51 protein-coding genes, 2 tRNA genes and 1 other annotated feature (1 of these 54 running past the window's edge) are annotated in these 57671 nt (G+C 41.1%); of the genes, 39 read left to right on the top strand and 14 right to left on the bottom strand.

The window, feature by feature from the left end; all coding sequences use genetic code 11:
- Positions 1–806: the 3' portion of a pyridoxal phosphate-dependent aminotransferase gene (locus JQM81_RS06075; protein WP_235232649.1), read on the top strand. 361 nt of this gene lie to the left of the window's left edge; the window shows 806 of its 1167 coding nt (coding positions 362–1167); its start codon lies off the left edge, out of view; the stop codon is at positions 804–806.
- Positions 807–896: 90 nt separating this feature from the next.
- Here JQM81_RS06075 and JQM81_RS06070 read toward each other — a convergent pair whose 3' ends face one another.
- Positions 897–2576 carry a carbon starvation protein A gene (locus JQM81_RS06070; RefSeq protein WP_235232648.1) on the bottom strand — a complete coding sequence of 560 codons (1680 nt, stop codon included), beginning with the start codon at positions 2574–2576 and terminating at the stop codon, positions 897–899.
- 637 nt (positions 2577–3213) lie between these two features.
- On the opposite strand from JQM81_RS06070, the gene JQM81_RS06065 reads away from it, so the two are divergent.
- The 6 genes from JQM81_RS06065 (at position 3214) to JQM81_RS06040 (ending at position 8713) form a co-directional block, all read left to right on the top strand.
- A complete protein-coding gene (locus tag JQM81_RS06065) occupies positions 3214–4065 on the top strand; it encodes a Cof-type HAD-IIB family hydrolase (RefSeq protein WP_235232647.1) in 852 nt (283 codons plus the stop codon).
- A 167-nt stretch (positions 4066–4232) separates the two neighbouring features.
- Positions 4233–4805 carry a 2-oxoacid:acceptor oxidoreductase family protein gene (locus JQM81_RS06060; protein WP_235232646.1) on the top strand — a complete coding sequence of 191 codons (573 nt, stop codon included), beginning with the start codon at positions 4233–4235 and terminating at the stop codon, positions 4803–4805.
- Positions 4805–5107 carry a 4Fe-4S binding protein gene (locus tag JQM81_RS06055; RefSeq protein WP_235232645.1) on the top strand — a complete coding sequence of 101 codons (303 nt, stop codon included), beginning with the start codon at positions 4805–4807 and terminating at the stop codon, positions 5105–5107. The genes JQM81_RS06060 and JQM81_RS06055 overlap by 1 nt, the downstream gene beginning before the upstream one ends.
- Before the next feature lies 1 nt (position 5108).
- Positions 5109–6290: a pyruvate ferredoxin oxidoreductase gene (porA, locus tag JQM81_RS06050; RefSeq protein ID WP_235232644.1), complete on the top strand. Its 1182-nt coding sequence runs from the start codon at positions 5109–5111 to the stop codon at positions 6288–6290.
- A gap of 12 nt (positions 6291–6302) precedes the next feature.
- Positions 6303–7235, top strand: coding sequence for a thiamine pyrophosphate-dependent enzyme (locus JQM81_RS06045; protein ID WP_235232643.1), 933 nt, complete (start codon positions 6303–6305; stop codon positions 7233–7235).
- 14 nt (positions 7236–7249) lie between these two features.
- Entirely contained in the window at positions 7250–8713 is a 1464-nt protein-coding gene (locus JQM81_RS06040) for a sodium-dependent transporter (RefSeq protein WP_235232642.1), read from the top strand.
- 57 nt (positions 8714–8770) lie between these two features.
- On the opposite strand, the gene JQM81_RS06035 is transcribed toward JQM81_RS06040, so the two are convergent.
- Positions 8771–9241, bottom strand: a complete 471-nt coding sequence (locus JQM81_RS06035; protein ID WP_235232641.1) for a hypothetical protein — start codon at positions 9239–9241, stop codon at positions 8771–8773.
- A 163-nt stretch (positions 9242–9404) separates the two neighbouring features.
- On the opposite strand from JQM81_RS06035, the gene JQM81_RS06030 reads away from it, so the two are divergent.
- Positions 9405–10085: a TIGR00266 family protein gene (locus tag JQM81_RS06030; RefSeq protein ID WP_235232640.1), complete on the top strand. Its 681-nt coding sequence runs from the start codon at positions 9405–9407 to the stop codon at positions 10083–10085.
- Positions 10086–10162: 77 nt separating this feature from the next.
- Here JQM81_RS06030 and JQM81_RS06025 read toward each other — a convergent pair whose 3' ends face one another.
- The 4 genes from JQM81_RS06025 to JQM81_RS06010 all read right to left on the bottom strand — a co-directional run bounded on the left by JQM81_RS06025 (position 10163) and on the right by JQM81_RS06010 (position 13761).
- Positions 10163–11233: a M24 family metallopeptidase gene (locus JQM81_RS06025; RefSeq protein WP_235232639.1), complete on the bottom strand. Its 1071-nt coding sequence runs from the start codon at positions 11231–11233 to the stop codon at positions 10163–10165.
- Positions 11234–11266: 33 nt separating this feature from the next.
- Complete coding sequence (locus JQM81_RS06020; RefSeq protein WP_235232638.1) at positions 11267–11905, bottom strand: hypothetical protein; 639 nt, start codon at positions 11903–11905, stop codon at positions 11267–11269.
- Entirely contained in the window at positions 11896–12633 is a 738-nt protein-coding gene (locus JQM81_RS06015) for an MFS transporter (RefSeq protein ID WP_235232637.1), read from the bottom strand. Before JQM81_RS06015 ends, JQM81_RS06020 begins: the two co-directional genes overlap by 10 nt.
- Before the next feature lie 252 nt (positions 12634–12885).
- Complete coding sequence (locus JQM81_RS06010; RefSeq protein WP_235232636.1) at positions 12886–13761, bottom strand: LysR family transcriptional regulator; 876 nt, start codon at positions 13759–13761, stop codon at positions 12886–12888.
- 258 nt (positions 13762–14019) lie between these two features.
- Between JQM81_RS06010 and ilvD the strand changes: the two genes are divergently transcribed.
- Positions 14020–15690, top strand: a complete 1671-nt coding sequence (gene ilvD, locus JQM81_RS06005; protein WP_235232635.1) for a dihydroxy-acid dehydratase — start codon at positions 14020–14022, stop codon at positions 15688–15690.
- Between the two features lie 23 nt (positions 15691–15713).
- Positions 15714–16700, top strand: a complete 987-nt coding sequence (locus JQM81_RS06000) for an ornithine cyclodeaminase family protein (RefSeq protein ID WP_235232634.1) — start codon at positions 15714–15716, stop codon at positions 16698–16700.
- Here the strand turns inward: JQM81_RS06000 and JQM81_RS05995 are convergent.
- Positions 16697–17581: an AraC family transcriptional regulator gene (locus tag JQM81_RS05995; RefSeq protein ID WP_235232633.1), complete on the bottom strand. Its 885-nt coding sequence runs from the start codon at positions 17579–17581 to the stop codon at positions 16697–16699. The two genes, JQM81_RS06000 and JQM81_RS05995, sit on opposite strands and share 4 nt — an antisense overlap.
- Before the next feature lie 135 nt (positions 17582–17716).
- Between JQM81_RS05995 and JQM81_RS05990 the strand changes: the two genes are divergently transcribed.
- Both JQM81_RS05990 and galT read left to right on the top strand, forming a co-directional pair.
- Complete coding sequence (locus JQM81_RS05990) at positions 17717–18883, top strand: galactokinase (RefSeq protein ID WP_235232632.1); 1167 nt, start codon at positions 17717–17719, stop codon at positions 18881–18883.
- Between the two features lie 16 nt (positions 18884–18899).
- Positions 18900–20390, top strand: coding sequence for a UDP-glucose--hexose-1-phosphate uridylyltransferase (galT, locus tag JQM81_RS05985; protein WP_235232631.1), 1491 nt, complete (start codon positions 18900–18902; stop codon positions 20388–20390).
- A gap of 86 nt (positions 20391–20476) precedes the next feature.
- Here the strand turns inward: galT and fucO are convergent, their stop codons facing one another.
- Positions 20477–21625: a lactaldehyde reductase gene (gene fucO / locus JQM81_RS05980; RefSeq protein WP_235232630.1), complete on the bottom strand. Its 1149-nt coding sequence runs from the start codon at positions 21623–21625 to the stop codon at positions 20477–20479.
- Positions 21626–21747: 122 nt separating this feature from the next.
- Positions 21748–22299 carry a TetR/AcrR family transcriptional regulator C-terminal domain-containing protein gene (locus tag JQM81_RS05975; RefSeq protein ID WP_235232629.1) on the bottom strand — a complete coding sequence of 184 codons (552 nt, stop codon included), beginning with the start codon at positions 22297–22299 and terminating at the stop codon, positions 21748–21750.
- A 185-nt stretch (positions 22300–22484) separates the two neighbouring features.
- Here JQM81_RS05975 and JQM81_RS05970 point away from each other — a divergent pair, with 185 nt between their 5' ends.
- The 4 genes from JQM81_RS05970 to JQM81_RS05955 are packed head-to-tail and all read left to right on the top strand — an operon-like array spanning position 22485 to position 26669.
- The gene (locus tag JQM81_RS05970) at positions 22485–23453 is read left to right on the top strand and encodes an ABC transporter ATP-binding protein (protein ID WP_235232628.1); all 969 of its coding nucleotides are present in this window, start codon (positions 22485–22487) and stop codon (positions 23451–23453) included.
- Entirely contained in the window at positions 23450–24316 is an 867-nt protein-coding gene (locus JQM81_RS05965) for an ABC transporter permease (RefSeq protein ID WP_235232627.1), read from the top strand. Before JQM81_RS05970 ends, JQM81_RS05965 begins: the two co-directional genes overlap by 4 nt.
- A 9-nt stretch (positions 24317–24325) precedes the next feature.
- Entirely contained in the window at positions 24326–25762 is a 1437-nt protein-coding gene (locus JQM81_RS05960; protein ID WP_235232626.1) for a GldG family protein, read from the top strand.
- Between the two features lie 37 nt (positions 25763–25799).
- Positions 25800–26669 (top strand): DUF4340 domain-containing protein, encoded by an 870-nt coding sequence (locus tag JQM81_RS05955; protein WP_235232625.1) that lies wholly within the window; start codon positions 25800–25802, stop codon positions 26667–26669.
- 17 nt (positions 26670–26686) lie between these two features.
- On the opposite strand, the gene JQM81_RS05950 is transcribed toward JQM81_RS05955, so the two are convergent.
- Positions 26687–27961, bottom strand: coding sequence for a chloride channel protein (locus tag JQM81_RS05950; protein WP_235232624.1), 1275 nt, complete (start codon positions 27959–27961; stop codon positions 26687–26689).
- A gap of 430 nt (positions 27962–28391) precedes the next feature.
- Between JQM81_RS05950 and aspS the strand changes: the two genes are divergently transcribed.
- From aspS to htpG, 9 genes are all read left to right on the top strand, one after another.
- Positions 28392–29726 (top strand): aspartate--tRNA(Asn) ligase, encoded by a 1335-nt coding sequence (gene aspS, locus JQM81_RS05945; RefSeq protein WP_235232623.1) that lies wholly within the window; start codon positions 28392–28394, stop codon positions 29724–29726.
- 53 nt (positions 29727–29779) lie between these two features.
- A complete protein-coding gene (locus tag JQM81_RS05940) occupies positions 29780–30775 on the top strand; it encodes a hypothetical protein (RefSeq protein WP_235232622.1) in 996 nt (331 codons plus the stop codon).
- An 11-nt stretch (positions 30776–30786) separates the two neighbouring features.
- Positions 30787–31080, top strand: a complete 294-nt coding sequence (gatC, locus tag JQM81_RS05935; RefSeq protein ID WP_235232621.1) for an Asp-tRNA(Asn)/Glu-tRNA(Gln) amidotransferase subunit GatC — start codon at positions 30787–30789, stop codon at positions 31078–31080.
- Between the two features lie 15 nt (positions 31081–31095).
- Positions 31096–32565, top strand: a complete 1470-nt coding sequence (gatA, locus tag JQM81_RS05930; RefSeq protein WP_235232620.1) for an Asp-tRNA(Asn)/Glu-tRNA(Gln) amidotransferase subunit GatA — start codon at positions 31096–31098, stop codon at positions 32563–32565.
- Between the two features lie 2 nt (positions 32566–32567).
- A complete protein-coding gene (gatB, locus tag JQM81_RS05925; RefSeq protein WP_235232619.1) occupies positions 32568–34001 on the top strand; it encodes an Asp-tRNA(Asn)/Glu-tRNA(Gln) amidotransferase subunit GatB in 1434 nt (477 codons plus the stop codon).
- A 120-nt stretch (positions 34002–34121) separates the two neighbouring features.
- Positions 34122–35534, top strand: a complete 1413-nt coding sequence (locus JQM81_RS05920) for an amidophosphoribosyltransferase (protein WP_235232618.1) — start codon at positions 34122–34124, stop codon at positions 35532–35534.
- 163 nt (positions 35535–35697) lie between these two features.
- Positions 35698–36402 (top strand): ABC transporter ATP-binding protein, encoded by a 705-nt coding sequence (locus JQM81_RS05915; protein ID WP_235232617.1) that lies wholly within the window; start codon positions 35698–35700, stop codon positions 36400–36402.
- A 25-nt stretch (positions 36403–36427) separates the two neighbouring features.
- Positions 36428–36559 (top strand): NAD(P)H-dependent oxidoreductase, encoded by a 132-nt coding sequence (locus tag JQM81_RS05910; protein ID WP_235232616.1) that lies wholly within the window; start codon positions 36428–36430, stop codon positions 36557–36559.
- A gap of 119 nt (positions 36560–36678) precedes the next feature.
- Complete coding sequence (htpG, locus tag JQM81_RS05905; RefSeq protein ID WP_235232615.1) at positions 36679–38742, top strand: molecular chaperone HtpG; 2064 nt, start codon at positions 36679–36681, stop codon at positions 38740–38742.
- Between the two features lie 75 nt (positions 38743–38817).
- Here the strand turns inward: htpG and JQM81_RS05900 are convergent, their stop codons facing one another.
- Entirely contained in the window at positions 38818–39285 is a 468-nt protein-coding gene (locus JQM81_RS05900; protein WP_235232614.1) for a DUF5721 family protein, read from the bottom strand.
- A gap of 110 nt (positions 39286–39395) precedes the next feature.
- Between JQM81_RS05900 and JQM81_RS05895 the strand changes: the two genes are divergently transcribed.
- From JQM81_RS05895 to JQM81_RS05850, 10 genes are read left to right on the top strand one after another with little or no spacing between them, the layout of a single operon-like run.
- On the top strand, positions 39396–40193 hold the full coding sequence (locus JQM81_RS05895; protein ID WP_235232613.1) for a GDSL-type esterase/lipase family protein: 798 nt from the start codon (positions 39396–39398) through the stop codon (positions 40191–40193).
- The gene (locus tag JQM81_RS05890) at positions 40193–40678 is read left to right on the top strand and encodes a DUF4358 domain-containing protein (RefSeq protein WP_235232612.1); all 486 of its coding nucleotides are present in this window, start codon (positions 40193–40195) and stop codon (positions 40676–40678) included. Before JQM81_RS05895 ends, JQM81_RS05890 begins: the two co-directional genes overlap by 1 nt.
- A 17-nt stretch (positions 40679–40695) precedes the next feature.
- Positions 40696–42102 (top strand): MBOAT family O-acyltransferase, encoded by a 1407-nt coding sequence (locus JQM81_RS05885; protein WP_235232611.1) that lies wholly within the window; start codon positions 40696–40698, stop codon positions 42100–42102.
- 8 nt (positions 42103–42110) lie between these two features.
- Positions 42111–43289 (top strand): DHHW family protein, encoded by a 1179-nt coding sequence (locus JQM81_RS05880; protein ID WP_235232610.1) that lies wholly within the window; start codon positions 42111–42113, stop codon positions 43287–43289.
- Positions 43273–44019 (top strand): pseudouridine synthase, encoded by a 747-nt coding sequence (locus JQM81_RS05875; RefSeq protein WP_235232609.1) that lies wholly within the window; start codon positions 43273–43275, stop codon positions 44017–44019. The genes JQM81_RS05880 and JQM81_RS05875 overlap by 17 nt, the downstream gene beginning before the upstream one ends.
- A complete protein-coding gene (gene ligA / locus JQM81_RS05870) occupies positions 43967–45940 on the top strand; it encodes an NAD-dependent DNA ligase LigA (protein WP_331473090.1) in 1974 nt (657 codons plus the stop codon). Before JQM81_RS05875 ends, ligA begins: the two co-directional genes overlap by 53 nt.
- 15 nt (positions 45941–45955) lie before the next feature.
- Positions 45956–47377, top strand: a complete 1422-nt coding sequence (gene clpX, locus JQM81_RS05865) for an ATP-dependent Clp protease ATP-binding subunit ClpX (RefSeq protein WP_235232608.1) — start codon at positions 45956–45958, stop codon at positions 47375–47377.
- Positions 47378–47425: 48 nt separating this feature from the next.
- Complete coding sequence (locus JQM81_RS05860) at positions 47426–49132, top strand: S8 family peptidase (RefSeq protein WP_235232607.1); 1707 nt, start codon at positions 47426–47428, stop codon at positions 49130–49132.
- A gap of 36 nt (positions 49133–49168) precedes the next feature.
- Entirely contained in the window at positions 49169–49459 is a 291-nt protein-coding gene (locus tag JQM81_RS05855) for a hypothetical protein (RefSeq protein ID WP_235232606.1), read from the top strand.
- Positions 49460–49918 (top strand): signal peptidase II, encoded by a 459-nt coding sequence (locus JQM81_RS05850; protein WP_235232605.1) that lies wholly within the window; start codon positions 49460–49462, stop codon positions 49916–49918. It abuts the gene before it with no gap.
- A 49-nt stretch (positions 49919–49967) separates the two neighbouring features.
- On the opposite strand, the gene JQM81_RS05845 is transcribed toward JQM81_RS05850, so the two are convergent.
- The 3 genes from JQM81_RS05845 to JQM81_RS05835 form a co-directional block, all read right to left on the bottom strand.
- Positions 49968–50900: a D-2-hydroxyacid dehydrogenase gene (locus JQM81_RS05845; protein WP_235232604.1), complete on the bottom strand. Its 933-nt coding sequence runs from the start codon at positions 50898–50900 to the stop codon at positions 49968–49970.
- A gap of 62 nt (positions 50901–50962) precedes the next feature.
- Positions 50963–51033 (bottom strand) — tRNA-Gly (locus tag JQM81_RS05840).
- A 15-nt stretch (positions 51034–51048) separates the two neighbouring features.
- A tRNA-Pro gene (locus tag JQM81_RS05835) sits at positions 51049–51123 on the bottom strand.
- A 266-nt stretch (positions 51124–51389) separates the two neighbouring features.
- Here JQM81_RS05835 and JQM81_RS05830 point away from each other — a divergent pair.
- From JQM81_RS05830 to JQM81_RS05815, 4 genes are all read left to right on the top strand, one after another.
- The gene (locus JQM81_RS05830) at positions 51390–52253 is read left to right on the top strand and encodes a C39 family peptidase (RefSeq protein WP_235232603.1); all 864 of its coding nucleotides are present in this window, start codon (positions 51390–51392) and stop codon (positions 52251–52253) included.
- Between the two features lie 122 nt (positions 52254–52375).
- Positions 52376–54955, top strand: a complete 2580-nt coding sequence (gene clpB, locus JQM81_RS05825; protein ID WP_235232602.1) for an ATP-dependent chaperone ClpB — start codon at positions 52376–52378, stop codon at positions 54953–54955.
- Positions 54956–54962: 7 nt separating this feature from the next.
- A complete protein-coding gene (locus tag JQM81_RS05820) occupies positions 54963–56189 on the top strand; it encodes a Y-family DNA polymerase (protein WP_235232601.1) in 1227 nt (408 codons plus the stop codon).
- 115 nt (positions 56190–56304) lie between these two features.
- A complete protein-coding gene (locus tag JQM81_RS05815; RefSeq protein WP_235232600.1) occupies positions 56305–57174 on the top strand; it encodes a YitT family protein in 870 nt (289 codons plus the stop codon).
- A gap of 54 nt (positions 57175–57228) precedes the next feature.
- Positions 57229–57478 (top strand) — a binding site (T-box leader).
- Positions 57479–57671: the final 193 nt, after the last annotated feature.

Below are 57671 nucleotides of genomic sequence, written 5' to 3'. Positions count from 1 at the left end.
ATGAAAATTATGGGGCGGATGCCCTCTTAAGCGGAGCGGAACCAATCTATGTGCCGCTTCATACGCCGGATTTTCACTTTGATGCAAATGAACTGGAGGAAGCGATAAGGCAAAAGGGTGTAAAGGCTCTGATCCTCTGTAATCCTTCAAATCCCTGCGGCAAAGTATTTACCAGAGAGGAATTGATGACGATTGCAGAACTCGCCGGACGTTATGATATTTATGTGATTACGGATGAGGTGTATGAGCACATTGTTTATGCGCCTTATGAGCATATATATCTGGCAGCACTTCCCGGTATGCGAAAGAGAACCATCATCTGCAGTTCTCTTTCTAAGACTTATTCCATTACCGGCTGGAGACTGGGATATGTCATTGCCGCACCGGAGATTATTGACCGGGTGAAGAAGGTGCATGATTTTCTGACGGTGGGAGCGGCGGCGCCTCTTATGGAAGCGGCTGTGACAGGCCTTCAGTTTGGAGATGAATACTATCAGAATTTGCAGAAACATTATACACACATGAAGCAGCTTTTTACCGGGGGGCTCAGAGATATCGGACTTACCTTTACGGAGCCTCAGGGAGCTTACTATGTGTTGGTGGATATCGGTGAATTTGGTTATGAGAGTGATCTTGAATTCTGTGAAAAATTGGCGGAAAAAGTCGGTGTGGGTGCGGTGCCCGGATCCAGCTTCTTTAGAGAAGATGTCAATCATCTGATCCGGTTTCATTTTGCAAAAAAGGATGATACATTGAATCAGGCACTGGATCGTCTGGAAGGAATATATAGAAAGATGAAAAGTTAAGATGAATATAAGAATATAAGAAACCGCATTCCATCATGAGAAGACATGAAGGAATGCGGTTTCTTGCAAACAATATATTATGATATGTTTTTAGTTTTCCTTTTCCATAAGTTTCTTAACACCCTGTATTGCTACAATGATGCCAAGTACCAAAAGCAATGCTGCAAATATCAGCTGCATTGTATTTCCAAGACTCAGCCCTGTTGTTACAAATGCCTTTGATAATTTTACGATTGTCATTCCCAATGCTGTGAATGTAACGGCCATCATGAATACCATAGGAACCCAAAGCATTACACCCTGTCTTTTTGTCTTTTTCAGGAATACTGCACAGGCAACCAGGGCCAGTACAGATAACAACTGGTTTGCAGAACCGAACAGAGGCCAGATTTCTGCGTAGCCGACTTTGGCCAGAAGGTATGCCAATACCAGTGTTAAAATGGTTGCAAAATACTTATTGGTTACAACTTTCAAAAATGGACTCATATTGTCATCATCAACATCTTCATCTAAAAAGAATTCCTGGAAGGACAGTCGTCCGACTCTGGCTACAGAGTCCAATGAAGTCAGTGCAAATGCAGATACCGCAAGAGTGATCAATGTATATACCAATGAATGCGGGAGACCAATGACTGACAGGAAATTGGCAATTGCACCAGCAAATATCTGAGGCTGTGTTGTCAGACCCTGGGATGCAGCTTCACCCTTTGCAAAAGAAGCAACTGCAATCAGTGCGATAACAGCAAGCATACTTTCCATCAGCATTGCACCGAAAGATACCGGCAACATATTCTTTTCATTTTTTATCTGTTTAGAAGCAGTACCGGAAGAAACCAGAGAATGGAATCCTGATACCGCACCACAGGCAATCGTAACAAACAAAATCGGGAACAGATACTGTCCATCCACATTGAATCCGGTAAATGCTTTCAGATTACAGGACGGATTGGATACAAATACTCCGATCACGGCTCCGGCAATCATAAAGATCAGCAGATAACTGTTCAGATAATCTCTTGGCTGTAGCAATGCCCACACCGGCGCTACACACGCAATTAAAACATAAGCAAATATAATCAGATGCCATACATCACGGCTTAGATAAACCGGGAACTGCAGTCCAAGTACTACTGCTGCGACAAGCATTACAATTGCAATTGCTGTATTCACCCATTTATTTAATTTTGCATATTTCAAAATCATGCCCAATACAACAGCCTCTAAAATAAACAGTACGGATGTTGTGGCAACGGCACCGTTCGCTGCTACTTTAGAAACAACTCCAGATTCATCCGCCACGAATCCGTTAAATGTACCGGCTACCACATCTGCAAATGCTGCAACAACCAAAATGCAGAACAGCCAAGTGAACAGCAGGAACAGTTTCTTACCAAGTTTGCCGATATATTCTTCAATAATATATCCAATTGTACGTCCTTTATTTTTTACAGAAGCATACATTGCTGCAAAATCCTGTACAGCTCCGAAAAATACACCACCAATCAATATCCAGAGCAATACCGGAAGCCATCCAAAGATAGCAGCCTGAATTGGTCCATTGATTGGGCCTGCACCTGCAATGGATGCAAATTGATGACCAAATACCACATTGGTATCTGCCGGTACATAATCCACACCGTCCTGAAGTTCATAAGCCGGTGTTTTTGCATTTGGGTCTATTCCCCATTTTTTCTGAAGATATCTCCCGTACAGGAGATATGCGCCTCCAAGTACTACAATGGCGATAACCATCATTAAGATTCCACTCATTACCTAATACCTCTTTTCTCCTTTGTCAGGCTCAGATTCTGTTATGAGTCTGTATCTTTATATGTATTTATAAAAAAACGCCCTTACAGTCCATGCTGGACTGCAAAGGCGGAATTTTCCGTGGTACCACTTTGCTTGCCGTAATCAATCAACGGCCACTCTTCCTGAATCTGTCATATGAAACAGTCTCTCCTGTAACGTAGAGAAAACGTCCTTACTTACTTGCATCTTTTAATATATCAACTTGATTGTTAATGCTTTTGGCAGGATGCTCCAGGGTGATGTCTCAGGAAGGCTTTCTGTCATCTCTCACCAGTTAACGACTCTCTGTGCTCCGGTATCTTCCTGTGATGTATCCCTTTCATCGCATTCTTTGGAACTTTTTTATGGTTCCTTCGCTTTTGATAAGCTATATTATAGCACCTTTTTTCATAAGTACAAGCTGTGAATTGTATATATTTGACATATTTTATGGTTGTTTTTTGGATACTTTTACCAAGAGAAAACAAAGAGGTTATCGACTTTGAAGTTCGCAAGTGTTTTGTATTTGGCAAAAACTCATATTTGATTTATAATAATGAATTATGTACGAAGTCTGGAATATGGTTAAAATGAGGGATTAATATCGGGAGGAAAGATGAAGACAGATTTTGGGAAGAAGAGGAAAGTTACATGTATAGCACTGGATCTGGATCAGACTACATTAAATCATCAGGGCAGATTGAGTGAAAGGAACCGGCAGGCAATCGAGTCTGCGATTCGAAAGGGGGTTCAGATTGTGATAGCAAGTGGACGGGCTGTATCTGCGCTTCCGGATGATATTTGTAATATCAATGAAATTCGATACGCAATTACTTCTAATGGGGCGGCGGTCTATGATCTACATACGAAGGAATGTCTGAAACAATATAAGATGACAGGGGATTCTATTGAAAAAATATTGCATTACACGAAAAATCTGGAAGTGGCTTATGAGACTTTTATTAATGGACAAGCATATGGACAAAAGGAATATGTAGAAGATCCTGTCCGCTTTGGGGCAAGTCCAATGGCAATTCCTTATATACAGAGTACCAGAAAGCCGGTGACAAATATTAGAGATTTTTTGCTGGATTACAAAGAGCAGATAGAAAGCATTGATGTGGTGGTAAAAGACGAAAACCTGAAAAAGAAGTTGTGGAAAGTATTTGAAGAAAATATTTCCGATATTTATGTCACATCTTCGGTACAGCAGTTGCTGGAAATTTCTTATCAGAAGTCAGGGAAGCATTCTGGGGCAGCATATATTCTGGAATATCTTGGACTGTCACGGGAGGGATTGGCAGCCTTTGGTGATGGAGATAATGATGCAGAGTTATTAAAATTCGCGGAGATAGGTATTGCTATGGAAAATGCATCTGATGCCTGCAAGGAAGCGGCAGATGCCGTGACATTATCCAATGATGCAGATGGTGTTGCCTATTGGATAGAGAAACTCCTAAGAGTGTAGATTTGGCAAATATAAGAACGTCGGATATAGTTTTGGTGGACAAAAGCGTTATCTTAAAGTAAAATAAAAGGAATATGATTAAAAAAACAGAGTATGCTCTATAATTGCCGGATGAATGATATCTCGATCAGCATACAATTTCAAAGAGAAAGGAAGATAGAAGGAAGATGAGTAACCATACAGAAATCAGATGGCATGGCCGCGGCGGTCAGGGTGCCAAAACTGCTGCTTTGCTTCTTGCAGATGTAGCATTCAAGACAGGAAAATATGTCCAGGGCTTTCCAGAGTACGGCCCGGAACGTATGGGAGCGCCAATTACGGCATACAATCGAATCAGTGACACACCGATTCGTGTACATTCTAATATTTATGACCCACAGTATGTAGTCGTTGTGGATGAATCCCTCCTGGAATCGGTAGATGTTACCAGCGGATTGAAGGAAGATGGAGCAATCCTGGTGAACACACACAGGGCAAAAGAAGAGATTATTCCGCATTTAAAAGGATATAAAGGAAAGGTATATACGATTGATGCTTATAAAGTATCCATGGCAACAATGGGAAAGTATTTCCCTAATACACCGCTTCTCGCAGCAATTGTGAAGGTTGCAGGTATCATGGATGAAGAGACATTTTTACGAGAGATGAAAGCGTCATTCTCACACAAATTTGCCAGCAAGCCGGAGGTCATTGACGGAAACATGGCTGCGCTTGAGATGGCACTGAAGGAGGTACAGTAATGGCAACAGATATCACAAAATTAGGAGTAAAGACCAAGTGGCAGGATCTGACAGAAGGTATGATCGTTGCCGGAGCAGGAACCTCCAAAGACTTTCACACTGGAGAATGGTCGACACATAAGCCGGAATTTATGGAAGAAAAATGTAAGCAGTGCTTGCTCTGCGTGCCGGTATGCCCGGACAGCTGTATTCCGGTAAAGGATATGAAAAGAGGCGCATTCGATTATGATCACTGTAAAGGATGCGGTATTTGTGTAAAAGCATGTCCATTTGGGGCAATTACGATGGAAGGGGTGAAGTAAGATGGCAAAGAGAGATCGTTTATCAGGAAATGAGGCAGTAGCAATTGCCTTAAGACAGATTAATCCGGATGTATTCCCGGCATTCCCAATTACACCATCTACAGAGATCCCACAGTATTTTGCTTCTTTTGTGGCAAATGGACAGGTAGATACAGAGTTTATTCCGGTAGAAAGTGAGCACAGTTCTATGAGTGCGGCAATCGGAGCTTCTGCAGCAGGTGCACGAAGCCTTACTGCAACTTCCTCCTGTGGCCTTGCTTATATGTGGGAGGAATTATACATAGCAGCATCGAACAGACTTCCGCTGGCACTGGCATTGGTGAACCGTGCGTTATCTGGTCCGATCAATATCAACTGTGACCATTCTGACAGTATGGGAGCAAGAGATGCAGGATGGATTCAGATCTATGCAGAGAACAATCAGGAAGCCTACGATAACATGGTACAGGCATACCGAATCTCAGAACATAAGGATGTAAGACTTCCGATCATGATCTGTCAGGATGGCTTTATCACCAGCCATGCAGTGGAGAATATTGAACTTCTGGAAGACGAAGAAGTCAAGAATTTTGTGGGAGAATACGAGCCGGAGAATTATCTCCTGAATCCAGAGTGCCCGATGGCAGTCGGCCCTTATTCTATCACCGATTATTATATGGAAGCAAAACGGAATCAGGCAGAAGGAATGAAGCATGTAAGCCAGGTAGTACTGGATGTGGCAAAGGAATTTGCAGAGCTTTCAGGAAGAGAGTACGGCCTGTTTGAAGAGTATTGCATGGAAGATGCAGAAAGAGCAGTCATTATAATCGGTTCCGCAGCAGGTACAACAAAGGATGCTATTGATAAACTGCGCGCACAGGGAGAAAAAGTCGGAATGATCAAGATCCGTCTGTTCCGCCCATTCCCGGCAGATGAGATTGCAGAAGCGTTAAAAGAGGTAAAGGCAGTTGCGATCATGGATCGTGCAGAGAGTTATACCAATCACGGCGGTCCATTGGGAGCAGATGTAATGGCAGCATTGTTCCGCGCAAGATCACAGGCTCTGGCGATCAATTATATCTATGGACTTGGTGGAAGAGACGTACGTGTAGAAGATATGGAAGCAGTCTATGAGACCCTGAAGCAGATCATTGCAGACGGTGATGCAGGCGAGACTTATCGTTATATGGGAATCAGAGAATAGGGGGCGAAGAAGATGAGTTATAATTTTAAAGAGACAATGAATAAACCGGAACGTCTGGCTCCGGGCCACAGAATGTGTGCCGGCTGTGGCGGAACGATTGCAGTAAGAAATGTACTTCGCGGCCTTCATGAAGGAGATAAGGCAGTCATTGGTAATGCAACGGGATGTCTGGAAGTATCTACTTTTACTTATCCATATACGGCCTGGGAAGACAGTTATATCCACAATGCATTTGAAAATGCAGGTGCGACCTTAAGTGGTGTAGAAGGTGCCTACAAGGCATTAAAGAGAAAAGGAAAATTAGACGAGACCTACAAATTCATCACATTCGGCGGTGACGGCGGTACTTATGATATTGGTCTTCAGTCCTTATCTGGTGCGATGGAGAGAAATCAGGACATGGTCTATGTGTGCTATGATAACGGCGCGTATATGAACACCGGTATTCAGCGTTCTTCTGCGACACCGATGTATGCCGATACTACCACAACTCCGGTTGGAAGTCAGAGTAACGGAAAACCGCAGAACAGAAAAGATTTGGCAGCAGTGATTGCAGCACACGATATTCCGTATGTTGCACAGACTACATTTGTACAGAATTTTAAAGACCTGCATATAAAATCTGAAAAGGCTATTTACACACCGGGTGCTGCTTTCCTTAATATTATGGCTCCGTGTCCTCGTGGATGGAGATATAACACACCAGATATTATGGAGATCTGCAAACTGGGTGTTGAGACATGTTATTGGCCGTTATTCGAAGTAGTGGAAGGAAAATGGATCTTGAATTATGAGCCGAAGAAAAAACTTCCAATTGAAGATTTTCTGAGACCACAGGGAAGATTCAAACATCTATTTAAAAAAGAAAATGAATATCTGATCGAAGCGTTCCAGAAAGAAGTTGACAGACGATGGGAAGAACTTCAGTTCAGATGTTCCAGATAAAGGAGAGTTAACAAGTGAAACGAGAAAAGTTTGGTTCCCGTCTGGGGTTCATACTTGTATCGGCAGGATGTGCCATTGGGATTGGTAATGTATGGAAGTTCCCTTATATGTGCGGGGAGTTTGGAGGAGCAGCATTTATCCTGATCTATCTGGTATTCCTTCTTATTCTTGGTATTCCTGTATTAGTATGCGAATTTGCAGTGGGACGAGGCAGCCGTCACAGCGTGGCAGCTGGTTTTGAAGCACTGGAGCCGGAAGGAACACGATGGCATGTAATGAAATGGATCGGTATTATCGGCAGTTATCTGTTGATGATGTTCTACACAACGGTCGGCGGCTGGATGATGTACTATTGTTATCGTAGTATCAAAGGTGAATTTTCCGGAGCTTCCTCAGAAGCAGTCACGGAAGGTTTTACAGACATGTTGGGCAATGTATCAATGATGACCTTTTGGACGATTCTTATCTGTATCATTGGTTTTGCGGTCTGTATTTTTGGAATTCAAAATGGTATAGAAAAAGTATCAAAGATCATGATGTCTTCACTCCTTCTGATCATGATCGTGTTGGCAGTACATTCTGTATTCCTGGAAGGTGCAGGAGAAGGAATCCGGTTTTATCTGGTTCCTGATTTTAAACAAATGCAGGAGATTGGGATCGGCAATGTGATTTTTGGAGCCATGAGTCAGGCGTTCTTTACTCTTTCTATTGGAATTGGTGCTATGCTGATCTTCGGGAGTTACATTGGAAAAGAAAGAAGCCTTACCGGAGAGGCAATCAGTATCACAGTATTAGACACCTTTGTTGCATTGATGGCTGGATTTATTATTATTCCATCCTGCTTTGCGTTTGGAATTGAACCGGGAGCAGGTCCCAGTCTAATATTCATTACCATTCCGAATATATTTGCTCAGATGCCCGGAGGACGGTTGTGGAGTGCATTATTCTTTTTGTTCCTGACATTTGCAGCATTTACAACAATCGTGGCAGTATTTGAGAATATTATATCTTTTGATATAGATTTGTTTGGATGGTCTCGCAGAAAAAGTGTATTGACAAGTGCTGTGCTAATTATTCTGCTGAGTATGCCATGTGTATTGGGATTCAATCTTCTGGCAGGATTCGAGCCATTAGGAGCAGGAACGAATATTATGGATCTGGAAGACTTTATCGTATCCAACAATCTTCTTCCGCTTGGAAGTCTGGGTTATGTATTGTTCTGTACAAGAAAGAATGGCTGGGGCTGGGATCATTTCCTGAAAGAAGTAAATACAGGAAAAGGAATCAAATTTCCGACCATGTTAAAAGGATATGTATCTTATGTACTTCCACTGATTATTATCGTGATTTATCTTAAGGGGTATTATGATAAGTTCGTCAGTCTTGGAAAGACTGCGTTGGCAGGATGGATGGCAGCAGCCATACTATTCCTTGGTTTTGTATTATTCTGTGCATTGACACACAAAAAAGAAAAATAAAAGAAGTTTGTGAGATGAACTGGTGTAATAACGAAAATCAAGCTGTTACACCAGTTTTTAATATGCGATTTGTTCTAATTTATCAACATGCTTTTCAAGATTAGAAATCCGAATCTCATGAAGAGGGATGGTATCGGCATCCAGTTTAATGGTCCGGACAAGAGATTCCAGATTATCCAGGCGGTTTTCAATGCGTGCAAAATGTTCATTCGCCTTTTCCTGTACAAGATCGACTTCTTCTAGAATCGAGTTCATAAGATAGCGATTGTTACTTTCGAACTTCTCATCTACAGCTGTACGATGTTCTTCAAGCTTGTAATCAATATAAGTCTGTTGTTCTTCAAGCTTATGGTCAATATAAACTTGCTGTTCTTCAAGCTTGTGGTCAATATAAGCCTGCTGTTTTGCAAATGACTGTTTTATCCAAGCATCCTGTTCAGCAAACCGCTGTTCAATCCTAGCATCCTGTTCGTTAAACCGTTGATCTAAAATCTCGGATATGGATTGTAATAATTCTTCGTTTGACATGTAATCATCTCCTTGTTTTGGGTATGTGTATAGATTATACCAGTAGAAATTTTAGTGCGCAATGATAAAATATATGAAAAAAATATTCTAAATTTTCTGTGAATTGACATGACCACTATAAGTAGTTATGATGGAATTAATGAAAAAATGGAGGTATGAAAGCATGAGATATCAAATACAAGGGGATACGCTTCCGGTTGTGATCTGCCAGCTTGAAGGTGGCGAAAGGATGATTACACAAGGTGGTGGTATGGCATGGATGTCACCGAATATGTTGATGGAAACGACGACAAATGGAGGATTAGGAAAAGCTTTTGGAAGAATGTTTTCAGGTGAGCATATTTTCCAGAATATTTATACTTCTCAGGGAGGAACTGGAATGATTGCATTTGCTTCCAGCTTTCCAGGATCGATCAAAGCATTTCAGATTGCTCCGGGACAAGAGATGATATTCCAGAAAAGTGCATTTCTTGCAAGTGAAGCAGGTGTAGAACTTTCTGTATTCTTTAATAAGAAATTTAGTTCTGGACTGTTCGGAGGAGAAGGATTTATCATGCAGAAAGTCAGTGGTCATGGAATTATGTTCGCTGAATTTGACGGACATGTGGTTGAATATGAGCTTCAGCCCGGGCAGCAGATCGTAGTAGATACAGGACATCTGGCTGCGATGACAGGCAGCTGTAGAATGGAGATTCAGAGTGTTCCGGGAGTGAAGAATATGTTGTTTGGCGGGGAAGGAATCTTTAATACTGTGATCAGCGGACCGGGCAGAGTATGGCTTCAGACCATGCCAATCAGCAATGTGGCCGGCGTATTAAGACCTTATCTTCCATCAGGTTCATAGGATAGATAGAGAAGAAAAAACCGCACTTGACTTTAGGGGAAGCCAAGTGCGGTTTAGAAAATGGAGAACAGTAAACTTTAGTCTAAAACCATAAGTTCTTTTGGAAAATGTGTCAATATTTCTATACCGGTTTCAGTGATAAGAACCGTATCTTCAATACGAACACCGCCCCATCCCGGGATATAGATTCCAGGTTCCATGGTAATTACACAACCAGGTTTCATGGTCTTCGTACCGTAATTTCCAAGGAAAGGTTCTTCGTGTAGATCAAGACCGACTCCATGGCCGATTCCTGCATAATAGTATTCTTCATATTTTGCAACTTTTTTTCGGATCTCTTCATCAGGTTTTGTTGCGTGAATGCCAGGCCCCATGAACTGAAGCCCTGTTGCCTGACCTTCTTTTACCAACTCATAGATCTCTTTTTGTTTTTCAGATGGAGTACCGACAATAAAGGTACGAGTGGTGTCGGAAATGTATCCATTGTACATTGCTCCATAATCAACAAGGACGAAATCACCGTTTTCAATTTTTTTATCACTTGGTTTTCCGTGCAGTAGAGAGGTTTTTGCACCAGAGATTAAGATTGTTTCAAATCCAATGTCATGTGCTCCATGCATTTTCATGTTAAATTCCAGACGCGCACACAATTCTCGTTCTGTTACCCCTGCTTTGATATATGGAACCAGTTCTTCTAAGGCTTTATCTGCAATTTCGCATGCAATACGTGTATTTGCAATTTCTTCTGATGATTTTGTATAACGCAATTCTTCGATAATATTTTGAGTCGGAATGAAATTAATTCCGTGAGAACTCAATCTTTTCTCAAGATCAGAGTATTTGTCATATGTAGTAAAACATTCTTCAAAACCGAGACGCTTAATGCCTGCTTTCACACAGATGTGCTCCAATGCTTTCGGAATGCTTCGGTCAAATAAATGCCAGTTCACAATTTCAAAATCCGGGCAAGATTTTTCAGCGAGTTCTGTGAAACGGCTGTCCGTAATCAGATATTTTCCTTGTGGACAAATGACAACATATGCCAGTTCATCCGGATATCCGGAAATATATTTCACGTTAGATTCTTTGGTAATATAGATGCCGTCAAGTCCTTGATTTTCTAAGATGTCTAATAATTGTTCTGCCATGATATTCGTTTGCAACCTCCCAATTCTTAAGCTTTAGTTTCCATCAGACATTTTTTCAAGTTTTTTGTTTAATGCGAGCAGTAAAAAGTCGATGATTAAAAGACATACAGGAATTACGATAAATACCTGTAACATTCCTAATTTTGAAATTACCAGTTCTACATAACCAGATAATTTATTTGCAACAAACATACTTGCAAACCATACGCCCATCAACAGAGAAGCATATTTTGCAGGTGCAAGTTTATTAACCATACCATATCCGACAGGTGCAAAACACATCTCACCAATACTCTGGAAGGTAATAAAAGCAAGAATGAAAAGAACGCTTGCTTTTGGTCCTTCACCTGGAACTGTACCGGTTTTCATTACAGCAACAATCATAAATGCAAATGCAATTGCCAGGAACAAGAATCCTAAGCTCATTTTCTGAGAGATGTTAAAATCTCCTTTTTTAGATTTTGATTTTTTCATCCAGATAGCTGCCATGATTGGTCCAAGAATTACACATAGAAGACCATTATAGGAATCGATCCATGCAGTTGGAATCTGGAAATTTCCGATTTTTAAATTAATAAATTCCTGCATATACAGAGCGATTGACATAGACGCCTGGTTATATGCAATCCAGAAAAAGATAGTGAAAAAGGCAAGAATCAGGATTACGCACATTCTGCGCTTTTCTGGCTGAGTAAGTGGGATAGAAGCAAGTTCTTTTTTCTCTTCGAGACTTTTTTGGCAGAATCAGCGTGATGAAGATCCTTCAGGACAAATTTTTGACCTATGGCAAAGAATAATGCACCAGCCCAGATTACAATAGCTGTGATTAAGAATACTGTGCGGTATCCATATTCCAGGATCTCGCCACCCTGTTTGGTCGCGAACCATTGATTGGCTACGAGTCCACAGAGGAATGGTCCAAATAACACACCGATATTTGTAAAGGTATAGGTCATTGAAAAAGCACCGTCTCTGCGAGGATCATTATTGCCATAGAGGCTTCCGACTAATGTCTGAGAAGTACTTTTGTACAGACCGCTGCCGATAACACAAAGCACGATTATAATCTGAATGGTCGACTTGCTGTGTGCGGTAAAGGCAAGAAAATATCCAGTTCCAGAAGTAAGCATTCCAAGAATTACACAAAGTTTAGGTCCTAAAAAGCGGTCGCTGATCCAGCCCCCGACTACTGGTGAAAGATAAGAAAATGCCATGAACGATGCCAGCAATGATGTTGCTTCCGCATTGCTTAAGCCAAGACCTCCGCGTGCGGTCTCTTCGGCCATGAATAAAAGTAAGACCAATTTCATTCCGTAATAGGAGAAGTTGGTGAATGTAAAAATTGATCCACAAAAATACACTGCTTTTGGCTGTTTATTTGTGGTGCTTGAGTTAGTCATAATGTTTTCCCTCCTAGGTCATAAATGCTCATGGCTCGTCAGCCTTTTTGAAGTCTAGACAATTAAAAAGTTATACTGTGGTTTAAACCTTAGTCTGCGAACTAAAAAGCAAGACAAGATGAAAATGTCAATAAACAAAAGAATAAAAGATGAAAATTGTTGAAAATGCACAAAAACTGAAGAATCTGAAGATGGTATTAAAAATACCGAGTCCTAAAGGACTCGGTAAAAATGTCAGTTGCTATGAAAAATCTATGAAAAAGACAGACAGTTCTTACTCCATTCTTCGACATAATCCAGGAATTTTATAGTTGCAAGAGTTGGAGGTGTCTTGGTATAAGCTACCCCAAGTGTACGGAAATAGTGCTCCGTAAATGAGCGGATGCAGACATCAAAAGGAGCATTGTATAAAAGCAGCTTTGGCAGAATTGTAATTCCAAATCCTTTTTCCACCATCTTGAGCGTTGCAAAATCTTCGTTTAAGCGATAACGGATTTTGGGAGTGATGTTATTCAGTTCAAAGATCTGCCCCGTCTCGTAATCAAGTCCGTCCGATGAAAGAACGAAATTTTCATGGTTGACGTCTGATAACGATACAGCAACTTTGTCTGCGAGGGGATGATCTTTTGGTGTCACCAGCATCAGTTCATCTTTTCCGATTGGGATGAATGGAAGGTCTGGAACAGAGTAGTGGGAGACAAAGATACAGTCAAGCTTGTTCTCCTGTATTTTTTCTTTTAAGGGATTGAAGCCATCCACAGTCAGTTCAAATCGGATATTAGGATATTTTTCAGAAAAAAGCTTTAAGATATCCGGGAGCCAGTGGTAAGAGACGCTTTGAATCGTACCGATACGGATGTATCCGCTGTCAAGGCTGGTAAGATTGGCAACAATCTGGGAGATGCGGTTTTCTTCTGCGCAGATGATTTTCAGAGATTCCAGGATTCCCTCGGTGTTTGGCATTAATTCCATGCCATGTTTGGAGCGCTTGAACAAAGGGAATCCCAGCTCTTTTTCATAGCCTTTGATTGCCTGGCTGATAGCAGATTGCGTGTAATTCAATTGGGCGGCTGTTTTTGAAATGCTGTGGGTTTCGCAGACATTTAAAATGATTTCGTACTTGTTCATGATGGATTCCTCGCTTGTGTATAATGAATGTGGGTTGCTCGATCTGTAATATTAAGAAAACTTACTATATATATAAGTAAAACTGATTTCTCGTTTATGTTATGACATATTTACGTATATATAAGAAAAACTGAAGGATGACTTTAGCAAAATGTTCTTTTCTGATATTTTCTGATGCTTTATTATATACATAACTGATAAAAATTTGTCAAGCTATATAGTAAAACAGGACAGGAAAATGAAAAGGAGGACATGCATATGGGTACTGAATTCTGGAATGGTGCGGAGGCTGCACACAGAAGAGTTATGATGAAAGCGGCCGGATATTCGGATAAGGATATTCGCAAAAAACCACATATTGGTGTGCCAAATTCTTTTATGGAAGGCTCACCTGGATCTGCACATCTTCGTCAGATCGCAGAAGCGGTAAAGCAGGGAATCTGGGCAGCAGGCGGAATCCCGGTTGAGTTCGGAATTCCGGCAACATGTGGAAATATTGCCAATGGAGCGGAAGAATTAAAGTATGAGCAGGTAGGACGAGATATTGTAGCAATGTCAGTTGAGTTTGTCACTCGTGTACATAATTTTGACGGACTTGCAATGATAGCGTCATGTGATAATATTATAGCAGGATGCTATATGGCAGCAATGCGGCTGGATATTCCATCTATGGTCGTGACAGGAGGTTCTATGCAGCCGGGCCAGTATTGCGGTAAGACAGTAGTGGAAGCGGATCTGGATGCAGCTCGTTTCTCCGGTTCTACGGAAGAAGAATTAATGGAGATGGAAGATAATGTGTGCCCGTCTTTTGGCGCATGTCCTTCCATGGGAACGGCAAATACGATGCAGATGTTAGGAGAAGTAATGAATCTGGTTCTTCCCGGAACATCTACGATTCCGGCATCTGATAACGCAAAGCTTAGAAAAGCCAGAGAGGCCGGAAAATATATTGTTGAGATGGCAAAAGGCGGAAGAAAACCATCTGATCTGATTACGAAAGAGACTCTTTTAAATGCGATTATGTTCGATATGGCGGTTGCCGGATCTACCAACGCGGTGCTTCATATTCTTTCCTATGCGTATGAACTGGGCATCAAACTTACGCTGGAAGATTTTGAAACATATGCAAAAGAGATTCCGTGTATCAATGCAGTTGTTCCAAGCGGTCCGTACACGGTAGTAGATTTCCATTATGCCGGTGGTGTCATGAATGTCATGAAGATGTTGGAGACTAAACTATATACGGATGTTCCAAGCATGTATGGAACTACATGGGCAGAGATGCTTACAAAAGTAACACCTCAGGAAAATAAAGTAATCCACTCATTAGAGCGCCCGCTGTTCAATGAACCTGGTCTTAAGATCTTAAGAGGAAATCTCTCTCCAAACGGTGCAATCATAAGACCGACAGCTGTATATGAAGAAGTGAAGTACATGAAGGGAAAAGCAAAAGTATTTGACGGTGACAGGGCTGCATTTGAAGCAATTCAGGCTGGTGAGATTGTTCCTGGAGATATCATCGTCATCCGATATGAAGGCTGCAAGGGTGCGCCTGGTATGAAGGAACTGATGCTTAGTATTGATGCATTGATCGGTCTGGGTCTTCATAAGAGTGTAGGGCTTATCTCAGATGCAAGATTTTCAGGATTTAACTTTGGAGCTATTATTGGACATGTGTCTCCAGAAGCATATGATGGAGGAAATATCGCTCTTGTAGAGAATGGGGATGAGATCGTCATTGATATTCCAAACGGAGAAGTATCTATGCTTGTATCAGATGAAGAGCTTGCAAGGAGAAGAGCAAACTGGGTATGTCCACCATTGAAGGAAGAAAAAGGATGTCTTAATATTTATGCAAAGATGTGCCGCCCGGCAGAGGAAGGCGGAGCAATGCAGCCATGGGATCTGGATGCAAAATTCCACAGATAAGAAAATAATTGGAGGAAAAAGATATGTTATTATTATCAAGAGAGGATATCAAGAAAGTATTTACGATTAAAGATGCGATTGAAGCTGATAAAAAGGCATTTCAGCTGGTAGTTGAAGGAAAATGTAATGCACCGCTTCGTACCAACATTCAGGCACCGAAATATGACGGATGTTTCTTATTTATGCCGGCATATGTAGAAGAGATGGATACAGCTTCATTGAAGATTATCAATATCTTTCCACATAATATTGACAACGGAATCCCGTCTTCTCCGGCGCAGGTGTTGTTGATTGATGGTAAGACCGGTGTTGTGACGGCAGTGTTAGATGGTACTTATGTTACACAGCTTCGTACCGGAGCAGCTTCCGGGGCAGCGTTTGATGTGCTGGCAAAGAAGGAGTGCAGAATCGGTGCACTGATCGGTACCGGGGGACAGGCAGCAACACAGCTGGAAGCAATGATCGCAGCCAGAAAATTAGAAGAAGTAAGAGTGTATGATCTGAATCTGGAACGTACACAGGCATTTGCAGCCCGTATGCAGGAAGAGCTGAAAGATTACGGAACAAAAATTGTTGCAGTAGAATCATCCGATGCAGCAATTGATGATGCAGATCTGCTGATCACAGTCACACCATCTTCAAAACCAGTATTTGATGGAACAAAGATTAAGAAAGGATGTACCATCAGCTGTGTAGGTGCATATCAGCATCATATGCAGGAGATGGATCCAGCGATTCTTCCTCGTGCTTCTAAGATATATTTTGATTCTGAAGATGCAGTTTTATCAGAATCCGGTGATATTCTGATTCCATTGGAAGAAGGAATCATTACCAAAGAAGACTTTACCGGTGACCTTGGAAATGTAATCAAAGGAGAACTGGTCGGACGTGAAAATGATGATGAAATCATTGTTTTTGAAACGGTTGGTGTTGCAACTCAGGATCTGGTAGCAGCAAAAGAAATCTATGAAAAAGCCCAGGCAGCAGGAGTAGGAACCAATTGGGGCTAATCAGATAGATTTTTGCGGTATTGACTGGGAGAGCATCCCATATATCTTTTAAATATTTGTCCATAGTAAGCCGGCGTGGAGAAACCAACCATGCCGGCTATCTTTGTGACACTTTCTCCTTCCTTTAATAAGGAAAGACTGTTTTGAATCCTCAAAAACAGAATATATTCGAAAATAGTCATTTTCATGTATCTTTTGAAGAAGCGACAACATTCACTTTTGCAGATATTGATATGGTCGGCTACATCATCCAGAGTAATATCCTGTGCATAATGTTCCTGGATGTATGTCAGGATATCTTTCAGACGCTGCAGATGCTTGGGTGTGTATTGTTCATCGGCAGGAAGAGATGCGTAGTGAAGATATAATTTCTGCCAGATGCCAGTTAAAATCAGATGTAGCTGAAGCTCATAATCAGAAGGAGGGAGCTGAGACAGTTGGTAGATTCTCTGTATCTGCCAAATGATATCCTGCTGCCAGTCAATTGTCATTCCCAGCTTTAAAGAATGCCAGGATTCATGAGAAGTGATATAATCAACGTACTTTGTCTGAAGCAGGCTGTTCTCATATCCATAGATAAATCTTGGATGAAATGTAATCGAGAGGTAATTGCAGTCTTGTCCGTCTATCATGTAGCCAGAGTGAAGTGAATTACTATTGCAGAATAAACCTTCTCCTTCAGAAAGGAGATACTTTTGATCGTTTACATAATATTCGATCTGGCCGGACATGATCCAGGTCAGTTCGATTTCGGGATGCCAGTGCCATAGAAAAGAACCCTGTTCGTATGACTGTATTTTTTCGAGACTTATATGAACAGGAAATTCATAATTTCCGTGCTGTTTGATTTCTTTTTGGTCCTTTTTGGTATGTATCTGCATAAATAGTCCCCATTTCCTCAATATCCTTATAATTCTTTCTAATATCTTTATTGTGTCAAATGTATAATCTCATTATAATCATAAATTAAGGAAGGTAATTATGCAAGCGTAATATAAGCAATGGAGGTTGTGAGGATGACGGAGAAGCTGATTCAGAGATTTAAAGAGTTGTATGGAAAGGAAGGAGAAGTGCGTGCATATTTTGCACCAGGACGCGTAAATCTGATCGGAGAACATACCGATTATAATGGCGGGCATGTATTCCCATGTGCACTGACCCTTGGAACTTATGGAATTGTAAGAGACAGAGAAGACAGAGTGTTACGGTTTTATTCTGCAAATTTTGAAAAACTTGGTGTGATTGAGACAAGTCTGGATGATTTGATCCCAGATAAGGCTGCTGGCTGGACCAATTATCCGAAGGGAGTTATGTGGGCCTTTGAAAAAAGAGGATATCAACTGACTCACGGAATGGACATTCTGATATATGGTAATATCCCGAATGGATCAGGGCTTTCTTCATCTGCATCACTGGAGGTACTTACCGGATTGATCTTAAAAGACACTTTTGGATTCGAACAGGTATCTATGATTGATGTGGCACTTATCGGCCAGGATTCTGAGAATAATTTTAATGGCTGTAACTGTGGAATCATGGATCAGTTTGCAAGTGCCATGGGCAAAAAAGATCATGCTATTTTCCTGGATACAAATACATTAAATTATGAGTATGCTCCGGTTGTTCTGGAAGATGCTAAGATAGTCATTACGAATAGTAAGGTAAAGCACAGTTTGGTGAATTCTGCATATAACGATCGAAGAAATGAATGTGAGACGGCATTAAAAGAACTTCAGTCTGTAGTTAATATTAAGACACTGGGAGACCTGACAGAGGAAGAATACGAAGCACATAAGGACGCAATTAAAGATCCGGTCAGACAGAAAAGAGCAAAGCATGCAGTCTATGAAAACCAGCGGACCATCCGTGCAGTAGAAGCCTTAAAGAACAACGATGTAGAACTTTTTGGAAAATTGATGAACGCTTCTCATAAATCCTTGAGATACGATTATGAAGTGTCATGCGGAGAAATTGATATTCTTGTGGATCTTGCGCAGGCGATGCCAGGGGTAATCGGCTCCAGAATTACAGGCGGCGGATTCGGCGGCTGTACAGTCAGCATTGTGAAAAATGATACTGTGGATGCTTTTATCCGTGAAATCGGCAAGACATACCAGGAAAAAGTAGGACATGAGGCAGAATTTTATGTGGTAGAGATTGGCGACGGAGCAAAGATTATATAAATATGGAGGAAGAAAGATGTTATCGGAAAATATCAAAAAACTGGTCGAATATGGAATACAGACAGGACTGACACCGGAAGCGGAACGCATCTATGCTACCAATCTTTTGCTGGATGTATTCCAGGAGGACAATTATGAAGATGTTGAGATTGGTGAAGGAGAGATTGAGCTGGAGCCTGTATTGAGAGATTTGTTGGATGAAGCCGTAGCGCGTGGCTTGATTGAAGACAGCATCGGATACAGGGATCTGTTTGATACAAAATTGATGAATTGCCTGATGCCAAGACCTGCACAGGTGCAGGATACATTTGCAAAGAAGTATGAAATCTCTCCAAAAGAAGCAACGGATTATTTTTATAAATTAAGTCAGGACAGTGATTATATCCGTCGCTATCGTGTGAAGAAAGATATGAAGTGGAAAGTAGATTCTCCATATGGGGAGATTGATATTACGATCAATCTGTCAAAACCGGAAAAAGATCCGAAAGCGATTGCGGCTGCAAAGAATGCAAAAGCAAGCAGTTATCCGAAGTGCCTGTTATGTATGGAAAATGAAGGATATGCTGGACGTCTGAATCACCCGGCCCGTGAGAACCACAGAATCATCCCGGTCACAGTCAGTGACAGCAAATGGGGATTCCAGTATTCTCCATATGTATATTATAATGAGCATTGCATTGTATTTAACGGACAGCATGTGCCGATGAAAATAGAACGTGCGACATTTGTGAAATTATTTGATTTCATCAAACAGTTTCCACATTATTTCCTCGGATCGAATGCAGATCTTCCAATCGTAGGCGGCTCAATTCTTAGCCATGACCATTTTCAGGGTGGAAATTATACCTTTGCCATGGCAAAAGCACCTATTGAGAAAATTGTAACTATTTCAGGATACGAGGATGTAGAGGCCGGTATCGTAAAATGGCCTTTGTCTGTTCTTCGAATCAGAAGCAAAGATGAAAAACGCCTGATTGAGCTGGCAGACCATGTACTGACAGTATGGAGAGGGTATACAGATGAATCGGCTTTCATCTATGCCAATACCGATGGAGAACCACACAATACCATCACACCGATCGCAAGAAAGGTCGGAAATGTCTATGAACTGGATCTGACTCTGAGAAACAACATTACAACCAAAGAACATCCCCTTGGAGTCTACCATCCACATGCACAATATCATAACATTAAAAAAGAAAATATCGGTTTGATCGAGGTTATGGGTCTTGCAGTATTGCCAGCCAGATTAAAAGAAGAATTGGAAATCTTAGCAGATTATCTTGTGAATAAAAAAGATATCAGAAGCAATGAAAAGATTGAAAAGCATGCCGAGTGGGCAGAACAATTCCTTCCAAAATACGATCATATTACAGAAGAAAATGTAATGGACATCCTGAAAAAAGAAGTGGGAATTACATTCACCCACGTACTCGAAGACGCAGGCGTATACAAATGCACACCAGAAGGAAGAGAGGCATTCCTGCGATTTGTTGCGGAATTGTAATGGTATTGGGGACGAAGAAAAGTGAGATAGTATCTCCTTCCTCGCCCCGTACCCATTCTACTTATTCAAACATCCCCATCAAAATCCTATAACAAAGACCGGAACAGGGCAGCGATATCTTCCACGGAAGTCTCTTTTGGATTACCTGGGCGGCAGGCATCTGCATATGCGGATGCCGCCAGGAATGGAATATCTTCTTCTTTTACAATGTCTTTTAGATCTTTTGGAATTCCGACGTCTTCGGCCAGTTTCTTAACTGCATCGACGGCAGCTTTTCTGTATTCTTCCTGAGACATATTTTCGACACCTTCAACACCCATAGCGATTGCGATATCTCTATATTTAGTTCCAGTTGCTTCTGCATTGTATTCCATAACGGTTGGAAGCAAAATTGCGTTTGCAATTCCATGTGGAGTATCATATTTTGCGCCAAGTGTATGAGCCATGGAATGAACAATTCCAAGACCTACGTTGGAGAAGCCCATACCGGCAACATACTGTCCCAGAGCCATATCAGCACGTCCTTCCGGAGTATTTGCAACAGCACCTCTCAAAGAGCGGGAGATGATTTCAATAGCCTTGATGTGGAACATATCGGATAATTCCCATGCGCCAGCAGTAATGTATCCTTCGATGGCGTGTGTCAGAGCATCCATACCAGTTGCAGCGGTCAGTCCTTTTGGCATACTAGACATCATATCTGGATCAATAATTGCAATTACAGGGATATCATGTGGGTCAACACACACGAATTTTCTGCTTTTTTCAACATCTGTAATAACATAGTTAATAGTGACTTCGGCAGCAGTTCCAGCTGTAGTAGGAACTGCAATAATTGGAATAGATTTATTGGGTGTATTAACGGCACCTTCCAGACTTCTCACATCTTCATGCTCTGGGTTCGCAATGATAATGCCGACTGCTTTTGCAGTATCCATGGAGGAACCACCGCCAATAGCGATAATATAATCTGCATTAGATTTTTTGAAAGCTTCCACACCTGTCTGAACATTTTCGATGGTTGGATTTGGTTTGATGTTGGAATAGAGTATATATTCGAGATCATTTTGATCTAATACATTCAGTACTTTTTGGGTAACACCAAATTTTACGAGATCAGGATCCGAACATACAAAAGCTTTTTGGAATCCTCTGGTTTTAGCTTCGGTTGCAATGTCATTGATTGCACCAGCTCCATGATAGGATGTTTCATTTAAAACAAACCTGTTTGACATAATGCATCTCTCCTTTATAATTGCTTTGTCATAATTATAACAATGTGCTGAAATCAAGAAAAGTTACAGAAAAAGCCACCTGTCACAAAAGTGACAAGTGGCTAAATGTGTAACGTATAGATTTAACAAATATCAGAAAATAATTCTTCCAAAGGTCTTGGAAGTGCGAGAATCAGTAGATTGGCAATCTCTTCTGGTTCCATATTCATGTTTTTTCGCACCCATTCGACCGTCATATCAATCGAACCACGACAATACATTTCTAAGAGAAAGACAATGTCACGATTGGGGGATTTTCCGGTTTTTTCTTTAATTATATTGGTATAAAATTCCAGAATACATTCATAGTCATATTGCATCAGTGAATTGTAGTCACGGGATTGAAAGGCGGAAATAAAGAAACGTTTTTCATTTTGAATAAACTGGAATTTCTTAATAAGCCCTTCTTTTAATGTGCAGCCGGAACCCATCTGACGAAAAGAACGATCGGCGAGCTGGCTAAAATGCCAGTTGACCAGATCATACTTGTCTTTAAAATTTCTATAAAAAGTTTGGCGTGTCATGCCACTGGTCTCGACAATCTCTTTTACAGTTATTTTGTCTAGTGGCTTTTTTCCCATTAGTTGTTTTAAAGAATCGATGAATCTATTTCGAGTTTTATCTAAGTTGTCCATTATGCATAATCTCCGATGTCAAAAATAATAAATCTAAAATCATTATAGGATTTTTGAAAAGGAAGTGCAATAAAAAGAGCATTATTTTGACGAAGGAATTCACAGAATAAACATAAAATCATCACATACTTTTCGAGGGATTCCCTTATATTGGTAGAAGATTTTGTTTGATAGGAGGAGAGACATTGATAGAAGTAAAGAATCTTACGAAGAGATATGGCAGGCATCTGGCAGTGGATCATCTGAATTTTACAGTGAAAAAAGGGCAGATCTATGGCTTTCTTGGACCAAATGGGGCTGGAAAATCAACTACAATGAATATTATGACAGGATATTTGGGGGCTACAGAAGGGCAGGTACTGATTAACGGGCATGATATTTTGAAAGAGCCTGAAGAGGCAAAAAGGTGTGTTGGCTATCTGCCAGAGATACCACCTCTGTATACAGAGATGACGGTAATGGAATATCTTCGATTTGCCGCAGAGTTGAAAAAGATACCGAAGAAAGAGAGAGAAGCACAGATCGGGGCAGTTATGAAACTTACGAAACTGCAGCCTGTGAAGGATCGTCTGATCAATAATCTATCCAAAGGATACAAGCAGAGAGTAGGGCTGGCACAGGCTATCTTAGGATTTCCAGAGATTATTATTCTGGATGAACCTACGGTAGGTCTGGATCCAAAGCAAATTATAGAGATTCGTGAACTGATTCGTAAACTCGCTAAGAATCATACGGTGATCTTAAGTTCGCATATTCTTGCTGAGGTAAGAGAAGTGTGTGATTATATTTTGATTATTGCAAATGGGCACCTTGTAGCGAGTGATACTCCTGAGAATCTGGAAAATTTGATGAGTGGGACGAATCATGTTGAGATAGAAGCAAAAGAGACGGAAGAAGCAGTAAAGAGAATTTTGAATAAGATACCGGAAATAAGAAAAGTAAAATATAAAAAGACGGATCATCAGACCTTGATTGCGGAGATTGAAGTAAAGGGGCAGATAGATATCAGGGAGAAGCTCTTTTTTGCATTTGCCGGAGAAAAATTACCGCTTTTAACATTAAAACTGAATAAATCTTCATTAGAAGAGATTTTCCTTGAACTGACACAAGAAGGAAACAGTAGTAAGTTTAAGAAAGGGGATAAGAGACAATGAGGGCAATCTATAGACGAGAACTGAAATCCTATTTTCATTCCATGATAGGTTATGTATTTATCGCATTTTTAGTGGCATTTACCGGAGTGTATTTTATGGCATATAACCTGAATTATGGATACCCGTATTTTTCATATGTATTGTCTGCAACTATATTTATCTATCTAATTGCAATTCCGATTCTTACCATGCGAAGCTTTGCTGAGGAACGTAAGAACAAAACGGATCAGATGCTATTGACTGCTCCGGTTAGTTTGTTTCAAGTTGTAATGGGAAAATATCTGGCTATGGTAACTATTCTGTCGATTCCATGCGCGATTTATCTGATTTTTCCGCTGATTATTAAGACACAAGGGACAGCGTATATTGTGATTGATTATCTTTCTGTCTTTTTACTGTTTTTATTGGGATGTGTATATATCGCTATCGGGATGTTTATTTCCTCGTTGACGGAGAGTGTTATCATAGCAGCGATTGGGACGTTTGGAGTATTGATGGTGTTGTACCTTTGGAGTGGAATCCTAGATTTCCTTCCGACCTCTGCGCTGGCAAATATGCTTGGAATCATTGTGATTTTATCCTGTGTGGTATTTGCTGTATGGCAGATGACGAAAAACTGGGTGATCAGTGTAGCGTTGGAACTGGCTGCAATGGTCGGATGTGTGATTACCTATATGATAAAGTCGACCCTGTTCGAGAGCCTGTTGTCTGAGATACTGGGAAAAGCAGATCTTACGAATGTATTTAATAGTGTGGCATCTAATCATCTTCTGGATGTAAGCGGAGTAATATTATATCTGACGCTCATTGCAGTATTCCTTTTCTTTACCATGCAGATGATACAGAAAAGACGTTGGAGTTAGGAGGAAATTATGCTGGAAAAAATAAAGAAGATTTTTAGAAGTGGGACTTCCAGGAATGGAAGTTACAGTGTTGGCATGATTGCACTGGTGATTGCGATTGCAGTTGTAATAAATCTAATAGCCGGACAGCTGCCAGAAAGTATTCGCAGTATTGATGTCAGCGACAATAAGATATATGAGATTTCAGATACAACAAAAGATTTGCTGAAAAAATTGGACCAGAAAATTTCCTTTCAGGTATTTGCAGAGAAAGATTCCACAGATGAACGTATAAAAACGTTTCTTAAGAAATATGCTGAATTATCTGACAATATTGAAGTGGAATGGATTGATCCGGTATTGCATCCTTCTGAACTTACAGAAAACAATGTGGATTCAGATACGATCTTGATTACCAGCGAAAAGACAGGGAAAAGTACTTCCGTTTCCTTTGGGGACATTTTAGTGTATGATGAGTATTCCTATTATATGACGGGCAGTGTTTCTGCGACTGAATTTGACGGAGAAGGACAGCTTACCAGTGCTGTCAATTATGTGACCAGTGATACGATAAAAAAAATATATTATACGACAGGACATGGAGAGAATACATTCTCTACATCAGTATCAGATCTGCTGGGAAAGAATAACATGGCAGAAGAAGAGTTGAATCTGATGATGCAAGGTGAGATACCAGAGGATTGTGATTTGTTGTTTCTATATGCTCCAATGAAAGATATCACAGAAGATGAAAAGACGTTGATTGAAAATTACATGTCAAAAGGTGGAGATGTGTTCCTAATGCTGGGAGAGACAGATGATGCGACTCCGAATCTTGATACACTTCTTGAAGAATATGGCATGGAGTGTGAGGATGGCTATATTGCTGATATGCAGAGATGTTATCAGGGAAATTATTACTATATTTTCCCTCAGATCAATGGATCAGAAGAAATGATGAAAGGAATGTCTTCTGGAATGGTACTTTTGGTAAATGCACATGGATTTCATGTGACAGATCCTGCAAGAGAGACAATCACTGTGACATCATTCATGACTACATCTTCTGAGGCTTATGCTGTCACCGAAGATGAAGAAAAGCAGGGAACATATACGTTGGGAGCTGTCGCTGTTGAAAGTGTCGGAGCAGAGGATGAAGAAGACAGTGAAGAGACGAACAAGGAAAAAGATATGGAGAGCCGTCTTACAGTAATCTCTGCTGACAGTATGATCGATGCTCAGATTACAGATAGCTTTTCGACATTGGAGAACCTAGATTTATTCATGAATGCATTGTCTGCTAATTTTGATGATGTGCAGAATGTGGCAATTGAGCCAAAGAGTCTGGAAGTAACTTATAATACCATGCAGCATGCCGGAATTATAAGCCTGCTTGTGATTTTTGGAATTTCACTCATTATATTGGTGTTTGGATTCGTGCGTTGGTGGAAGAGAAGAAAAGCATAGCATAGGAAAGGAAAGATTCATGAAGCAGAAAAAAAGTATGTTAATATTAGTAGGAATTCTTGTGGTTTTAGCAATCTTGTATATTGGTCTTCGCTTCTGGAATCAGAAGAATTCCAGGGAAGAGGAAGAAAAGATTGCTGTCACCGAGGAAGTGAAATTGTTGGGATTGTCTTATACAGATGGGACAGATACTATGGCCTTCAAAAAAGAAGATGGAATATGGTATTATGAAGCAGATCAAGAGATTCCGATGAATCAGACCACAGTAGAGGATATTGTATCGAAAGTGGAGAATCTGTCAGCCGTTCGAGAGTTAGACAACCCAGATGATCTTGCGGATTATGGATTGGAGGAGCCGGCATATACCATTCGTTATACCACAGAAGACGAAGAAGAAAGCATTCTGTACATTGGAAATACTACTGGTGAAAATTATTATGTGACTATTAATGATACAAAGAAAGTGTATACGATTACCAGTGATTTGGTAACCAGCCTTCAATTTGATCTGTCTGGACTCGTAGAGAACGATTCAGTTCCGTCTATTGGAAGCGGTAATCTGAAAAAAGTAGAAGTTACAGAAGATGGAATGACCGATACATATGAAGAAGAAGGAGAGTTAGGAGAGCTGGCAGGTGGATTCGGGACCTTGTCTCTGACAGAATGTGTAGATTACCACGTAACAGAAGAAAAGCTTCTACAATACGGTCTGGACGAAGAAAACAGGATTACGGCAGTTGCAACTTATCAGGACTCTTCAACAGAAAAAGAAGAAACATTTACTGTATATATTGGGAATGTAGAGGAATCTGGTACATATCGTTATATTATGGAAAAGGATTCCAAAATGGTATATCAGGTGAATAAAGATATTGTGAAAAATATGATTACAGTTGAAGAAAAGTAAAATGGGACGGGGATTTTTCAAAAACCCCCGTCCCCATATTGCTTGAAGATACTTTTTTGTGACGTGAAAATGGAATTATTAAAGTTAAAGATAAATGAAATAAAGCATACGACTGAGAAAAATGGAAGCATAGAATAGCCGAAGCTTTCTACGCCTACCAAAATTGCGGCTAACAATGTATTGGTTCCACTGCTGAAGACAGCAGCAAATCCCAGTGCAGCACCAAACATCGGATCTAATCCAAGCATTGGAGCAATCACATAACCGAGGCAGGAACCGATGGAAAAAAGTGGAGCAACCTCTCCGCCCATAAATCCAGAAGATAATGTCAGAATTGTGAGCAGCATCTTCAAAAGCCAGTCGTAAAAATATATGACATTTTCATCTCCACCAAAACAGAGAGCAGTTAGATTAGATCCTGTACCGCAATATCTTCCCTGATGAAGAAGTGCCATTAAGACGGCAAGAATAATGCCCATGATGATGGCTTTCTTCAATGGAGAAGAAAAAGCAAACATTAATTTCAATCGCATATAACGCAGAAGCAAGGCAAACAGAGATCCAACAGCACCAAAGATCAGTCCCATAAGGGCGATTTTTAGAAGTAAAACAATATCATAATTTGAAGGATGGATGTTCAATGTGTCTAAAATATTGATGTAGAATTTGCGAAGTCCCAATGCACGGGAAGTATAGGCAGCACTTAAAGAGGCAACCGTTGCCGGAATCAGTGCGTGATATTCCAGCTTTCCGGCGACGAGGACTTCCAATGCAAAAAAGATGGCGGCAAGTGGAGTGCAGAATAGTCCTGCAAATCCAGCAGCCATACCCGTGATCAGGAACATTTTCTGACTGTCCTTTATATTAGTTACTTTATCAATCAGGCGACCGACATTATTAGAGACAGCAGCTCCGATCTGTACCGCAACGCCTTCTCTTCCGGCACTTCCGCCGAACAGATGAGTTAACCAGGTGGCAATCATTGACAGTGGAACCATCCGTATCGGAAGACCTACTTTATGACCAAAACCGACTTCAAAGACCAGCTTCATTCCTTTGTTGGCATTTTTCCCAAAGCGCTTATAGATCAGACAGATAAAGGCCCCTGTGGCTGGCAGAAATGGAAGAAGATACCAGAAGTATCGTTCTCTGATGGCGGTACATTTAAAAAGAATGGTTCCAAAAGCAGCATCAATAATACCTACCAGAATTCCAATGACCAGACCGGCAACTGCAAGCAAAAAGGTGTCTTTATAATATTTTGAAATATGTTTTATTAATGTTTTTAACACGGTGATAACCCTCATTCCTTGATATTCTCTCTATTTCATTATATCTTTCAGTAAAAAATGTGCAAGTATGATTTTTTGCTTGCAATCAGAAAATACATGTGATAACATATATAACAAATTTTAATTTATTAAAGTAAAGCGTTGAAAGAGACTCTGTTCTTTGGAACTTGACAGGAATGAGGCGTCACCGACTGAGAGCGCCCCTTGAGGAATAAGAACGATAGGGAACACTCTGGAGCAGACTGGTTGAACTTAAGTAGGTCAGTACGTTGGCGCACGTTACGCGTAAGAGAGGAACCTGATACAGGTTCAATGCGGGTGGTACCGCGGATAGCGAAGATGATATCCGTCCCGGAATACGTATGTATTCCGGGACGTTTTTTTGATATTTATCGGCTGTTCGTCCCGGGAAGAAAAGGAGGAAAAAAGCATGGATTATTTAACAGGAGTAAAACCAAAAGAAACGCTAGAAATCAGTGAATTGCTAGAACAGGTAAAACCTGGACAGAAAGTAAAAGTTAAAGGTGCGGTTCATACAATTCGTGATATGGGCACAGTGGCTTTTGTAGTTCTGAGAAAAAGAGAAGGACTTCTTCAGGGAGTGTATGAAGAAGGAATTGCCAAATTTGATTTGAAAGATATCAAAGAAGCAGCAACGATAGAAGTAGAAGGTGTGTTGGAAGAGAATGAAAAGGCTCCGAATGGAATTGAGATTCGTATGGAGACGCTTCGTATCTTGAGTGAACCTGTTGATGAGATGATGCCTTTGGCTATTTCTAAATGGAAACTGAATACTTCTCTGGAAGCAAAACTTAACTATCGTTCGATAGCACTTCGTAATGTCAGAGAACGTGCCAAATTCAGAATTCAGGAGGGACTTACCAGAGCATTTAGAGATTTCTTGTATAGTCAGGGATTTACAGAGATTCATACACCAAAGATTGGAGCAAAAGGTGCAGAAGGCGGTGCCAACATCTTTAAACTGGAATATTTTCATAGACCGGCAGTACTTGCCCAGAGCCCACAGTTCTATAAACAGATGATGGTAGGAGTGTTTGACAGAGTGTTCGAGACGGCTCCTGTATTCCGTGCTGAGAAACATAATACCAAGCGCCATCTGAATGAATATACCAGTCTCGATTTTGAGATGGGGTATATTGACGGATTTGAAGATATTATGGCGATGGAGACTGGATATCTTCAATATGCTATGGAATTGTTAGAAAAAGAATATGCAAAGGAATTGAAAATATTAGGCGTTACGCTTCCAAAAGTTGACAAGATTCCGGCGGTTCGTTTCAGCGAAATCAAAGAAAAAGTTGCTAAGAAGTATCAGCACAAGATGAGAAATCCATTTGATCTGGAACCGGAAGAGGAACAATTGATCAGTCAGTATGCGAAAGAAGAATGGGGCAGTGATTTTGTATTTGTGACTCATTATCCGTCAAAGAAACGTCCGTTCTATGCAATGGATGATCCAGAGGATACCAGATATACTCTGAGTTTTGACCTTTTGTTCCGTGGTATGGAGATTACGACCGGCGGACAGCGTATTCACGATTACAAGATGCTGACAGATAAGATTGAGGCAAGGGGAATGTCTCAGGAGGGAATGGAACAGTATCTTGCAACATTCAAGCATGGAATGCCGCCACATGGTGGAATCGGAATCGGGCTGGAACGTCTGACAATGAAACTGATCGGGGAAGACAATGTAAGAGAGACCACATTGTTTCCACGAGATTTAAGCAGACTGGAACCATAGTATTTTAATAGGATAAAAGAAAAAGGGGCCAGGTATTCAAGAGAGGAAAGTATATGTTTGGAAGAAAATGTACGTTATGTGGGGGAAAGTTAGACAGAAGAGGAATCTGTACGGAGTGTGGACTGGATAATAACAAATCAGAAAAAAACTATCATGTCAATCAAAGCAGCTGTGATAACATGCCGATGACACATGTCCATGAAGATGAGAAGAAGCCTTCTTATGTTAAGAAGAATACACAGGATCGACAGGCCCAGAAGGTTCAGAAAAAGAAGAAGTCAAAGCGGCCCAGAATTATCGCTTTTGCAATGCTGATAATCATTGCGGGGATGATTATCTTCAGTGTTGTAAGTTATCTTATGCAGACAGTGCTTTTTGATTCCGATGACTCTTATTATACTGACTATGAATATGATCCATATGCAAGCCTGGATAAGGAAAATCCTGAGTCTGGGGATGAGGCAGAATATGAACTGCCTTCAGGGACTTATATAGTAGGTCTTCATATCCCGGCCGGTGATTATGAAGCAGTTGTTCAGTACGATTTTGATGCGATTCAAGTGTCTGATTATGAAAATGGAATATATCTATATGAGTATGCGGGACAGGATGAAGAGAATTATCTGGATGATCTTAGGTTGTTCGATCATGCAATCCTGACCATATCATCTGAAACCAGCGTGACACTGAAAACGGAAAATGCACAGCCGCTCTCTGTAAATGGAATTGCAAATCCAGTCATAGATTCCTACGAAATCACAGATAGTGGAACCCGGACGGCAGGTGTGGATTTCGCTGCGGGAATATACGATCTGGAACTTCTGGAAGGGACAGGTGCGATTAATCTTGTAATCTATGCCGAAGATGGAAATGAATATAGTTATGAAAGCATCTATCTTGGTGAGGATCAGTCAGATGGTAAAGAGTATAAGTACATGGTAATTCCAGAAAACACCCAGATTACCTGTGAAGAAGGTATGAGACTTATAATGACCCCGAGCGAGACGATAGAATCGACAGATTATCTTGGCTTCTATACGAGATATTAAGGAGGAGAATTATGGCAAATAAAATATCAGATGAGACAATAGAATATGTTGGCATTTTGGCAAAGTTAGAATTGTCTGGTCAGGAAAAAGAAGATGCCAAGGCTGATATGGAAAAGATGTTGGATTATATTGATACATTGAATGAACTGGATACAGAGGGGATAGAACCAATGTCTCATGTATTTCCGGTCAATAATGTATTTCGAGAGGATGTTGTAGAAAATGGCGATGGCAGTATCGATACTCTTGCCAATGCACCACTTAAGAAAGACAACAGCTTTAAAGTACCGAAAACTATTGGATAGGAGGAAAACAGCAAAATGGATATTACAAGTTTGACAGCCGTAGAATTAGGAAAAAAGATAAAAGCAAAAGAAATATCTGTTGTGGATGCTGTGAAGGCTTCTATCGAACAGATTGAAAAAGTAGAAAAAGATGTCCACAGTTTTGTGACGATTGACCGAGAAGGTGCGCTCGAACGTGCCGAAGAAGTACAGAAGTTAATTGATGACGGAACATTGACAGGTCCACTGGCTGGTGTCCCGGTTGCTATTAAAGATAACATGTGCACAAAAGATATGCTGACGACTTGCAGTTCTAAGATCTTAGGTAATTTTAAACCGACATTTACTGCGGAAGCAGTGAGAAATCTTGAGAAGGCAGGAGCTGTAATTATTGGAAAGACGAACATGGATGAATTCGCCATGGGAAGTACTACCGAGACTTCTTATTATGGAGAGACAAAGAATCCATGGAATCTTAAACATGTTCCGGGAGGCTCGTCCGGTGGTTCCTGTGCAGCAGTGGCAGCAGAAGAATGTCCGTATGCATTAGGGTCTGATACGGGTGGTTCGATTCGTCAGCCCAGCTCTTTCTGTGGAGTTGTCGGAATAAAGCCAACTTATGGAACGGTATCCCGATATGGACTGATCGCTTATGGTTCTTCTCTGGATCAGATTGGACCAATTGCCAGAGATGTAACGGATTGCGCAACGATTCTGGAAGCTATCGCATCTCATGATCCAAAAGACAGTACTTCGATTGCAAGGGAAAAATATGATTTTACCAGTGCACTGGTAGAAGATGTAAAAGGTATGAAGATTGGTATTCCAAAAGATTATTTTGGAGAAGGACTAGATCCCGAAGTAAAAGAAAAGATTCTGGATGCTGTGAAAGTACTGGAAGAAAAGGGAGCCATTGTAGAGGAATTTGATCTGAACCTTGTTCAATATGCAATCCCGGCATATTATGTCATTGCATCTGCAGAAGCAAGCTCTAATCTGTCACGTTTTGATGGCGTAAAGTACGGATACCGTACCGAGGAATATGAAGGACTTCATAATATGTACAAAAAAACACGTTCCGAAGGGTTCGGCCCAGAAGTAAAACGTAGGATCATGCTTGGATCATTCGTGTTAAGCTCTGGTTATTATGATGCATATTATCTGAAAGCATTAAGGACAAAAGCGTTGATCAAGCAGGAATTTGACAAAGCATTTTCAAAATATGATGTCATCATTGCACCGGCAGCGCCGACGACAGCTCCAGAGCTTGGTAAGAGCTTAAGTGATCCGTTGAAAATGTATCTGGGCGATATCTATACGATTTCCGTTAATCTTGCAGGCCTTCCGGGAATCAGTCTCCCGGTAGGAACAGATTCCAAGGGACTTCCGATAGGAATGCAGATTATTGGAGATTGTTTTGAGGAAAATAAGATTATCCGCGCAGCATATACACTGGAACAGACCAGAACTTATGAGAGACCAGAACTTGTGAAAGGAGGCAGATAATTATGGCAAAACAGTATGAGACAGTCATCGGACTGGAAGTCCACGTAGAACTTGCAACCAAGACCAAGATCTTCTGCTCCTGCAGCACAGAGTTCGGAGGTGCGCCGAATACCCATACCTGTCCGGTATGTACCGGTATGCCAGGATCTCTTCCTGTTTTGAATAAGCAGGTTGTAGAGTATGCAATGGCTATTGGTCTGGCAACTAATTGTGACATTACAAAGGTATGTAAATTCGACCGTAAGAATTACTTTTATCCTGATAACCCACAGAATTATCAGATTTCTCAGTTGTATCTTCCGATTGCAAGAAATGGTTATGTTGAGATAGAAGTGGGAGATACGAAGAAGAAAGTCCGCATCCATGAGATGCATATGGAAGAGGATGCCGGAAAACTGATCCATGATGAATGGGATGACACTTCTCTGGTAGATTATAACCGAAGTGGTGTTCCGTTGGTAGAGATCGTATCAGAGCCAGATATGCGTTCTGCAGATGAAGTCATTGCTTATCTGGAAAAATTGCGTATGATTATCCAGTATCTGGGAGCATCCGATTGCAAATTGCAGGAAGGTTCCATGAGAGCGGATGTGAACTTGTCTGTCAGAGAAGTCGGAACAGAAAAGTTCGGAACCAGAACGGAGATGAAGAATCTGAATTCATTCAAGGCCATAGCAAGAGCTATCGAAGGAGAGCGGGAACGTCAGATTGAACTTCTGGAAGACGGCAAAGAGGTGGTGCAGGAGACCAGAAGGTGGGATGATAATAAGGAATCTTCACATGCAATGCGCTCCAAAGAGGATGCGCAGGATTATCGTTATTTTCCAGAACCCGATCTGGTGCCGATCGTGATCAGCGATGAGTGGATTGAGAAGATTAGATCCCAGCAGCCGGAATTCCGTACGGAAAAACTGGAAAGATACAAGAAAGAATTCGATATTCCACAGTATGACGCTGAGATCATTACCGGCTCAAAGCATATGGCAGATATCTTTGAAGCAACAACTGCCATATGCAAGAAACCGAAGAAGGTATCGAACTGGCTGATGGTGGAGACTTTACGTCTATTGAAAGATAACGATATGGAGCCGGAAGATATTCGATTCTCACCGGAAAATCTTGCAAAACTGATTGAGCTGACAGAAGCAGGAACCATTAATAGTTCTGTCGCAAAAGATGTGTTCGAAAAGATATTTGCAGAAGACATTGATCCGGAGAAATATGTAGAGGAACATGGACTGAAGACTGTCAATGATGAGGGTGCTCTGCAGGAAGTTCTGGAAAAAGTCATTGCAGATAATCCGCAGGCAGTAGCTGATTATAAAGGCGGCAAAGAAAAGGCTCTTGGAGCTCTCGTCGGACAGACTATGAAGGCCATGAAAGGAAAGGCCAATCCCGGAATGGTAAATCAGAAGTTAAAAGAGATGTTAAGTTAATATTAGACAAGGCTATCTGCCTGTGTTACAATTGTACCGGAGAGAAATACCATCGGTGTACAGAGATGTCAGTACACCGATGTTGTTGACAAAATACATATTCAGAAAAGGAGAGGTCATATGGGAGGATTTTTTGGTGTAGCATCAAAAAGGGACTGTGTTCTGGAGCTTTTTTATGGAGTAGATTATCATTCACATCTTGGAACAAGACGAGGAGGAATGGCAACTTATGGGGAAGAAGGTTTTAACCGTGCCATTCATAATATTGAGAACTCCCCGTTTCGTACAAAGTTTGACCGAGATGTCAGCGAGATGAAAGGACATCTTGGAATTGGCTGTATCTCAGATTTTGAACCACAGCCATTATTGATTCGTTCAAAACTTGGAAGTTTTGCAATTACAACGGTAGGAAAAGTGAATAATTATGATGAATTATTGAATCGTTTGTATGAAAGTGCAAATTCTCACTTCCAGGAGATGACGAATGGACAGATCAATGTCACAGAATTGATGGCAGCATTGATCTGTGAAAAAGATTCTATCTTAGAAGGAATCAAATATGTTCAGGAGCTGGTAGACGGTTCTATGACGATGTTGGTTATGACAAAGGATGGAATCTATGCGGCCAGAGACCGTTATGGGCGGACTCCGCTGGTGATCGGTCATAAGGACGATGCTTATTGTGTATCTTTTGAAAGTCATGCGTATATCAATCTTGGATATACAGACTATAAAGAACTGGGACCTGCAGAAATTGTTTATATTACACCGGAAGGTGTTGAAGTATTAAGTGAACCACAGAAAGAGATGAAGATCTGTTCATTCCTGTGGGTATATTATGGCTATCCGACTTCATCTTATGAAGGTGTCAATGTAGAAGAGATGCGTTACAAATGCGGAAGCATGCTGGCAAAAAGAGATGGAGATTCCGTGCATCCGGATATTGTGGCAGGAGTTCCGGATTCTGGTATCGCCCATGCAATTGGATATGCCAATGAATCGGGGATTCCGTATGCAAGACCATTTATCAAATACACGCCTACCTGGCCAAGATCATTTATGCCGACGAATCAGAGCCAGCGTAATCTGATCGCGCGTATGAAACTGATTCCGGTTCATGCATTGATTGAGAATAAGAAGCTTTTATTGATTGATGACTCCATTGTACGTGGAACACAGTTGAGAGAGACGACGGAATTCTTGTATCAGAGTGGAGCTAAAGAGGTACATGTCCGTCCGGCATGTCCGCCGATCATGTACGGCTGTAAGTATCTGAACTTTTCCCGTTCCAAATCAGAGATGGAACTGATCGCCAGACAGATGATCAAGAAACGGGAAGGGGAAGATGTCCCTAAGGAAGTATTAGAAGAATACTCCAATCCGTGCAGCTGCAAATATGCACAGATGATTGAAGATATCCGCAAGCAGCAGAATTTTACAACACTTCGATATCACCGACTGGACGACTTGCTAGCATCTATCGGAATTGAACCATGTAAAGTATGCACCTATTGCTTTGATGGAAAAGAATAGAATAAGATATTGTATGATAAAATGACTCATGGCAAAACAGCTATGAGTTATTTTTTTACTCTAATTTTTAGATTTCTTTAAGAATTGTTTTATAAATCAACATTTTTCTTTCCTTATTGTACGTGATATAATAAATACAATAATTCATTTTCGGAGGTATGGTATGGGTGAATTTGTCTCATTAGAGAATGTAAAAAAGATATATAAGATGGGAGAAGTTGAGATTATGGCGGCAGCCGGAATCGATTTTCAGATAGAACGAGGGGAATTCGCGGTTGTTGTCGGACCCAGCGGTGCCGGTAAGACGACAGTCTTAAATATCCTTGGAGGAATGGATACAGCGACATCGGGGAAGGTTATGGTGGATGGAGAGGATATTGCCAGATATTCCCAGAGGCAGTTGACGGCATACCGGCGGGATGATATTGGTTTCGTTTTTCAGTTTTATAATCTGATTCCGAATCTGACGGCATTGGAAAATGTAGAATTAGCACTTCAGATCTGTAAGGATCCCATGGACGCGGCAGAAGTATTAAGAGAAGTGGGGCTGGGCGAAAGGCTTGATAACTTCCCGGCACAACTGTCTGGAGGGGAACAGCAGAGAGTGTCTATAGCCCGTGCACTGGCAAAGAATCCGAAGCTGTTGTTGTGTGATGAGCCGACAGGAGCATTGGATTACAATACGGGAAAATCCATTTTGAAACTTCTGCAGGATACCTGCAGAGAGAAAGGGATGACGGTTATTCTGATTACGCATAATCAGGCAATCGCACCGATGGCAGACCGGGTCATTAAGATTAAGAATGGAAAAGTATCCGATGTGGTGATAAATGAACATCCGGTATCGGTAGAAACAATCGAGTGGTAGAAATCATTTTTCTAGAGGAATATCAATGAAAGTATTAGTACTGTGCGGAAGTCCGCATAAAGATGGAACAACTAATGCATTGGACTTCGACAGGAATGTTTATAAAAAGTTTATAATTTTAACAGAATTGTTAGCACTCTTTTTGAAAGAGTGCTAATTTTCTATTGACATTTAAATTTATCGGTATTATCATATCTTTTGAGCAAAACAAACGGGGTATTCCCTGTTTCAAAAATATATAGAAAATAATCTAAAATAATAACAGGAGTGGTGAAGATGGAAGCAAAAAAAGGAAGTTTATCAATCAGTAGTGAGAACATATTCCCAATTATCAAGAAATGGGTTTATTCAGATCATGACATTTTTGTCCGTGAGATGGTATCTAATGGATGTGATGCGATCACTAAGCTGAAAAAATTAGATATGATGGGTGAATACCAACTGCCGGATGATTATAAACCATCCATTCAGGTAGAAGTAAACCCGGAAGAAAAGACCCTGAAATTCTCAGATAATGGTCTTGGTATGACTGCAGAAGAAGTGGAAGAATATATCACGCAGATTGCATTTTCCGGAGCAACAGAGTTTCTGGAGAAATACAAAGACAAGACAACCGAAGATGATATGATCGGTCACTTCGGACTTGGATTCTATTCCGCATTCATGGTAGCAGATGAAGTCCATATTGATACTCTTTCTTATAAAGAAGGTGCGGCTCCGGTACACTGGGTAAGTAACGGCGGTACAGAGTATGAGATGGAAGACGGGAATAAAGAAACTGTAGGTTCAACGATGACATTGTATCTGAATGAAGACAGTCTGGAATTCGCGAATGAATATCGTATGAGAGAAGTCATTGAGAAATACTGTTCTTTCATGCCGGTAGAGATCTTCCTGGCAAAAGAGAATGCTGAGCCGGAATATGAGACCATCGATGAGGCAGATCTGAAAGAAGACGATGTTGTCATTGAACACATCCATGAAGATGCCAAGATGGAAGAGAAGGAAAATGAAGATGGCGAAAAAGAAATGGTAGAGGTTGAAGCGGCAAAAGAGAAAGTTAAGATTCAGAAACGCCCGGTTCCTTTGAATGATATTCATCCACTTTGGACAAAACATCCAAACGAATGTACTGATGAGGAGTATCAGGAATTCTACCGTAAGGTATTCATGGATTATAAAGAGCCTCTGTTCTGGATTCACTTGAATATGGATTATCCGTTTAACTTAAAGGGAATCCTGTACTTCCCAAGAATCAACACAGAGTATGATTCTATCGAAGGAACGATCAAGTTATATAACAATCAGGTATTTATTGCAGATAATATTAAGGAAGTTATCCCTGAATTCCTCATGGTATTGAAGGGAGTCATTGATTGCCCGGATCTGCCATTGAATGTATCACGTAGTGCATTACAGAACGATGGATTTGTTAATAAGATTGCAGATTACATTTCCAAAAAGGTTGCAGATAAGCTTTCTGGCATGTGCAAGACCAAGAGAGATGAGTATGAAAAATACTGGGATGACATCAGTCCATTTATCAAGTTTGGTTGCTTAAAAGATGAAAAATTCTGTGACAAGATGAAGGATGCCGTTCTCTTTAAGAACATTGATGGAAAGTACCTGACATTAAAAGACTGCATTGAAGAAAATGGCGGAGAAGTCGTTGAACCAAATGACAAGAAAGAGGATGCTGACAGTGCAGAGAATACAGATGAAAATAACGTAGAAGAGATTAAGACTACCATCTACTATGTAACGGATGAGATTCAGCAGAGCCAGTATATCAATATGTTCCGTAAGCAGGGCCAGGATGCAGTTATCTTAGGACATAACATCGACTCTCCATTTATTACACAGTTAGAACAGCGCAATCCAAAGATTCGCTTCCAGAGAATTGACGCCGATGTGACAGAACATATTAAGGAAGAAGTGGCTGAAGAAGATAAGGAATCATTTAAGACAATTTCTGACAGCCTGATTGAAATCTTCCGCAAAGAACTTGGAAACGATAAGTTGGATGTCAAGATTGAGAAATTAAAAGATGATAAAGTTGCTTCTATGATTACCCTGTCTGAGCAGAATCGCCGTATGCAGGAAATGATGAAGATGTACGGTATGAGCGGCATGGATATGGGCGGAGATACGACCCTGATACTGAATGCAAACCATCCACTGGTAAAATACGTGGTAGATAACAAAGAAAATGAAAACGTATCTATCATCTGCAAGCAGTTGTATGATCTTGCAATGCTGGCACACAAGCCACTGAATCCAGACGAAATGACTGCATTTGTAGAGAGAAGTAATGAGATCATGATGATGCTGACGAAGTAAGAGAATTCAATATTAAGCTATAGAATAGCCGTTACTGGACTTTGACGAGAGCAGGACGGCTATTTTTTGCTGTCATTATTCAATCATCTCTGCCAGCAATGTCTGTGCATATTCATCCCATTCGTGCTCCAGTGTCTTGTCCAGTGTAAAGGTATGCATGGAGATTCCGGTAATGCACTGCAGGGTAGAACCATCATAATGGAAGTTCAGATAGAGTCCCTGGATCTCTTCCGGGCGATAACCGTCAAGCTGATGATCCGCAAGAAAGGCAGCAAAGGTTTCCTGGGCAAGGGAGAGAACGATTTTAAAATTCAATGGGGTACGTTTGCCGCGGATGATACTGAAGCAATATTCGCGAACATCCTTCCAATAAGCATAAGACCGTTCAGGGGCTTCATCATAGAAGTCTTTGTGAAGGTATCCGTCGATGGTGAATTTATTAAAGGTTGTAATCTCGCTTTCGATAAAAGAGAACCGGTCGAAGGTATCTTTTAAGAGTAGATGAGACATACAGGATTTGGCTGATAATGTGAATATATTCATATGAAAAACTCCTTTTTGACTTTGGTTAATAGTATAGCATATGTTTGACTTTTATAGGGAAAAACAGTACAATATCTTTGAACTGTTTTTATAGGGAGAGCACAGTTAACGTGAAAAAAGAGAACAAAAGAAAATCTGTAAAAATTGAAGAAAAAGACCATGTTCTGCGCATTGCAGTGACTGTCGTGATTGCACTGCTCATTGTCGGTGCGATTATTGTTGTGGTAAGGCTTATGAATCCAAAGGCAGATACAGAAGCTGGAATTCAGAGACTTCATCAGATGGAGAAGACGGATATAAGTGAAGTGGACAGGCAGATTCAGGAGCTGGAGAAAGCAGAACAGGAAGCAGATGAAGAGTGGGCCAGCCGGCCGGCCAGTGAGAAATTTGCCAATGCTTTTGTAATCGGTGACTCAGTGACACAGGGATTATATGAATATGGTGTATTGAATCAGGAAAATGTTCAGGCAGACAGAGGAGCCGGGGTATGTGATTCAGAAGTCAACAAGATAGAAGAGCATCTGACGAAGGCAATTGAGTTACAACCACAGGTATTGTTTCTTGCGTATGGGATGAATGATATTGAAGCATCCAGAGGGGATGTAGATCTTTTTATAGAAAAATATAAGAGTGTGTTGGATAGATTAAGAGAGGCTTTGCCGGATACTCGTATATATGTAAACAGTATCCTTCCGGTTCAACAGTTTGTGATAGACAATAATGAGTGGTATGGCAATATTACGGAGTTTAACGAAGAACTGGAAAAACTGTGTGAAGAGGAAGATGTGATATTTATTGATAATACGGATCTGGTAAAGGAAGAGTATTATTCGGAAGATGGAATCCATATGGCACCGGATTATTATACGGAATGGGTAGATCATATGGCGGAGGTTGCAAAATTATAATGAAAAAGCACAGGATAGATTTGCTGAATATATTGAAATATGCGATGGTGATCGTTCTTCTTGTTTATATCGGATTCTTGCTGTCACAAGAAGGCGGCAAAGATGTCTCGGTAAAAACGATACGCGAGAATATTCTGGCGGTTACTGAAACAAAAGGGATGACCAAAGGAACTACGCAGGATTTGAAGAAGTATTATGGCTTGAATGCTAATGATTATGAGGGAGTAATGCTGTATGTCCCGAATGATGTTATGAGTGTCAATGAGATTCTGGTCATTAAGCTTAAGGATAAATCACAGGCTGAGAATGTTGAAAAAGCTATTCAGAAGCGCCTGCATACGCAGAAGAACAGTTTTGAAGGATATGGAGCAGAGCAGACAAAACTGATTAATTCGGCGGTGACAGACAGCAGAGGATATTATGTATTATTAGCGATATCGAAGGATGCGGATCAGATATATGAAGCATTCAGAAAGAGCATATAGAGAAGGAAACATACAGAATGTTATTTAGCAGTATTGTATTTTTATTTACGTTTTTACCAATTGTGTTGATTTTATATTATCTGGTACCAAGACAGCTTAAGAACGCTGTTTTGCTTTTCGCAAGTCTGATATTTTATGCATGGGGAGAACCGGTCTATATATTTTTGATGATATTTTCCATTCTGTTTAATTATGTCAGTGGGCTGGATATTGCGAGAAACCTTCAGAACCGACGCGCGGCAAAGAAAAGTCTGGTGTTTAATCTGGTGGTAAATCTATGCGTTCTGGGATTCTTTAAATACGAAGGATTTGTGTTAGACAGTCTGAATGCAGTACTCCCGGTTCAGATACCATATCAGGAACTGGCTTTGCCGATCGGCATTTCTTTTTATACATTTCAGATATTGTCCTATATTATAGATGTTTATCGAGGTAATGTAAAGGTGCAGAAGAATCTTATGGATTTTGCACTGTATGTTACGATGTTCCCACAATTAATTGCCGGGCCAATCGTAAAGTATTCCGATATAGAGAGACAGCTTCATGTCAGAAAAGAATCCTGGGGAAAGTTTGGGGAAGGAACGATGTTTTTTATTCGCGGCCTTTCAAAAAAGGTGCTGCTTGCCAATACGATAGGAATGGTGCACACAGAAGTCTTAACTTTACAGCAGGGAAAGGTTTCCGTTTTAACGGCGTGGCTTGGGTGCCTGGCGTATACATTTCAGATATATTTTGATTTTAGCGGATATTCAGATATGGCTATTGGTCTTGGGAAAATGTTTGGATTTGAATTCCTGAAGAACTTCAATTATCCTTATATTTCCAAAAGTATTACGGAATTCTGGCGCAGATGGCATATTTCTCTTGGAACATGGTTTCGGGAATATCTCTATATTCCTCTGGGAGGAAATCGTGTCAACGTCGCGAAACACATTCGCAATTTATTGATCGTCTGGCTTCTTACAGGACTTTGGCATGGTGCTGCCTGGAATTTTGTTGTCTGGGGAGTCTATTATGGAGTGATCTTGATTATAGAGAAATATTTTCTGGGTGCGATTTTGGAAAAATTACCCAACATAGTAAAACGTATCTATAGCATTCTGCTGGTAATGATTGGATGGGTATTCTTCTTTAGCCCAAGTCTTGGAGGAGCGGCTGATTATCTAAAAGTAATGTTTGGAGCAGGTGCCCATGGACTGGTGGATCAGGAGAGCCTGTATCTTTTGAAAACGAATCTCATATCGTGGGTTGTACTGATACTGGGATCTACTCCGGTTGTTCATCGTACCTATGAGCAGATCCTGCGTAGAATGGGTGGCAAGAGTGTTGTTGTAAATTGTGTGGTGTATGCAATTTTGTTTTTGTTGTGTGTGGCATATCTGGTGACAGAGACATACAATCCATTCTTGTATTTTAGATTTTAGGAGCAGTTATGGAACAGAAAGACAGTAAGAAGAAAAAACTGCATAAGAAGAAAATGACAGCCATGACATTCCTGGGAATTCTGGTATTGATCTGTCTGATGAATCTGATTTCCCAAGATAAGGAATTCTCAGAGAAAGAGAATCGGATGCTGGAGCAGAAGCCAGAGTTTACATTAAGTAGACTTGAAAGCGGAAGATTCATGGAACAGTATGAATCATACAAATCAGATCAGTTTGTGGGAAGAGACTTTTGGGTATCCCTCAAGAGTCATGTGGATCTGATTGTCGGAAGAAGAGAGTCAAATGGTGTATTCAAAGGGAAGGATCATTATCTTCTGGAGGATATTGCCAGGCCGGATGAAGAACAGATGCAGCAGAATATCGAAGCAATCCAAGCGTTCGAGAATACTTATAATGATATTCCAATGTATATGATGCTCGTGCCAAATGCTGCAAATATTCTGGAAGATAAGCTTCCGCAATTCGCGGTAACAGAAGATCAGAATCAGATTTTTCTGGAAATACAGAAGTCACTGGAAGATCAACTGACTTGGGTGGATGTAAGTAAAGTGTTAAAAGCTCACAAAAAAGAGAATATATATTATCATACAGATCATCACTGGACGACATTGGGAGCATATTATGCCTATCAGACACTGATAGATGCCATGAAACTGGATTCATCCAAAGCACCAGAATTAAAGGCATATGCAGTAACCAATGAATTTAACGGGACGTTATCTTCTACCAGTGGGTATGAGATGGGATATGAAGAGCCAATTTATATCTATACATCAGAAGATGAAGGAGCAGGGCCGCAGATTGTGGTGAACTATGTAGAAGAGAAGCGTAAGACCGCAACCTTGTATGATGCATCTAAATTGGAGGAAAAGGACAAATATGCATTGTTCCTTGGAGGTAACTATGGGACAGTTGATATTCGGACAACTGCAGATACCACAGATCGTTTGCTGTTGTTCAAGGATTCTTATGCGAACTGTCTGATCCCGTTCCTGACTCCATATTATCGCGAGATCATCGTGATTGATCCACGGTATTATTATGGGGATATTCATGAAATTATGGAAGAAAATAAGATTACTAGTGTACTCTTTTTGTATAATGGAAATACCTTTGTAGAAGATAATAGTATCAGTGGAGTATTGCAAAATGGTGAGACTGAATAAATATCTAAGTGATGCTGGTGTATGTTCCAGAAGAGAGGCTGACCGATTGATTGAGAGCGGTCGAGTGACCGTTGATGGGAAAATGGCAAGTCCTGGAACAAAAGTAGAGCCGGGACAGGAAGTACGGATTGGAAAGAAAGTAATTAAAAATCATACAGAAAAGATAGTCCTGGCGGTAAACAAACCTGCCGGGATTGTTTGTACAGAAGATAAAAAAGAAAAAAAGAATATTATTCGTTATCTGAACTACCCTGTGCGAGTGACTTATGCCGGACGTCTGGATAAGGACTCGGAGGGACTTCTGATCATGACCAATGACGGAGACTTGATCAATGGAATGATGCGGGCGAGATACGGGCATGAAAAAGAGTATAAAGTTACAGTAAATCAACCGATTACGGATGAATTTGTGTATAAAATGGCATCGGGTGTGAGGATTATTGACCGAGAGAAAAAAATGGATGTTATCACACGTCCATGTAAAGTGGAGAAGATAGGGAAATATACATTTACAATAATATTGACCCAGGGATTGAACCGTCAGATCCGCAGAATGTGTGATGCTTTGGGATATAAGGTGACCAGACTGGTTAGAGTAAGAATTATGAATGTAAAACTTGGCGGCCTGAAAACAGGTGCTGTAAGAAAATTGACAGAGCAGGAGTTAAAAGAATTATATGAACAAGTCAAAGAAAGCCAGGATGCAGGAACTGGTAGAATTATTGAATAATGCGAGCCGTGCATATTATCAGGAAGCAGAAGAAATCATGAGTAACTATGAGTATGACCAGTTATATGATGAACTGCAAGAACTGGAGCAAGAATTAGGCATTACGTTATCTAACAGTCCTACAGTAAATGTCGGATATGAAGTGTTAAGCGAGTTGCCGAAAGAACGGCATGAAAGTCCGATGCTATCTTTAGATAAGACGAAAGATGTGGAAGAACTGAAGAGATTTGTGGGCAATCAGAAGGCTTTGATGTCGTGGAAGATGGATGGATTGACGATTGTCCTTACTTATCGGGAGGGAAGATTGTATAAAGCAGTTACCCGAGGAAATGGTGAAGTAGGTGAAGTCATTACCAATAATGCCAAAGTGTTCAAAAATATTCCTCTTCAGATCGCATATCAGGGAGAATTAATTTTGCGTGGTGAAGCCATTATCGGATATCGGGATTTTGAGAGAATCAACGAGGCAATTGAAGATGTAGATGCAAGGTACAAAAATCCGCGTAATCTTTGCAGTGGTTCTGTTCGTCAGTTGAATAACGAGATTACAGCGAAGCGAAACGTTAAGTTTTATGCATTTACCCTTGTGCAGGCAGAAAATGTGGATTTTCATAATTCCAGAGCTTGTCAGATGAATTGGCTGAAAGAACAGGGATTCGAGGTGGTGGAATACCATGAGGTGACTTCGGACACAGTAGAGCAGGAAGTTATTAAATTTTCAGAAAAAATTGCCGAGAATGATTTCCCATCCGATGGACTTGTGTTAGTATATGATGATATAGCGTACGGTCAGTCCCTGGGGCGAACTTCCAAGTTTCCAAGAGATTCATATGCCTTTAAGTGGGCGGATGAAGTTCGGGAGACGAAGCTTCTCGAGATTGAGTGGAGTCCTTCCAGAACGGGGCTGATTAATCCGGTCGCTATCTTTGAACCAGTGGAATTAGAGGGAACGACGGTAAGTCGCGCAAGTGTCCATAATATCAGCATCATGGAAGAACTGGAATTAGGAATTGGAGATACCATAGAAGTATATAAAGCGAACATGATTATTCCACAGATTGCAAGAAATCTGACACGCAGCGGGGTGAAGGATATTCCTGCACAGTGCCCGGTCTGTCAGGGAAAAACGGAGATTCGACAGGTCAGTAATGCCAGAGCACTCTATTGCACGAATCCAGAATGTCAGGCAAAACACGTAAAATCATTTGCTTTGTTTGTCAGTAGAGATGCTTTGAATATAGAGGGGTTATCTGAAGCAACACTGGAGAAATTTATCGCATTAGGTTATATCAAGGAATATGCAGATATATTTCATCTTGATCGTTATCAGGAAGAGATACAGACGTTGGATGGATTTGGCAAAAAATCATATCAGAATCTGATTGCAAGTATAGAGAAGGCCAGAACAACAACACTGCCAAGAGTCATCTATGCACTTGGGATTGCCAATATCGGTCTTGCGAATGCGAAGATGATCTGTAAGGAATTTCAGTATGATGTAGAAGCGATGCTTCAGGCTACGACCGAAGATCTCAGTGCAATATCAGGAGTAGGAGAAGTGATTGCAAAGGCATTCGTAGATTATTTTTCCGCAGAACGTCATGTAAAGCAATTGAGAGATCTGTTGGCAGAGTTAGATATTCCGAAGGAAGAGGCAGAATCAGGGAAACAGATATTTGCAGGAGTGAATTTTGTGATTACTGGAAGTGTCGAACATTTTGCAAATCGTGGAGAAGTAAAAGAATTGATAGAAAGTCTTGGCGGCAAGGTGACAGGTTCCGTTACTTCTAAGACCAATTATTTGATTAATAATGATGTGACGTCTACATCATCCAAGAATAAGAAGGCCAATGAACTTGGAATTCCAATCATATCGGAAGAGATGTTTCTAAATATGATACAGGAAGATCAGGAGGGCTAGAAAGAGGGAAATAACATGTCTGAACAGGATAATAAGAATGATATTGAAAAGGTAGAGGCTACAGTGGAAGATGTAGAGAATACCAAAGACCATGAGGATGAATATGAGAAGATCTGCTTTGTCTGCAGACGCCCAGAGAGTATTACGGGCAAGATGATTGATCTGCCGAATGGAATCTGTGTATGTAATGATTGTATGCAGAAGAGCTTTGATGCTATGACGAGTGGACAGATTGATTTCAGTCAGTTGATGAATATGCCGGGAGTGCAGATTCTGAATATGGCAGATCTGGAACAGGCTGTTCCAAAGAAGCAGAAAGTAAAGAAGAAAAAAGAGGGAGAGGAGAGAAAACCTCTGATTGACATTCAGAATATACCTGCTCCTCATAAGATCAAAGCCAAATTAGATGATTATGTGGTTGGTCAGGAATACGCGAAAAAAGCGATGTCTGTAGCAGTCTATAATCATTATAAGCGTGTGGCAACGGATACGATGGATGAGATTGAGATTGAGAAGTCCAATATGTTGATGATCGGACCTACAGGTTCTGGTAAGACTTATCTGGTCAAGACACTGGCAAAATTATTGGATGTGCCGCTTGCGATTACAGATGCTACATCTCTGACAGAAGCAGGGTATATAGGAGATGATATTGAAAGCGTGGTATCCAAGCTTCTGGCGGCCGCAGATAATGATGTGGAGAAGGCGGAGCAGGGAATTATCTTTATCGATGAGATTGATAAGATTGCGAAGAAGAAAAATACCAGTCAGAGAGATGTCAGTGGTGAATCTGTACAGCAAGGAATGCTGAAACTTCTGGAAGGAAGTGATGTTGAAGTTCCGGTGGGAGCAAACAGTAAAAATGCGATGGTGCCATTGACTACGGTAAATACAAAGAATATCCTCTTCATCTGTGGCGGAGCATTCCCGGATCTGGAAGGAATTATTAAAGAACGTCTGACGAAGCAAGCGACGATTGGATTCGGTGCAGATCTGAAGGATAAATATAATAACGATAAGAATATTCTGAGTAAAGTGACGACAGAGGATCTGCGAAACTTCGGAATGATTCCAGAATTCCTGGGACGTCTTCCAATCGTCTTCACCCTTCAGGGGTTAAATGAAGAGATGATGGTCAAGATCTTAAAAGAACCTAAGAATGCGATCTTGAAGCAATACCAGAAACTTCTGGCGTTGGATGAAGTGAAACTTGAATTTGATGACGGAGCTCTGCAGGCAATTGCCAAAAAAGCGATGGAGAAAGATACTGGCGCCAGGGCACTTCGGGCAATCATCGAAGAATTTATGCTGGATATTATGTATGAGATTCCAAAGGATGACAGTATTGGTCAGGTCATTATTACAAAGGAATACATAGAAGGAACCGGCGGACCGATCATTATGCTAAGAGGTCAGGAGGTCGCAAGAATAGAATAATCAGGAGAATACCTCATATATTTTATAAAAAGTATATGGGGTATTTTTATGAACAGAGAAGAATGTAGAGAGAGGATTCTCTCGCAAGATTATCGGGATTTTCTCGTGCCGTTCTATCGCGGGGAAGAGACTCTGAATGTACAGACAGAAGATGCATGTGTCCAGAATGCAGATTTTGGTTATCGTGTAATCTATGCTGATCATACGCTTCTGAAACCGCTGAATTATAGTAATTACTGGTATAACTCGATACCAAATTGTTATTCTCTTCTTGATATGGAGGCTTTGAATGCTGCCGGAATCAGTGCAGTACAAAATTATCCTACCCTGCAGCTGATGGGAAGTCAGATTATGATTGGATTTGTGGATACAGGAATTGATTATCGTAATTTGGTATTCCGGAATATTGATGGCTCTACAAGGATTGCAGGAATTTGGGATCAGACAATTCAGACCGGAAATCTTCCGGAGAACTTAGACTATGGAAGTGAATATACAGAAGATATGATCAATGAAGCTCTTCGTACGGAAGATCCTCTAGAGGTTGTTCCCAGCATGGATGAAGATGGACATGGAACCTTTCTTGCAAGTGTTGCAGCTGGTAGTGCGGATGTGCCTAATCGCTTTCTTGGCGCTGCGCCAGAGGCGTCAATCGGTGTAGTAAAATTAAAGACAGCCAAGAATTATCTGAAAGAATTCTATGCGGTACGTCAGGATGCAGTTTGCTTTCAGGAAAATGATATTATGTTGGGAATGAAATATTTAAATCAATTGGCAAATAAAAAAAATATGCCGTTGGTTATATGTGTGGCCTTGGGAACGAATTTCGGCGGACATAATGGTACGACCCTTTTGTCATCCATGATTGATATATATGCTTCTATTTTGAACCGAAGTGTGGTGATCGGAACGGGAAATGAGGCAGTACAGAGGCATCATTATTATCATCAATTTCAGAGTATGAATGAGCAGACAGATGTTGAATTACGTGTAGGTTCTGGTGTAGGAGCGTTTGCAGCAGAGCTTTGGACGACACTTCCCAATGTAATGACCATCTCTATCACATCGCCGACGGGAGAACGCACAGGGCACATATCATTGAGGCAAGGCTATACTTATAGTGTCAATTTTATATTTGATAAGACAGAAGTGAATGTGGAGTACAGATTATTATTGGAAAATAATGATTCCCAGCTGATATTTCTTCGATTCAGGAACCCTTCTGCCGGAATCTGGACCATTAATGTGGAACCTGTACAGATGTTGGAGGGAGAATTTCATATATGGCTTCCAGTCGAGGAATTTCTGGCAGGTGAGGTGTATTTTCTTGAAGCAAATCCAGACACGACGCTGACGGAACCCGGAACAAGCAGAAATGCTATGACTGTAGCATACTATAATGGGAGGGAGAATGGAGTTGATATTAATTCTGGAAGAGGTTATACTAGAGATGGATTAATAAAACCAGATTATGCGGTGCCTGGAGTCGAAGTAACCGGAGCTGGGTTGAATGGAAGCTTTGTAACCAGAACAGGATCTAGTGTAGCGACAGGAATTGCTGCGGGAGCAGCAGCACTTTTGATGGAATGGATCTTAGAACAGCCGGAAGCGCGGGGAGTGAATTCCAGTCAGATAAGGAATATTATTCTTCTTGGAACAGATCAGCGTGCGATGGTAGAATATCCGAATCGAGAGTGGGGATATGGAACGATGAATCTATTCCAGTCGTTGGATACGCTCAGACGGTTAAAATGATGGCAGGATTCAGAAGATAAGAAGGAGACGATGAATATGGCAGATTTTTTTGAAGATTTAGGAAAGAAAATATCAGATGTAGCAGGCGAGATTGGGAAAAAGACAGAAGATACTCTGGAAATCCAAAAGATTAAAAGTAATGTACGTTCGTTAAAACGTGCGAATGAAAGAGATCTGATGGACATTGGACGTATGGTATATGACAAATTCCAGAAAGGTGAAGTCGCAGACACTGATTACATTACTTTGTGCGAAGAGATTGAAAAGCGCGAAGAGGAGATGGAAAAGCAGGAAGAAGAGATTGTAAGAATCAAAGAGGGAATGTAGATGCTTTCATGGATGACAGGGCTGTTTGCCGGTTTGCTTGGATTGGATGAACTGTTCAAACAGTATGTAGAAGAGAATCTGGAACATGGCGAACAGAAAGAATTTTGCGGTGGAAAGCTAGTTGTCCGCAAGGTCTATAACAGAGGATTCCTGTTGAATGCATTAGACCATCATCCAAAGGTCGTAAAAGGAGCTTCTGCTTTTGCCGGGCTGTCACTTTGGGGATATGATATCTTTGCTTTCTTGAGAAGAGGCCATTATCTGGAAAAGTTAGGCCTTGCTATTGCAAGTGCAGGTGCGGCAAGTAATATATTTGACCGACTGGTAAGAGGAAAAGTCATTGATTATATAGGTTTTCGTGTGGAAAATTCGTTTTTGGCGAAGCTGACGGCTAATCTTGGAGATTTCTATCTTGCAATTGGAGCATTCCTTACTGCGATAGGTAATATAAGAAAATAAAACACAGGCGGCATGATGCAATCGGTATTGCATCGTGGCGCCTGTTTTGTTATGCAAAATATTCTTTGATCTGTTCCAGAATAATATCCATTAATCGTGTTCTTGCTTCAATGCTTGCCCATGCGACATGTGGAGTGATAAACAGTTTTTTACTGTCCTTGATAGCAAGAAGCGGATTATCGGGACTCATCGGTTCTACACATAATACATCCAGACCTGCAGCAGCAATCTCTTTGCAGTTCAGTGCATCTGCCAGAGCTTGCTCGACGACGATAGGTCCTCGACCGAGATTCAAAAATATGCAGGTTGATTTCATCTTGTGGAACGCTGCACCGTCCATCAGATTCTCTGTATATTGATTCAATGGGGCATGGACGGAGATGATATCAGAGGTCATCAGTAAGGTGTCCATGTCTACCTGATGATAACCGTCTTGTGGAGCACTTCCAGATGGAGATGCGTAGATGATATGACAACCAAATGCTTCAGCAATGGAGGCAACTCGTCTGCCGATATTGCCCAGTCCGATAATACCCCAGGTCTTTCCTTTTAATTCATAAAAATGTTCGGCAAAATGTGTAAAAATCGTATCATTTACATAGTGTCCTTTTTTTACATAGTCATCATAATAGCGCAATTTCTCTAATAAGTAGAAAAGCATGGCAAAAGTATGCTGCGCAACAGATTCTGTGGAATATCCAGCTACATTACGCCAGGCAATGCCGCGACTGTCCAGATAATCTTTATCCAGGTTGTTAGTTCCTGTTGCAGTTACACAGACAAGTTTCAGGTTTTTTGCCTGTCCAATCGTAGTTTCGTTAATCTGAACTTTATTGACAACAAGAACATCAGCATCAGTGACTCTGGCAGGTACCTCATCAGAAGTAGAAAAAGCGTACTTTACAACTTCTCCCAGTTGGTCGTAGCCAGACAGATCAATATCATCTCCGATTGTTTTGGCGTCTAGAAATACAATCTTCATACATGTGCCTCCTTTTAATATTATTGATAATTTGAGCCCGTTGTAAAAAAGAGCATGAAAAAAGCGGGTGATGGGAATCGAACCCACGTATCCAGCTTGGAAGGCTGGTGTTCTACCATTGAACTACACCCGCATGTTGTTATAAATATCGGGGTGACAGGATTCGAACCTGCGACCTCCTGGTCCCAAACCAGGCGCTCTAGCCAAGCTGAGCCACACCCCGATGAAATTGTTAATTGAAATCACTCTCGTGAACGAGTTATATAATACCATCTTTTTTGAAAAAAGGCAAGAGGAAATTATCAAAGAATGTTAAAAATTTTTCAAATTTTTTTCTGGGACGGATTAAGAATTCTTTAAGTTGTCACATAACCACGGGTGGAGTATAATTACTGTCATGAAGTTTTGCAAACTGAGATTATGTCATCGGACATAGTTATGATATAGATTCATTGAATGATTTAGATCAACGAGAGGATGAATAACTAGATGTACCAGCAAAAAAGAAGAAAGAAATATTCTAAACGCAAGCAACAAGTAAGGCGTCAATTGCTAGTGATAGCGGGAGTCTTGTTAATGATTATCGTGGCTCTGGTAAGCTGCCAGATCCAAAGACATAAAAAAGAAGCAGAAGTAAAGGAAACCACGAAGATTACACAACAAGAAAAAGAAGAGAAGGAGACTGTAGAAACAGAAGCCCAGAGATTGGAGCGTGTAAAAAGGGAAGCCAAGGAAAATGGATATCCGGAAGGTGTCATCGATCTTCTGGGCAAGAATAAAGAAACGATTGATTTTGTAGAGGATTATGGCGAGAAAAAGGATGACCCCAGTGCTGATACCATAGGGGATGATCTGGAAGCAGGAGAGATTCCACAACTGATCCAATGGGATGAACGTTGGGGATATGCACCTTATGGAACAAGTATCGTGGCCGTCAGCGGCTGTGGACCTACTTGTCTTTCCATGGTAGCGGCAGGACTTAATGAAGACCCGTCGATTACGCCTGCCAAAGTGGCGGCATATGGTACGGAGAATTCTTATGTAGATGAGAATAATGATACTTACTGGAAATTCATGAGTGAGGCCGGAGCAAACTGGAATCTGTCCTGCTACGAGGGGTTGCTTTCGGAAGAACAGGTGAGCGCAGAACTAACAGCCGGACATCCAATTATCTGCAGTGTAGGGCCAGGAGATTTTACGAAAATTGGACATTTCATCGTGTTAACGGGGTATGAAAGTGGAAATGTTACGGTCAATGACCCGTTTAGCCAGAAAAACAGTGATAAGACTTGGGTATATGCAGAGATTGCAGACCAGATAAAAGCAATGTGGATTTATTCTTTGAAGGAATAGCTTTACATGATTTCCAAAAAAACTGAAAATATTAGCACTCAACACTTGACAGTGCTAACAAAAAGCGTTATTGTTATATCGTAAATAGAACAATAACGCTTTTTATATAGGAGGTTGTCAGTATGAATATTAATAAATTTACGCAAAAATCATTACAGGCTGTTCAAGGCTGTGAACGTGTGGCATTGGATTATGGCAACCAGGAGATTGCACAGGAACATCTGCTCTACACATTGCTGACGCAGGATGACAGTCTGATTCTCAAGCTGATTGAGAAGATGGGACTCGATAAAAGCAGCATGATCAATCGGGTGGAAGAAGCACTCAGGAAGCGCCCGAAGGTTCAAGGCGGACAGCAGTATGTAGGACAGGATCTGAACAATGCACTGGTTCATGCGGAAGATGAGGCAAAGCAGATGGGAGATGAATATGTTTCTGTTGAACATCTGTTTTTGTCCATTATGAAGTATGCAAGCAAAGAGATGAAGACGATTTTCCGGGAGATGGGAATCAGCAGGGAAGGATTCCTGCAGGCATTATCTACAGTCAGAGGCAATCAGCGCGTGACCAGCGATAATCCAGAGGATACGTATGACACTCTGAATAAATATGGTTCTGACCTTGTAGAACGTGCCAGAGAGCAGAAGATGGATCCAGTCATTGGACGTGATTCCGAGATCCGTAATGTGATTCGTATTCTGTCTCGTAAAACAAAGAATAATCCGGTTTTGATCGGAGAACCGGGAGTAGGTAAGACGGCAGTAGTTGAAGGCCTTGCTCAGCGTATTGTGCGTGGAGATGTACCGGAAGGCTTGAAGGATAAGACCATATTCTCACTGGATATGGGTGCGCTGGTAGCAGGTGCGAAATATCGTGGAGAGTTCGAGGAACGTCTGAAAGCAGTGCTGGAGGAAGTAAAGAACAGCGACGGCAGAATTATTCTTTTCATTGATGAGCTCCATACGATTGTAGGTGCAGGTAAGACAGACGGTGCCATGGATGCCGGCAACATGTTAAAACCAATGCTGGCAAGAGGAGAGCTGCACTGTATCGGTGCTACGACCCTGGATGAATATCGTCAGTACATTGAGAAAGATGCTGCACTGGAACGTCGTTTCCAGCCGGTAACCGTAGATGAGCCTACCGTGGAAGATGCCATTTCTATTCTGCGTGGACTGAAAGAGCGGTATGAAGTATTCCATGGCGTGAAGATTACAGATGGTGCTCTGGTAGCAGCGGCAACATTGTCAGATCGCTATATTTCCGATCGTTTCTTACCAGATAAGGCGATTGACCTGGTGGATGAGGCATGTGCCCTGATTAAGACAGAACTGGATTCTATGCCGACAGAGCTGGATGAACTGCGGCGTAAGATCATGCAGATGGAGATTGAAGAGGCTGCACTTAAGAAAGAAGATGACCGTCTCAGTAAGGAACGGCTGGAACACCTGCAGCAGGAGCTTGCAGAGCTTAGAGAAGAGTTCGCAGGAAAGAAAGCGCAATGGGATAATGAGAAGGTTGGAATCGAACGAGTTCAGAAGATTCGTGAAGAGATAGAACAGGTCAATAAAGAGATTGAGAAAGCGCAGCATTCTTATGATCTGGAGAAGGCAGCTGAGCTTCAGTATGGAAGGCTGCCTCAGTTGCAGAAGCAGTTAGAAGCGGAGGAAGAGAAGGTAAAGGATGAAGATATGTCTCTGGTTCACGAAAGTGTAACCGATGAAGAGATTGGGCGAATTGTATCTCGATGGACTGGGATTCCTGTGGCTAAGCTGAATGAAAGTGAGAGAAGCAAGACTTTACATCTGGCAGATGAACTGCATAAGCGTGTTATCGGACAGGATGAAGGTGTGGAGCTGGTAACCGAAGCAATTATCCGTTCAAAAGCCGGAATTAAGGATCCGACAAAACCGATTGGTTCTTTTCTGTTCCTTGGTCCTACCGGTGTAGGTAAGACAGAGCTTGCCAAGGCGTTGGCAGAAAGCCTCTTTGATGACGAGAACAATATGGTACGAATCGATATGAGTGAGTATATGGAGAAGTACTCGGTGTCTCGACTGATCGGAGCGCCTCCGGGATATGTTGGATATGATGAAGGCGGTCAGCTTACAGAGGCAGTTCGCAGAAAACCATATTCTGTAGTGCTTTTTGATGAGATTGAGAAAGCGCATCCAGATGTATTTAATGTATTGCTTCAAGTATTGGATGACGGACGGATTACGGATTCACAGGGACGTACCGTGGACTTCAAGAATACGATTCTGATCATGACCTCTAATATCGGCTCTTCTTATCTGCTGGACGGTATTGATGAACAGGGAAATATCAGTGAAGCAAGCCAGCAGGCAGTTATGGAAGAATTACGGGCACATTTCAGACCGGAATTCCTGAATCGTCTGGATGAGACGATTATGTTCAAACCATTGACGAAAGATAATATTTATGACATTATTGACTTATTAATAGCAGATGTCAACAAGCGTCTGGATGACAAAGAGATTCAGATTGCACTTACGGATGCGGCAAAGAGTTATATCGTGGATGCCGGTTATGATCCAACTTACGGAGCACGTCCGCTGAAGCGTTATCTGCAGAAGAATGTGGAGACTCTTGCTGCAAAATTAATGCTTCAAGGGGATGTGGGTGCACAGGATACGATTGTGATAGACGTGGAAAATGGCAGACTAACGGCAAGGAGTTAGGTCGAAAGTGTCAATCATATTTCATATCGATGTAAATTCCGCTTATCTTAGCTGGACAGCGGTAGAACAATTGAAAAATGGCGCAGAAGTAGATCTTCGGACCATTCCGTCCATTATCGGCGGAGATCAGAAGTCCCGGCACGGAGTGGTTCTGGCGAAGTCTGTTCCTGCGAAGAAGTATGGCATTCGTACGGGAGAACCTGTTGCGAATGCCTTTCGCAAGTGTCCTAATCTTGTGACAGCGCCGCCAGATCATAAGTTATATCATCAATATAGTGAGCGGCTGATGGTTTTTCTGAGAAGTTACACGGATCAGATTGAACAGGTCAGTGTGGATGAGTGTTATATGGACTTTACAGAGATCGCCGGAAATTACAGTTCCCCGGTAGAGGGAGCCATGGAGATCAAGAATGAAGTGTACCGAAGATTTGGCTTTACTGTCAATGTGGGAATATCCAGTAATAAGCTGCTGGCGAAGATGGCATCTGATTTTGAAAAACCGAATAAAGTGCATACGTTGTTCCCGGAAGAGATTCCGGTGAAAATGTGGCCGCTTCCGGTACGAGAATTATTCATGGCGGGCCGCTCCAGTGTGGAGACACTGAATAAACTGGAAATCCATACGATCGGAGACCTTGCCAATACAGATCCCGCCATATTAGAATTGCATTTGAAAAGCCACGGGAGAAAACTGTGGGAATTTGCCAATGGGATGGACGAGTCCAGGGTAGAGAAGGAGAAAGCAGAGGCCAAGGGAATCGGAAATTCCGTGACGTTGCCAAAGGATGTCGAGACGGAAGAGGAAGCCGGTAGGATTCTGAATGAACTGGCGGAAAGTGTTTCCAGAAGACTTCGGAATGCCGGACAAAAGGCAGGAATGCTGAGTGTGGAGATCAAATATCACACATTTACAAGCGTATCTCATCAAAAGCAGGTGGAACAGGCTATCAATCAGAAGAAAGACATATATATGGCGGCAATGCAATTGTTCCGAGAGTTGTGGAATGGCGAACCAATCAGATTATTGGGAATCCGAAGCTCGAAGCTTGTCGAAGAGAGCGAGCCGCAGCAATTAAGTATTTTTGACATTCCCGTCAAATCCGAAGAAGAGATCCGGCGAGAGAAAAAAATTGCCAGATTGGATGCCGCTTTAGATAAAGTGCGCAAGAAATATGGAAAAGAGATTGTACAAAAAGGACAAACTTCTGCTGGTGGTGTTGACAAAAAAATTTGATAAAGATATACTGATAATCAGAAGAGCAGATGCGAATTATATTTATTATAGTTTGTAGCTGTTCTTTTTTGCGTTAATATGGGTATTTTGCTATGAAATAGAAGGAGGTTTTCGCATGAATCAGACAAAAGTAAAAGAGATGGCGATGGATATTTTGGTGGATGTTGTGGCTGGCATGGTTATTGCAATTGGAGTTTATAATTTCGCATTAAATGCGAATTTTCCGGTGGCCGGATTTTCCGGAATCGCAATTATTCTCTATCACTTATTCCGAATCCCGGTAGGTATCGGAACAATCTTACTGAACATTCCGGTTTCCATCTTCTGTTATAAATTTTTAGGAAGAACATTTTTCTTAAAATCCGTGAAAAGTATGATTATATCATCTATCTTAATGGATTATGTAGCACCAATGTTCCCTGTATACAATGGAAGCCGTCTGCTTGCTGCGTTATGCATGGGGGTTTTATGTGGGATTGGCTACGCTGCAATATTTATGCGTGGTTCTTCCACCGGCGGCCAGGACTTTATATCAATGGCAATCAAGAAAGTAAAGCCGCATATGACACTTGGAGTCATCACATTCGGTTTTGATATCTGTACGATTCTCCTGGGAACGATTCTGGTCTTTAAAGATGTAGACGGACTGATTTATGGAATCATAGTTACCTATTTGATGGCAATTGTGATGGACAGAATCATGTACGGTATCGATGAAGGAAAGATGACGTTGATCGTGACAGAACATGGAGATGAAGTCGCAGAACAAATCGACGAATATTCCGGCAGAGGCTCCACCATTCTTCAGGGAATGGGAAGCTATTCGAAGAAAAAGAAAGATGTTGTAATGTGTGCATGCAATAACAAACAGATGTATACAATCAAAAAGATGGTCCGACAGATTGACCCACAGGCCTTTACGATTATTATGGAGTCAAACGAAGTAGTAGGAGAAGGATTCAAAGAAGAAATAAGCGAAATTTAAAAGTCATCTCTTGACAAATATAAGAAAAAGACCTACACTTCACTGTAGTAAAGAGATAAATCGATGAACAAGAGAAGTAGATAAAGATATTTATTCCCAGAGAGTTGCCGGTGGTGGGATGGCAGCAGTAAGAGTCTTTATTGAATGGACTTGTGAGAGCAGTTTGAAACCGTATTCGGGAGTAGATGCTGACGGGAGCCCTATCCGTTATCAACAGGGTATGTATGATAGTACATAATTGAGAGGCCGGTAATATGGCAATTTGGGTGGTACCGCAGAAGAATTTGAAGCTTTTGTCCCTTGTAGGAGGGATGAAGGCTTTTTTATTATGATAAAAGTCCCCGAGAGTCTATTTATCTCTGAAAAATATATAACTTCTCGGAATCTCAATGAATGAGATTCCAAGCGAAAATTGACAACTGAATATCGTGCAGGAAAAGAAATTTGCGAGAAATGGACATAAACATTGGACATAGAGGATACTATGCCTTGAAAAA

Origin of the sequence: Faecalicatena contorta (assembly GCF_021531895.1) — a bacterium.
Taxonomy (GTDB): domain Bacteria; phylum Bacillota; class Clostridia; order Lachnospirales; family Lachnospiraceae; genus JAFBIX01.
The sequence above is the reverse complement of the archived record's forward strand: the minus strand, read 5'-3'. Positions and strand labels throughout refer to the sequence as shown.

Bases quoted from the DNA above. Each gene is read 5' to 3' on its own strand.
- JQM81_RS05920 (WP_235232618.1), top strand. From the start codon at position 34,122: ATGGGAGGATTTTTTGGTGTAGCATCAAAAAGGGACTGTGTTCTGGAG.
- JQM81_RS06045 (WP_235232643.1), top strand. From the start codon at position 6,303: ATGAGTTATAATTTTAAAGAGACAATGAATAAACCGGAACGTCTGGCT.
- JQM81_RS05890 (WP_235232612.1), top strand. From the start codon at position 40,193: ATGAAAAAGCACAGGATAGATTTGCTGAATATATTGAAATATGCGATG.
- JQM81_RS05850 (WP_235232605.1), top strand. From the start codon at position 49,460: ATGCTTTCATGGATGACAGGGCTGTTTGCCGGTTTGCTTGGATTGGAT.
- galT (WP_235232631.1), top strand. From the start codon at position 18,900: ATGTTATCGGAAAATATCAAAAAACTGGTCGAATATGGAATACAGACA.
- JQM81_RS05815 (WP_235232600.1), top strand. From the start codon at position 56,305: ATGAATCAGACAAAAGTAAAAGAGATGGCGATGGATATTTTGGTGGAT.
- gatA (WP_235232620.1), top strand. From the start codon at position 31,096: ATGGATATTACAAGTTTGACAGCCGTAGAATTAGGAAAAAAGATAAAA.
- JQM81_RS06035 (WP_235232641.1), bottom strand. From the start codon at position 9,241: ATGTCAAACGAAGAATTATTACAATCCATATCCGAGATTTTAGATCAA.
- JQM81_RS06065 (WP_235232647.1), top strand. From the start codon at position 3,214: ATGAAGACAGATTTTGGGAAGAAGAGGAAAGTTACATGTATAGCACTG.
- JQM81_RS05965 (WP_235232627.1), top strand. From the start codon at position 23,450: ATGAGGGCAATCTATAGACGAGAACTGAAATCCTATTTTCATTCCATG.
- JQM81_RS06020 (WP_235232638.1), bottom strand. From the start codon at position 11,905: ATGTGCGTAATCCTGATTCTTGCCTTTTTCACTATCTTTTTCTGGATT.
- JQM81_RS05960 (WP_235232626.1), top strand. From the start codon at position 24,326: ATGCTGGAAAAAATAAAGAAGATTTTTAGAAGTGGGACTTCCAGGAAT.
- JQM81_RS06010 (WP_235232636.1), bottom strand. From the start codon at position 13,761: ATGAACAAGTACGAAATCATTTTAAATGTCTGCGAAACCCACAGCATT.
- JQM81_RS05900 (WP_235232614.1), bottom strand. From the start codon at position 39,285: ATGAATATATTCACATTATCAGCCAAATCCTGTATGTCTCATCTACTC.
- JQM81_RS05885 (WP_235232611.1), top strand. From the start codon at position 40,696: ATGTTATTTAGCAGTATTGTATTTTTATTTACGTTTTTACCAATTGTG.
- htpG (WP_235232615.1), top strand. From the start codon at position 36,679: ATGGAAGCAAAAAAAGGAAGTTTATCAATCAGTAGTGAGAACATATTC.
- JQM81_RS05975 (WP_235232629.1), bottom strand. From the start codon at position 22,299: ATGGACAACTTAGATAAAACTCGAAATAGATTCATCGATTCTTTAAAA.
- ligA (WP_331473090.1), top strand. From the start codon at position 43,967: ATGAACAAGTCAAAGAAAGCCAGGATGCAGGAACTGGTAGAATTATTG.
- JQM81_RS05875 (WP_235232609.1), top strand. From the start codon at position 43,273: ATGGTGAGACTGAATAAATATCTAAGTGATGCTGGTGTATGTTCCAGA.
- JQM81_RS06025 (WP_235232639.1), bottom strand. From the start codon at position 11,233: ATGGCAGAACAATTATTAGACATCTTAGAAAATCAAGGACTTGACGGC.
- JQM81_RS05910 (WP_235232616.1), top strand. From the start codon at position 36,428: ATGAAAGTATTAGTACTGTGCGGAAGTCCGCATAAAGATGGAACAACT.
- JQM81_RS05880 (WP_235232610.1), top strand. From the start codon at position 42,111: ATGGAACAGAAAGACAGTAAGAAGAAAAAACTGCATAAGAAGAAAATG.
- JQM81_RS06055 (WP_235232645.1), top strand. From the start codon at position 4,805: ATGGCAACAGATATCACAAAATTAGGAGTAAAGACCAAGTGGCAGGAT.
- JQM81_RS06000 (WP_235232634.1), top strand. From the start codon at position 15,714: ATGTTATTATTATCAAGAGAGGATATCAAGAAAGTATTTACGATTAAA.
- porA (WP_235232644.1), top strand. From the start codon at position 5,109: ATGGCAAAGAGAGATCGTTTATCAGGAAATGAGGCAGTAGCAATTGCC.
- JQM81_RS05955 (WP_235232625.1), top strand. From the start codon at position 25,800: ATGTTAATATTAGTAGGAATTCTTGTGGTTTTAGCAATCTTGTATATT.
- JQM81_RS05915 (WP_235232617.1), top strand. From the start codon at position 35,698: ATGGGTGAATTTGTCTCATTAGAGAATGTAAAAAAGATATATAAGATG.
- JQM81_RS05845 (WP_235232604.1), bottom strand. From the start codon at position 50,900: ATGAAGATTGTATTTCTAGACGCCAAAACAATCGGAGATGATATTGAT.
- ilvD (WP_235232635.1), top strand. From the start codon at position 14,020: ATGGGTACTGAATTCTGGAATGGTGCGGAGGCTGCACACAGAAGAGTT.
- aspS (WP_235232623.1), top strand. From the start codon at position 28,392: ATGGATTATTTAACAGGAGTAAAACCAAAAGAAACGCTAGAAATCAGT.
- JQM81_RS06070 (WP_235232648.1), bottom strand. From the start codon at position 2,576: ATGAGTGGAATCTTAATGATGGTTATCGCCATTGTAGTACTTGGAGGC.
- clpB (WP_235232602.1), top strand. From the start codon at position 52,376: ATGAATATTAATAAATTTACGCAAAAATCATTACAGGCTGTTCAAGGC.
- JQM81_RS05830 (WP_235232603.1), top strand. From the start codon at position 51,390: ATGTACCAGCAAAAAAGAAGAAAGAAATATTCTAAACGCAAGCAACAA.
- clpX (WP_235232608.1), top strand. From the start codon at position 45,956: ATGTCTGAACAGGATAATAAGAATGATATTGAAAAGGTAGAGGCTACA.
- gatC (WP_235232621.1), top strand. From the start codon at position 30,787: ATGGCAAATAAAATATCAGATGAGACAATAGAATATGTTGGCATTTTG.
- JQM81_RS05860 (WP_235232607.1), top strand. From the start codon at position 47,426: ATGAACAGAGAAGAATGTAGAGAGAGGATTCTCTCGCAAGATTATCGG.
- JQM81_RS06015 (WP_235232637.1), bottom strand. From the start codon at position 12,633: ATGACTAACTCAAGCACCACAAATAAACAGCCAAAAGCAGTGTATTTT.
- JQM81_RS05855 (WP_235232606.1), top strand. From the start codon at position 49,169: ATGGCAGATTTTTTTGAAGATTTAGGAAAGAAAATATCAGATGTAGCA.
- JQM81_RS05940 (WP_235232622.1), top strand. From the start codon at position 29,780: ATGTTTGGAAGAAAATGTACGTTATGTGGGGGAAAGTTAGACAGAAGA.
- JQM81_RS05990 (WP_235232632.1), top strand. From the start codon at position 17,717: ATGACGGAGAAGCTGATTCAGAGATTTAAAGAGTTGTATGGAAAGGAA.
- JQM81_RS05995 (WP_235232633.1), bottom strand. From the start codon at position 17,581: ATGCAGATACATACCAAAAAGGACCAAAAAGAAATCAAACAGCACGGA.
- gatB (WP_235232619.1), top strand. From the start codon at position 32,568: ATGGCAAAACAGTATGAGACAGTCATCGGACTGGAAGTCCACGTAGAA.
- JQM81_RS06030 (WP_235232640.1), top strand. From the start codon at position 9,405: ATGAGATATCAAATACAAGGGGATACGCTTCCGGTTGTGATCTGCCAG.
- JQM81_RS06060 (WP_235232646.1), top strand. From the start codon at position 4,233: ATGAGTAACCATACAGAAATCAGATGGCATGGCCGCGGCGGTCAGGGT.
- fucO (WP_235232630.1), bottom strand. From the start codon at position 21,625: ATGTCAAACAGGTTTGTTTTAAATGAAACATCCTATCATGGAGCTGGT.